A 57,671-nucleotide genomic window follows, 5' to 3' on the forward strand; every position below is an offset into this window, starting at 1 on the left:
TGCTCACGCCACGCCCTTTAAGTTCCCGCACCACCCGGTGCAGACTTTCTACTTCGCTGTCGCTCAGCGCGGCGGAAGGTTCGTCCATGATGATCAGCTTCGCGTTCAACGTCAGCGCCCGCGCAATTTCCACCATTTGCTGCTGCGCCACGCTCAGTCGGGCCACGGCTGTGGTTGGCGCAACGTTCAGTTGCAGGTAATCCAGAATGACCTGCGCCTCCTGATTTACCGCCTTTTCGTCCACAATCAGATTGCGTTTACGCGGTTCGCGTCCGAGGAACATATTCTCGGCGACGGTCATATTGGGCAGCAGATTAAATTCCTGATAAATCGTGATAATGCCCTTGTTCTGCCGCTCAACCGGAGAGTCTTCTACCGGCAATGTTTCGCCGTTGAACCAAATATCCCCGCGTGTTTGCGGCTGTGCGCCCGCCAGCGCTTTCAGCAGGGTCGATTTTCCGGCACCGTTCTCACCTAACAGCGCATGAATCTCGCCTGCTCCGACAGTCAGTTGTGCGCTGCTCAGCGCCCAAACGCCGGAAAAGCTTTTCGCCAGGTCGGTCACTTTCAGTAAGGGTTGCGACATCGGTCTGCTCCTCCTCATAGAGAGCCGCCACTTGCGCGGCGGCTGCGGACATATCAGTTACCGGCCTCACTAATACGCTCGGCCTGCTGCAGGTTCTCTTTGGTGATAAGCGTTGGCGGGTAGTCAGCCCCGGTGATCGCGGTCTTCTCACGGACGTTATTCACCAACTGGCTCATGGCCGTTTTCACCGCAAAGCCAGGACGTTGATCCGCCGTCACTGCCAGCCAACCGTCGCGCACACGCGCCAGTGCTTCCGGCACGGCATCGAATCCCGTGACCAGAACTTCACCCGGCTTCAGTCCTTGTCCCTGTAACGCTTCAATCGCGCCCAGCGCCATATCGTCGTTAGCGGAGAGGATCACCTGTGGGCGTTTCGGCAGCGAAGGCAGCACGCTTTCAACAATGCGCATCCCTTCAGAACGCATCCAGTTACCCGTCTGGTCGGCAACGATCTTGTACTTTTCACCGCCCGCCTTCAGGCTGTCGCGAATACCTTTAGTACGTTCAATGTTGGAGGAGGAGCCTGGCTGGCCGGTCAGCAGAATAATGTCTGCCCCGTCTGGGAATTTGGTTTTGACAAAGTCGCCAATCGCCTGGCCGCCTTTGTAGTTGTTCGCGCCGAAGTGCGGCACTTTTTTCTGGCTGTCAACGGAGCGGTCGAGCGTGACCACGGGCAGTTTCACATCCTGAATTTCATCTACCGCGCTGGATACCGCGTTGACATCGTTCGGCGAAACAATAAAGCCCTGTGCGCCACGAGTTATGGCGTTTTCCAGGTCAGCGACCTGTTTTGGCGAGCTACCCTGCCCGTCCAGGACCTGTAAATTCACGCCCATCTCTTTTGCGGCTTTCACCGCCGTGCGCTGCATGTGAACTTCAAATGGCATCGCCAGGTTTGGCGTACTGAAAACAATTTGCTCGTTTTCAGCAATGGCTGCCCCGGATGTCATGGCGATGAGGACAGCTAAGATCAATTTTTTCATTATTATGTCTCTCTGTGTAGGGTAGGTTGTGGTGACAATCAGAGGAGAACTTCACGCTGGCTATGCAGTGACTCCAGCGCTTTATCCGCCAGATACAGCGCACGCTCGCCATCGTCCCCGCTGCAATCAGGGACCGCTTCGCCGCGCAGTACCGCAACAAAGTGTTCCCATTCCGCGGCATAGGCCGATTTATAACGCTGCAGGAAGAAGTGTTCAGGTAACGCGCTGGTGCAGCCCTGTTTGCCGTAGTGCTGCACCTGGTTTTCGAGAATATTGCCCGCGCACAGCAGCCCTTCAGAGCCGTGCAGCTCAAGGCGCTGATCGTATCCGTAAGAAGAACGGCGGCTGTTGACGATGGTCGCCATCGCGCCGGAGGCGTATTTCAGTACGATGAACGCGGTGTCGATATCGCCCGCTTCGCCAATCGCCGGATCCACCAGATTGCTGCCCTGGGCATACACCGAAACCGGCTCTTCGCCCATGATAAAGCGCGCCATATCAAAATCGTGGATGGTCATATCGCGGAACATACCGCCGGATACGCGCACATATTCCGCAGGCGGCGGCGACGGATCGCGGGAGATGATCAGCAGCGATTCCGGTTTACCGATACGCCCGGCCAGTGCGTCAGTTTTCACGCGGCGAAACTGCGGATCGAAGCGGCGGTTGAAACCGATAAACAACGGTACGTCGTACTCTTTGACCACTTTCAGACAGTCGCGTACACGGGCCAGATCCAGGTGGACCGGCTTTTCACAGAAGATGGCTTTGCCGTGGCGTGCGGCCATTTCAATCAGATCCGCGTGGGTATCGGTCGCGGAGGCAATCAGCACGGCGTGAACGTTAGGGTCCGTCATCGCCTCATCCAGGCTTTGCAAACGAGCCTGGTACTGTGTGGCAAGACGAGTGGCAAATTCCTGATTCGGGTCGACGACCGACCAGAGGGTAGTAGCACTGTGACTGGCAATGTTAGCTGCATGTACCTGGCCAATTCGGCCAGCGCCCAGTAAAGCAATGTTAAACATAACGGCTCCCGGTGTTGGTGAATGCGATGAACTAACGACTCCTTAAATAAAACATTTATTTCATTTTTATAAATAGTGAAAATTATGTTTTTGGGTGCAAGTTAACACTTTTGAGATGATCGAGATAAAATTTGTTATCAATATCACAACATAAAGACAGGAAAGATGAAGGAATTGGCCCCCTTCCGTTCAGGAAGGAGGTGATGGATGAAGAGAAAGGAAAAATGAAATGAAAATTTCGTTGTCGCAGGTTGCCGGATGACGACGCTAACGCCTTATCCCGCCAGAAGGTAGAATCCGCTGTAGGCCGGATAAGCGCAGCGCCATCCGGCATTAATCGCTTTTAGTACTGACGTGCGTTTTTCACCTGCTCAAACGTCTGCTCAGCCGCTTTTCGCACCGACGGAGAGTCTGCCACCTGCGCATCGCCAGTGCGCCACCAGGAGGCATAGTCGTGGGTCATGGTTTTCGGCAGAACTTTGATATCCAGCAGCACAGGCCCTGAATGCACACGGGAGGCTTCCAGCGCCGCCAGCAGACTTTGCTCGTCATGTACGCGCCATGCCCGACAGCCGTAGCTTTCCGCGTTTTTGGCAAAATCGACCTTCACCAACGGTCCATCTAACCGTCCGGTTTGCGGGTTGCGGTGGCGGTTTTCCGTACCGAAACTCCCCATCCCATGCCCCATCTGCAGGTTGTTAATGCACCCGAAGCTGGCGTTATCAAACAACAGGATAGTGACTTTTATCCCCTCCTGAACGGCGGTTTGTAGCTCGGAATGCAGCATCATGTATGAGCCATCCCCCACCATGGCATAAACCGGCTGCCGTGGCTTCGCCAGCCTGGCTCCAATAGCAGCCGCAATTTCATAGCCCATACAGGAGTAGCCGTATTCCAGGTGATAGCTGTCCGGGGTTTTGACCTGCCAGATACGCTGTAAATCGCCAGGCAGCGATCCAGCGGCCCCCACGACGATAGCGTTATCTTCAATGTGCTGATTGATAAGTCCCAGCACCTTCGTCTGGGTCAACCGGGTGTTTAGCGTGTCGCCATATTCCGCTAACTGAGCGTCAAGATGCCCTGCCACTTCGGGTTCGTCGTCGGGACGCCAGTCGCGATCCCATAAACGTTGGCACTCATCGCGCCAGGCCTCTTGCGCCTGCGTGACCTCCTTCCCCCAATCGCTGCGGTAGTCTTTCAGCGTTTCAGTTAACGCCGTAAGCCCGGTACGGGCGTCGGCGATAAGCGCGGTGGCATCAAGCTTCAGCGCGTCAAACTCCGCCACGTTCAGCAGCAGGAACTCAACCTCCGGATGAGAAAACAGCGCTTTCGAACCGGTGGTAAAGTCGGTGAGGCGCGTACCGATGCCGATCACCAGATCGGCTTGCGGTGCGAGCTGATTCGCTGCCATCCCTCCAGTTACCCCAATGCCTCCGAGGTTAAGTGGGTGGTCACTAACCAGTGCGCCTTTTCCGGCCTGAGTTTCGGCAAACGGCAGTTGCAGCGTTTCAACAAACGTACGAAACGCCTCATGCGCGCCGGAATATCGTACCCCGCCGCCGCATACCACCAGCGGACGGCGTTTGCGGGCAATCAGCGCCCGCGCCATCGCCAGACGCTGTGGGTCGGGCGGTCGACGTTCAATCAGATGAACGCGGCGCGCAAAGAAACTCTGTGGATAGTCCCAGGCTTCTCCCTGTACATCCTGTGGCAGGCAGATAGTCACGGCACCAGTATCTGCGGGGTCAGTAAGCGTTCGCATCGCGTTTAGCATCGCACTCATTAACTGCTCCGGGCGGTTAATCCGGTCCCAGTAACGCGAGACCGGGCGGAAGCAGTCGTTGGTGCTGATGCCAAGGTCATGGTATTGCTCAATTTGCTGCAATACCGGGTCCGGCTGACGGCTGGCGTATACATCCCCGGGCAACAGCAACAGCGGAATACGGTTCGCCGTTGCGGTCGCCGCGGCAGTCACCATATTCGCCGCTCCCGGCCCAACCGATGACGTCACGGCAAAAATACGCTGGCGCCGATGCTGTTTGGAGAATCCGGTCGCCATGTGCGCAATTCCCTGCTCATTACATCCCTGCATCACCTGCAAATGACCGGGATCCTGCTCCAGCGCCTGGCCAATGCCAAGCACATTACCGTGACCAAAGATGGTGGCGACCCCCTCGACAAAGGGCGTTTCCACGCCATCGACAGAGATATATTGTTGATTAAGGAATTTGACCAGCGCCTGAGCCATGGTCATACGTTCGGTTTGCATAAACCCTCCTGTCAGCCCAGCGTTGGCATGGAGAACGCTGCCCCTGTGTCCTGCAGCATCTCCGGCCAGCGTGCGGTGACGGTTTTCATCCGGGTGTAGAAGCGCACGCCATCATTGCCGTGAACATTGAGCGCCCCAAAAATGGACCGCTTCCAGCCGCCAAAACAGTGGAACGCCATCGGCACCGGAATAGGCACGTTAACGCCCACCATGCCCGCCTGCACCTCTTCGCAGAAACGACGCGCACAGCCGCCATCACGTGTGAAAATTGCCGTGCCGTTACCATATTCATGACGGTTAATCAATTCCACCGCGCTGCTGTAATCTGCTACGCGCACCACAGAAAGCACCGGTCCAAAAATCTCTTCTTTATAAATGGTCATCTCCGGCGTGACGTTATCAAACAGGGTCGGCCCAACAAAATAACCCTGCTCATGGCCTTTAACGCTAAAACGTCGACCATCCACGCGCAGACTGGCTCCTTGAGATTCCCCACTGTCGATATACCCGAGCACTTTATTCCGATGTAACGAGGAGATAAGCGGTCCCATTTCGTTTTCCGGTGTCTGATCAAGCCCCGGCCCGACACGCAGCGCCGCAATCTGTTTTTCCAGTCTCGAGCACAGCTCATCTGCCGTTTTATCACCCACCGCCAGCACGACAGAAAGCGCCATGCAGCGTTCACCCGCCGCGCCGTAAGCGGCCCCCATAATGGCGTTGGTCGCCATATCCATGTCGGCATCCGGCATTAAAATGCAGTGATTTTTAGCACCACCTAACGCCTGGCAACGCTTGCCATGGGCTGACGCTGTCTGATAAATGTATTCCGCAATCGGCGTAGAGCCGACAAAGCTCACGGCTTGCACGCGCGGGTCAGTCAGCAGCACGTCGACGGACTCTTTATCTCCCTGTACGACGTTGAACACGCCGTCCGGCAGGCCCGCCTCTTGCAGCAGTTTCGCCAGAGCCAGGGCGAGAGAAGGATCTTTTTCCGAGGGTTTCAGCACAAAGGTATTCCCGGTTGCCAGCGCGATGGGGAACATCCACATCGGTACCATTGCCGGAAAGTTAAACGGCGTGATCCCGACGCAAACCCCGAGAGGTTGCATCAGCGAATGGCTATCGACGCCGGTGCCTACATTGGCTGAGTGTTCGCCCTTTTGCAGATGTGGGATGCCGCAGGCAAACTCCACCACTTCCAGGCCACGGGTCAGCTCACCAACTGCGTCAGAGAACACCTTGCCATGCTCTTCGCTGATGATGCGAGCCAGCCTCTCCATGTTTTCTTCCAACAGCGCCTTAAAGCGGAACATCACTCGCGCACGTTTTAACGGAGAATGGCGCGCCCACCCGGGGAATGCGTCGTGCGCTGCCGCAATGGCCTGCTCGGTTTCCTGTGTCGTACTCATCACCACCTGGCGGATCTGCTCGCCGGTGGCCGGGTTGAAGATTGCCTGAACGCGCTGGCCTGAACCGGTGACACATTCGCCGTGGATAAAATTCGCTACTGTCTCCATCCTTAACCTCTCGCTGTTGATACGTGACTGTTACCTGAACACTGTTATCTGTGTACTATATATGAAACAAACATTCCATTTTAAGTTGAAATAAAATAAATAATGATTAATGTGATCAAGGATGGGTTTTTATGTTAACAAGCGGAATCGCATGATTAGCGTGCACTGGCAGAACGTTTCAGCGAACGGCAAACCTGAAGCTTTTGTTTCGTTTTTACAGCCAGATGAATGAGTGACATTTCAAAGACGCGGTTTTGCGTTTAGAATCATAAAACTATGTACCAGGAGGTAAAATGACAACAGCAACCAGCCTGAACGAGCTGCAGCAGCAAATCCGCGATCGCTACGATAGCCTGAGTAAGAGGCTGCAGCAGGTGTCCCGCTATGTGCTGGATAATACCAATAGCGTGGCCTTTGATACGGTTGCCGTCATTGCTGAACGTGCCGGAGTGCCACCCTCAACGCTGATCCGCTTCGCCAATGCCTTTGACTTCACCGGCTTCAACGAAATGAAACAGCTGTTTCGTATGAACCTGGTGGAGGAAACCGCCAGCTACAGCGACCGCGCGCGCATGTTCCGTGAGATGGAAAGCGAAGCCGTGCCGGAAACCCCACTCGATATCCTGCAGGAGTTCGCCCGTTCGAATACTCAAGCGCTCCAGCAGCTGGCAGCCCGTGCCGAACCTGAAATGCTGGAACGCGCCGTACAATTGCTGGCAGAAGCCGACACCATTTACATCGCCGGTCTACGTCGTTCGTTTAGCGTCGCCGCCTATCTCACATACGCCCTGAGCCATCTTGAGTGTCGCCCTATTTTGCTCGACGGAATGGGCGGAATGCTGCGCGAGCAGATTAACCGCATTAAAGCGCGCGATATCGTGGTGTCGATAAGCTTCTCGCCTTATGCGGAAGAAACGGTGATGGTCAGCGAAACTGCGGCCAATGCCGGCGCGCGCCAGATCGTGATTACCGACAGCCAGATAAGCCCGCTGGCAACGTTCAGCGATCTCTGCTTTGTGGTGAAAGAGGCGCAGGTCGACGCGTTTCGCTCCCAGTCAGCGACGCTGTGCCTGGTACAGTCACTGGTCGTGGCGCTGGCTTACCGGCTAGGTGACGGGAGTAATGAACGCGGTCATTCTGTCGGTTGATGAGCGCCGCGAAAATTGATGATCCGCTTTATTACATTCCCGCCAGCGTGACGTGAAATCGTGATGTCTGCAGTTACTTTTATGGTCGTTGAAAATATCACCATCATTCAGCGACCGGATAAAATACAATCCGTTATTACCATGAGCTACAATTATATTAATTTTAGATAATCAACAATGCGTGTGCTGACAATAATACGCAAAGGTTTACTATAGCCCTGTCTTTTTTAAGCAGGAAAGTAAAATGAAAAATACAAAAGGGTTGATGATTATTGCCCTTGCTTTCATCCTGGCATCATGTGCCGCCATTCCTGAGAATATCAAAGGTAATAATCAACCCGATATCCAAAAAAACTTTATCTCCGTGCATAACCAGCCCGGTTTATATACCGGTCAGCAGGCCCGTTTTGGCGGTAAAGTCATCAATGTGATTAATACCAAAAAAGATACGTTGCTGGAAATCGCCGTTTTGCCACTGAACGACTCTGCTAAGCCACAAATTGACGCGAGCTATCAGGGACGTATTCTTGCCCAGCAGAAAGGTTTCCTCGATCCAGTAAACTACAGAAACTATTTCGTGACTATTTTGGGAACAATTCAAGGCGATGAGTCAGGATTCATCAACAAAGTCCCGTACAACTTTGTTAAAGTTGATTTACAAGGTATCCAGGTTTGGCATTTAACTGAGTCTGTCAACACCACTTATAATATGTGGGATTATGGTTACGGTGCGTTCTGGCCAGAGCCGATGTGGGGAGCGCCTTACTACGCTAATACAGTAACTCAGGTAACTCCGGAGCTAGTGAAATAATCCCAGAGGTAAGATGGCGCGACTATATTCCGGAGTCAGGTGTTGGCAAACAGCCCTTCTCATTACCCCGCGTTTATCTTATTGCGCCATCCTGCTTCATGAGATCCTTCGCTTAACATGCATTCTTCCTGTTACATATAATTTTTAACCGCTAATTCTTTAGCGAAGAAATGGGCTTTACCCTTCTCATGCCTGACCATCTTTTGTTATTTACCGACAACTCCCCCACCCTGCATGCAATAAAAGAACATTTGTGTTTACACATTATTCAGGGATTACTATGAACAGAAAATGCTTACTGTTGATACCATTATTCTTTAGTAGCGTCATCATCACCGCCTGCGATAATAAACCTGCAGTAAAAACCACCATGGAGCCCGAAGTCGGCGTTGTTACCTTAGTCCCCTCCTCAGTAAATATTAAAAGTGAACTTCCGGGTCGCGCGCTTGCGTTCGAGATCGCCGAAATCCGCCCTCAGGTTGGTGGAATCATCATAAAACGCAACTTTGTTGAAGGTGATAAAGTCAGCAAAGGAGAATCACTGTATCAAATTGATCCAGCCCCACTGCAGGCACGACTGGACTCAGCCAAAGGCGCGTTGGCAAAGGCACAGGCTACCGCCAATAATGTTCGTCTGACACTAAATCGGCAGTCAGCATTAATAAAATCTAATTACGTCAGCCGCCAGGACTATGACACCACGCGTTCACAGCTTGATGAAGCGCAAGCCAATGTTGCCGTCGCTAAAGCGGATCTTGAACAAGCCACCATCAATCTTCGATACGCCAATGTTACCTCGCCCATTGATGGCATTAGCGGCAAATCTTCCGTGACCGTGGGTGCCCTGGTTACTGCTAATCAGGAAAACTCGCTGGTCACCGTTCAGAGATTAGATCCGATCTATGTTGATTTAACGCAGTCAGTACAGGACTTCTTACGCCTTAAAGAAGAGAAAGCCAACGGCAAAATTGCCCAGCAACAAGGCAAAATTCCGGTTGAGCTGATGCTGGAAAACGGCAAACCCTATCGCCATACCGGTACGCTTGAGTTTTCCGATCCCGCTGTTGATGAGACCACCGGTTCGGTAACCCTGCGCGCCGTATTTCCCAATCCTGAAGGTGAAATTTTACCCGGCATGTATGTCACTGCGTTGCTGGACGAAGGCAGTCAACAAAACGTGTTGATGGTCCCCCAGCAAGGAATTACGCACAACGAACAAGGAAAAGCCACCGCGCTGATCCTTGACCAGGAAAACGTAGTGCAACTGCGTGAAATAAACGCAGTGAAGGCCGTTGGTAATCAATGGTTAGTGACCGCGGGATTACGCCCCGGCGATCGGGTCATTGTGTCCGGATTACAAAGAATTCGTCCGGGAAGCAAAGCCCGGGTCCTCCCTTCAAAACTGAGCACACCTGACACGGTAGCTGAACAGTAATATTTCAGGTATTAAGGACACTTTCTTTATGGCCAACTTTTTTATTGAGCGCCCGGTTTTCGCCTGGGTGCTCGCTATTATCATGATGTTTACGGGCGGTATCGCGATAATGAACCTGCCAGTCGCCCAATATCCACAAATTGCGCCCCCAACCATTACCATCAGCGCGGCCTACCCCGGGGCAGATGCAAAGACCGTTGAAGACTCCGTCACCCAGGTGATTGAACAGAATATGAATGGTCTTGATGGCCTGATGTATATGTCATCCACCAGTGATGCGGCAGGTAATGCCTCGATTATCCTGACCTTCAAAACGGGTACATCACCCGATATTGCGCAGGTTCAGGTACAGAATAAACTGCAGCTGGCGATGCCTTCCTTGCCACAGGAAGTACAACAGCAAGGGATCAGCGTTGATAAATCCAGCAGCAATATCTTAATGGTCGCCGGTTTTATCTCTGATAATAACAGCCTGAGCCAATATGATATTGCCGACTATGTGGCCTCGAACATTAAAGATCCGCTAAGCCGCACTGCCGGGGTGGGGAGCGTGCAGTTATTCGGTTCGCAATACGCCATGCGCATCTGGTTGGATCCGCAAAAGCTCGACAAGTATAACCTCACTCCCGAGGACGTCATTACCCAGCTCAAAGTACAGAATAATCAGATATCTGGCGGGCAACTGGGGGGCATGCCTCAGTCAGCCGATCAGCAGTTAAATGCGTCGATAATCGTCCAGACACGTCTGCAAACAACCGATGAATTTGGCAAGATCTTCCTTAAAGTTCAGCAAGATGGTTCTCAGGTTCTGCTGCGCGATGTCGCACGCATTGAGCTGGGTGCGGAAAATTATGCCACGGTTGCACGTTACAACGGCAAACCCGCCGCCGGGATTGCGATTAAACTTGCCGCAGGCGCCAATGCCCTTGAAACGTCCCAGGCTGTTAAACAAGAGCTGAACAGATTATCAGCCTGGTTTCCGGCCAGCATGAAAACCGTTTATCCCTATGACACCACGCCGTTTATCGAAATTTCGATTCAGGGTGTTTTTCATACTTTGATCGAGGCAATCATTCTGGTATTCCTCGTCATGTACCTGTTTTTGCAAAGTTTTCGTGCGACGCTTATCCCCACTATCGCCGTTCCGGTGGTTATCCTCGGCACCTTTGCCATTCTCGACGTCGCCGGTTTTTCGATTAATACGCTCACGATGTTTGGCATGGTGCTGGCGATAGGGTTGTTAGTCGATGATGCTATCGTGGTGGTTGAGAACGTAGAACGTATTATTGCTGAAGAGCACTTGTCTCCAAAAGCGGCAACGCATAAAGCAATGGGCCAGCTCCAGAGGGCGCTGGTTGGTATTGCCGTGGTGTTATCCGCCGTATTTATGCCGATGGCATTTATGAGCGGCGCAACAGGAGAAATTTTCCGTCAGTTTTCCATCACCTTGATCTCCTCTATGCTGCTGTCGGTGTTTGTGGCGATGAGCCTGACGCCAGCACTCTGCGCCATGCTGTTAAAAGCACACGATGACGAGCAGGCAAATACGCATTTTCTGTTTACCCAATTCAATCATTTCATGGAGAAATGCACTCAGCACTACACGGACAGCACCCGAAAACTGTTACGTTGCACGGGCCGTTACATGGTCGTTTACTTAGTCATTGGCGCGGGCATGATGGTGCTGTTTTTACGTACGCCGACCTCCTTTTTGCCTGAAGAAGACCAGGGGGTATTCATGACCACGGCGCAATTGCCCTCAGGTTCAACGATGGTGAACACCAGCAAAGTGCTCGGGGAAATAACGGACTACTACCTGACGAAAGAACAGAAAAACGTTGCTTCTGTTTTCACCGTCGGCGGATTTGGTTTCAGCGGTCAGGGACAAAACAATGGCCTGGCGTTTATCAGCCTGAAGCCGTGGTCAGAACGCGTTGGCGAAGAAAACTCGGTTACCGCCATTATTCGACGGGCAATGATGGCCTTAAGTACCATCAATAATGCCGTCGTTTATCCGTTCAATTTACCCGCGGTCGCGGAATTAGGCACCGCATCAGGGTTTGATATGGAGTTGCTGGATAACGGTAATCTTGGGCATGAAAAAATGATGCAGGCCCGAAACGAGCTTTTGGCTCTGGCCAATCAGTCCTCAGGTGAGGTCGACGGGGTGCGCCCAAACGGCCTGGAAGATACGCCGATGTTCCGCATTCACGTCGACGCCAAAAAGGCTGAAGCTATGGGCGTTGCGTTATCGGATATTAATCAGACCATCTCCACCGCGTTCGGTAGTCGCTATGTCAATGATTTCCTGAACCAGGGGCGCGTAAAAAAAGTGTATGTCCAGGCCGATACGCCGTTCCGTATGTTGCCTGATAATATTAATCACTGGTATGTACGTAATGCCTCTGGCGCGATGACCCCGCTTTCCGCCTACTCATCAACCGAGTGGACCTACGGCTCTCCACGCCTTGAACGCTACAATGGTCAGCCAGCAATGGAAATTCTGGGCCAGCCGGTAGAAGGGAAAAGCAGCGGTGATGCGATGAAATTTATGGCATCGCTGATTAATAAACTGCCCGCAGGCGTCGGTTATGCCTGGACCGGTCTGTCTTATCAGGAGGCGCTATCCACAAACCAGGCACCAATGCTGTACGGCATTTCGCTGATCGTCGTATTTCTGGCGCTGGCGGCGCTGTATGAAAGCTGGTCGATCCCTTTCTCGGTGATGCTGGTTGTGCCAATCGGGGTGGTCGGCGCGTTGCTGGCCACCGATCTGCGCGGCCTGAGCAATGATGTTTATTTCCAGGTCGGCCTACTCACCACGATGGGGCTATCGGCTAAAAATGCTATTTTGATCGTCGAGTTTGCCGTCGAGATTATGCAGAAAGAAGGGAAAACGCCGCTTGAGGCCGCGGTGGAAGCCGCGCAAATGCGCTTACGTCCTATTCTGATGACCTCACTGGCCTTCATCCTGGGGGTAATTCCACTAGCAATAAGCAACGGCGCGGGCTCTGGCGCGCAAAATGCCGTCGGTACGGGGGTTATCGGTGGGATGCTGGCCGCGACGGTACTGGCGATCTATTTTGTTCCAGTATTCTTTGTACTCGTTGAAAATACGTTAGCGCGATTTAAAGCCCGACGTTGATCCCCTGCCCTATCCCTGGGTTTAGATTATTAAATCCAGGGATGGGACTTCATTTGTCAGGCCTACAGTTATTAGCGGGCACGGCTATCCAGCGAGTTTCTCGTGGATAGCGGGGTAAGCATTACGCAGATTTTCTTGTAGGGGAACAACTGGGGCAGGTACAGAGGTTGTCAATTCTAACTAAAGCCAGGCTATCAAAACGGTTAATCAATAGTGCAGACCGGAACCTTTCAGATTTACAGCCAGTTCACCCAGTTTTGTATTCGGATGCTGATGACACATTTTAACCATTTTCGGTACAGCTTCCGTTTCCACCTCATGCAGGGGAACATAATCATCGCCTTTAAAGTCCGAATTTTTATTAACAATCACAAAGGCAATTGCCGTCTTGTATTGCTGACTCATATCAACGAATTCTTTACAGGTCATATCTTGTGGCGCAGCTTCCGTTGCCTGAGTAGCAAAAGCACGGGTCATTGGCGCCATAACAGAGGTCACAAGAATAGCTGCAGAAACCATCATTTTAATATTCACTATGCGCTCCAGAGGTAGCATTATTTTTTATCGGCGAGCTTATCAGTTTTTACCAGCGTCGCATTTCTACGCAGACTGATAAAAGCTAAAGAACTAAAGATCATCTCGACACCAATAAAAATTGAGGTAAATACATACGATCTGTCGGGATCCATATTCAGCCAGACGCCGGCAATAAGCAGGTCAAAAATACCAATAAAAATGTTCCATCCATAACCCGGACTGTGGAACAGTTTGACCCCAGATGCGATACGAAAAATACCCCCCAGAATAAACAGGCAGCAAAATACCATTGCCAATGAATTCATGCCTATCACAGGATTCACCAGGAAACAGTAACCCAGCAGTAACCACGCGATAGCAAAAAAGGCATAGGTAAATTTGGCTTTCAATTGCTTTTTACTTGAGCTAAACAGGCTATAAATAGAATAAAAACCACATACCAGGAACATAAAGCCAGTTGCATAGCTTAAATAAACACCTGCAGCAATCGGATAAATCAAGCAGCAGATGCCACAAACCAACATCAACACCGCCATAATCGTCGCATGCTTTTTATAATGAACGAGTGTTTTTTCATTAAACGCTCTCAGGCTACGCTGATTAAAAACAAACATACATCCTCCGTTATACATAAACGCAATGTAACCTGTTGACACAAGAATTATTACTCACTCAACATATGTTACTTACAATGGAATGATAAGACTTCCGCTAAGGAAGCGTATATAAGAACAAGAGAATGTCGCTATGCGTATATTCCTACACATGTCAGACATCTGACACTTGTAAGATTAAACGGTCATTATTCTATCGTGGTTCTGATTTCGCTCTTTAACATTATTTAATATGCTTATTGCGTTTGGTGACATATACCAAATTTATTCAGGAGAAAGTAATGAAAAAGATTATTCTTGCGGGTGTGCTTGCAACCATGATGGGTTCAGCACCAGTGATGGCTGCTACTGCTACCACAACTACTCCGGCGCAAGCTACTACCGCAAATGTACAAAAAGAAGCTGCCGATATTATGCAGGTCGCAGTGCAAGGCGCAAATGCGATGCGTGATATTCAGCTTGCTCGTTTGGCCCTGTTTCATGGACAGCCTGACAGCGCTAAAAAACTAACCGATGACGCCGCTTCCCTGCTGGCAGGCGACAGCAAAGATTGGGCGAAATTTGTAAAAACTGCGCCTAAAGCCAAGATGATTGACGATCAGTACGTGGTTATTAACGCTACGATCGCGCTGTCAGAAGACTATATTGCCACTCCAGCCAAAGAATCCGCTATCAAAACAGCGAATGGCAAAATGGCCAAAGGCGACTGGAAAGGTGCAGTGGATACCCTGCAACTGGCTGGTATCAGCGTGCTTCAGACCCAATACCTGATGCCCCTGAATCAGACTCGTAAAGCCGTTACCAGCGCGCAAAAACTGCTGTCTTCCGGTAAATATTATGAAGCAAACCTTGTGTTAAAAGGTGCTGAAGAAGGTATTGTGATCGATAGTGAGATGATCGGCGCAGGCCAGTAATACTCAGCACTACGGAGTGTTGAACCAGGACTTTCTCTCCTGATCGGGCAGCTACGGCCACCCGATCAGGGGGATTAATGGCTAATCAGACTGTCTATCTCAATCTCAATTTCCCGCATAACAGCAATAATCTTCTGCAATGCCTCCTGGCGTACTGCCAGAGGAAGATCGTCAGGTCGTCTGGATTCGAAAGGTTCGCACAGGTTTTGTAGCGCAGTGATGCCCAGAATTTGCGCCGAGCCATGCAACCGGTGAAGAGCGCGCAAAAACAGCTGAGGTTCATCTTGCAGAACAGCTTTCTCAGCCGCTTGTATATCATTCAGCGTTGCCTCGCGAAATGTCTCGAGAATCTCGTTCATTAGTGCGCGATCGCCGCCGGTATTCTCCGTCAACACATTGAATTTCAAATGCCGGATTGAACAAGGAGACGAATAACCGGTTTCGATTTTACTCAACTCATGTGTCAGTGTCTGAATCGACACAGGCTTGAACAGGCACAAATTCATACCATTTTGCAGGCATCGATCGCGTGACTGTGGAAGTGCGCTGGCCGTCAGTCCCCATATTTGTAAATTCGGCTGTTGACGACGTAGCGAAGCCGCGAGATCAAACCCGTCTTTTTTCGGCATATTTACATCGGTTATCAGCAGATCGTACGATTTTTTCGCCAGTTTGGCTTCTGCCTCCTCCCCATCACACGCTTCATCCACGTTGTAGCCAATGGCATTCAACTGTCGCTTAAGCAGCAGGCGATTGGTTGGGTTATCGTCTGCAATCAAAATAGACAGACACGGAAGCGGTAACAGAGTACCAGGCGCATCGCCATCCGGTACAATCGACTGTCGAGCCGTTTCAACCGGCAGCGTTATGGTAAACGTGGTTCCTTGCAACGGGACGCTCATCAACTCCAGCGTCCCGCCCATCAGCGTCACCAGTTCTTTACAGATAAATAACCCCAGACCGGAACCGGTTTGTTGACGCCCGCAACGCCCCTGAGCATAACGATGAAACAGCCCCGCCTGCTCCTCTTCACTAATCCCGCAACCGGTGTCGCTAATGGCGATGGTCAGGGTACCGTGATTCTCCCCGTCAGGCGTCAAACGGGCCGTCACATGAATACTGCCCTGCTCGGTAAACTTCAACGCATTGCCCACCAGGTTGGTGAGAATTTGCCGCAAAGCCTGCTGATCGACAAATACCCGTTCGTTTGCCGGCAACTGGCTAACGCAAGCCAGCGTAATTCCTTTCTGTCTGGCTAAAGCATCGAAAGAGTGGCACTGCAATTCAATGAGCTGCGAGAGATCCGTCCATTGAGGAACAACCTGGTATTTACCAGACTCAATCTTATCCAGATCCAGAATCTTACCGATCAGCCCAAGCAATGACTGGGCTGTCGCCCCGGTAAGGGCAATCGCCTCTTTTCGCTGTGCCGGGCTGAGTTCTAAACTCGACAGTAATTCCACAAAGCCAACAATCGAACTTACCGGGGTACGTAATTCATGGCTCATACTCGCCAGAAAGCGACTTTTGGCCTTGGTTGCTTCAATCGCTTTATTCTTTTCGTTTTCCAGTTCTTGAGATAATGCCTCTTTGAGATGAAGCTGCTCTTCCAGTAGCCGCTGAGATAGTTTCCTTTTCTTTACCTCACGGGAGAGTGAGATCCCCCAGATCAGGCTAATCGCTATCAGCAGCAGCGCGAATATCCCCAGTTGATAGAACTGTTTGCTATATCGACTCCATAAATCAACCTGCGTATTGGAAATTTTCGACCACTTCTCCGTCATCTGCAAAATCTCACGTGGCGGTATGGCCTGTAGCGCTTTATCCATAACAGACTTCAACATAGGCTCGTGAGAAGAAATCGCAAAACTTACAGAGGCACCAGGCATATCTGGAAGCCTAAAAAAGTGCATATTTTTCTGATAGTAATGATCGACCATAAACCTTGCTGACAATTCGGTAGCAATTGCCGCATCAGCGCTGCCCTCCTTGACCATGACCATCGCAACACTGCTAGTATCAGCATTAACCCAGGTGGCCTGCGGATAGCGTTGCTTCAGCTCGCTTTCCAGTACATGCCCGGCTGGTAGCGCAATACGTATCGGCCTCTCCAGTAGCGAGTCGGCGGTTTCCTCACGGGAAGTGATCATCACAAATGCCACATTCATCAGAGGATCGCTAAAGGTCGAATTGTGCGGGTTTTGATGAGTGAGCGTGATAGTGGGATACATATCCCACTGTTCGCCGCTTATTTGCTTTGTCTGCTCACTTTTAGAGTTAGCTAAAATGGGTTCAAAATCGAGCCCCGTTTGCAGATGAATAATATTCAGTAAATCGCCAAGAATACCGCGTAATTCACCGCTGCGATCGACCAGCGTATAGGGCGGGTAATCTGGGTTGATTAAAATGCGGATGACATGCTTTTTCTTCAACCACGCTTTTTCCTGAGCGGTGAAAGGTATAGGTGCATTCAGATAGGCCAGGTTGCCGCGGTTCAGCCAGTTCTGCATGACTTGCATATGAATTTCATTACTGATTGACGTAATGAAACCATCAAGAATATTTCTTAATACCGGCTGATCTTCGTTAACGACAAAATAATTATATTGTTCTTGCTTATCAAAGTAGTGCGTAATAACCAGTGATTGTGAGAAGTATCGAGAGATGCAATGGCTGCTGGTGATATTGTTACCAATATAATATTGGTTATCACCATTCACTACCGAGGCCATGGCCTGATACTCGTCGTCATAAAATGAGACTTTAGCCTCAGGAAAGGCCCCCTGGATAACATCGAGAAAAGGGCAATCCCGCACACACGCGACGCTAACCTGATGGTTCGTGGTCAGCGGCAGCATAGTGTTTTTTAGCGATGTTACAAGCGTCGGCCACGTCGTCAGCAATACCGAAGTACGCAACAAATTTCCGCCAACATCCTGGCGTCGGGACAGTTGGGTTATCAGCGTATCAACATCGTTATTGGCGAGCGCGGCCAGCGCCTCTTGCTCATTATCATACTGCTTTATAATGATTTTTAGATTGAGGTTCTTTTGCATTAACGCGAGGTAATCTGCGTTAACTCCCCGATAATATTCGCCGCTATTTTGATAAACAATGGGGGAGACTTCAGGTAACCAGGTACCAACAACCAAGGTTTTTTTATGCGCTAACCAGTTTGTTTCTTCCCTGTTCAAGCTGATATTTTGTACTGAAGTATTATAGTTACTTTTTAGCTCAACTTGCCGAGCTGAGCTTACACCCGTAGACAACCCGATGGTAAATATGACCATCAAAAAAATAAACAAGCGTTCCAGCATTACTCTATCCTATTTTATTTCTCTGCGCATAATCATAGATTTCCATTAATGATGAACAATCTAATTTTTCCATCAACCGGCTTTTATAGGTACTCACCGTTTTATTACTGATATTCATTTTGCTGGCAATTGAGCTGTAATCCATGCCATTAAGGATATAACGCAATACTCTCATTTCCTGATTCGACAACGTATCAAGCTTATCCTGCTCGCTGACGGATGAACCAGTAAAATGCTCAAGGGAAAAGGGAAAATAGCTATAGCCATTTTTTGCTGCTTCGATTGCGGCAAGAATATTATTCATACCTTCTTTTTTACTCACAAATCCGTTGGCACCGTATTCGGCGCTACGTTTGCCGTAAAAAAATTCATTTTTGGCTGAAATGATAATGATTACACCAGCATAGTGCCGCTTTCTCAGTTGCTCCAGCACTTCGATGCCACTGATACCGGGAATATCTACATCGATAATCAACAGCTCCGGCTTAGTTTTTTCAACGGTTTGAACCACTTGATCTCCGCTGTCGAGTTCGGTGGTCACAGCGATACCATTAGTATCGAGTAAGTTGCGGATGGCAATGCGTGCCAATGGGTGATCGTCAACGATTATCGCGTTCATTGCGTATAAGAATCCCGATAAATAAAGAGAGGCGATGGCTATAGAGCAGGCGAGCCTTCAACATTATAATTTCTGAAAATAAGGCTTTATCAGGTAAATCCTAACATAATCACGCGTATATTTTATTCATTTTTTATAAAAATGCAGAACAAAGTATAAACGCAACACTGTAATTTACAAATTTTAAACCTTGAGCATATCTAAATATCAAACCATTAACACAACATAAAAGGAATATTCCTACACGCGTAGGACAAATCTCTCATTTATTATGATTTATTCTTAATGATTTGGGACATATAACCGGCATATAGTTCATCAGAACTGCGAGGGGGGATATGTGAATAGCTATCTAAAAATAAATTTCATACCAGGTCAAATATGGAGAACAAGAGTACAAACCTGCTGAATTTAGAGAGAAACTCCCCGCAGCTCTGGAGCAGCAGTGCCACAGGGAGGCAGCGATAAATCAGGCTTTACTGGGCAATGCCCCTACTGCATGCGAGCTTTTGACTGTCAGTGTAACGACAGCTGAGCACAACAGTGCGGCAATCATAAAGATAAAGGCGCTGTTATAGCTTCCGCCGCTGCTTTGGATCAACCAGCCGATGATGGGCGCTGATACAACCCCTGCCATCTGGCCGCCAAAGTTAACAATACCGGATGCCCGCCCCATGATGTTGCTGGGAATGGTATCCATCAAAATACCCCAGAACGTTGCCATAGCGAAGAACATGAACAAGGCTGAAATACACTGATAAACCACCGCCATATCTGCACTGCTCACGCTGAAGGTCAGATACAGGAAACCCGCGGCAATAACAGAGGTTACGACATACAGCGTTTTACGCTGGGGTTTGAATTTATCTGAGCAATAACCGCCTAATAATGTTCCACCGGCCCCGAACAGGAAGGGAATGGCCGCCATGACACCGGTCTTTGCCAGAGAAAACTCTCGTACGGTAATCAGGTAGCTTGGCAGCCAGGTTGAAAAACCCCAGAAGGTGATATCAAACAAAAACCAGATACTGGCCATTTGCCAGAGCACCGGCATTTTGAGTACGTCTTTAAACGCGATAGCACTGGTGTTTTGCAGGCTCCCCTGGTCGTCAGCAGCCAGCTCCGCCAGGTCTTGTTGCGTAATGGCAGGGTGATCTTTCGGGTTGTCACGCGTAAATAAGTAGATACCTGCGGCGATAAACAGACCGGGAATACCCAGCACGATAAAAACCATGTGCCAGCCAAATGCCCCGATGATGCTTGCCGCCACGACTACCGCCAGCGCTGGGCCTAAGGTGTTTACCGTTGACTGAATCGCCGTGGCGCGGCCACGTTCTTTCGACGGGAAATAGGTTGATATCATCTTCCATGAGGCCGACGGAAAACATCCCTCACCGATACCAAAGAAGAAACGTACTGCTAACATCAGCGGCAGCGTCAGCACAGCGCCGGTTAAGCTGGTGAACACAGACCACCATGCAATACCAATGGCCATGATTTTTCGCGAGCCAAACTTATCCGCCAGTAATCCACCGGGAATTTGAAACGCGGCATAACCAATAAAAAAGGCGCTAATAATTAAACCTTGTTGAGTCGTATCAAGATTTAAATCTTTGCCAATATAAGGGAGTGAAACGCTCATCACCATTCTGTCGAGAAAAGAGAGCAGCCACGCCAGCCAGATCAGTGTCAGGACGGTATATCTTGCTTTCCAGGTCTTGGGTTTACCTGAAGGTAAAGACGTTTGTAGGTTCATTGTGATGTCCTTAGGGTGTAGTGATCTACCGCGGCCATAAATAGTCGCGATAGATCCATGCGTGTTTAGCGTTATTTATTAATATTGTTTTCTAATAACCGTACCGCTACAGGCATAACTTTCCGTGCCATTGATTAAGGCAATGCGCCCATTAACCATGACAATTTCAATCCCTTCCGGGTACTGATTGGGTTCAACAAAAGTGCCTTTATCCGCAATTGTGTTCGGATCGAACATCACGATATCCGCTGCATAACCGACCTTCAGCAGTCCGCGATCCTGCAAACCCAATACTTCAGCAGGTTTCCCCGTCATCTTGCGGATTGCCGCTTCCCAGCTCAGACATCCCTCTTCACGAACATATTTACCGAGCACGCGAGGGAATGCGCCAAACACGCGCGGGTGCGGTTTGCCAGCCCCCATCAAGCCATCGGTACAGACGTTTTGTTCAGGTCGACAGAGAAACTTAATCACGTGCTCTTCGGTACCGTAGAAGTCGACCATCCCCACGGCGTTTTCCTCTTCAAAGAGCAGATCGAAGGTGGCGTTGTACGGATCTTTTCCACGCAGCTCGCCCAACTGGACGAGGTTCAAACCGACAGCATCCTGATTTTTTGCCGTTTTCACGCTGGTGACAAAAATCTGGTCCAAACCGGCAAAATCGATAAAGTTATCCCAGCCAGGAATGCCCTGCTGAATATCGTCAATCATTTTGGCGCGCAGTTCGGGCGAGGCGAGACGCTCAAGTAATTTGTCCGTACCGCCGGAGTGAACCCAGGGCGGCAGGATCACGCCGAGCATCGTGCTGCCCGCCACATACGGATACTGGTCGAAAGAGATACGAATCCCCTCTTTCTGCGCCTGTTCCAGCATGCCCAGCATTTGGTCGATCAGCCCCCAGTTTTTCTTGCCGCAAACCTTCATATGCGAAATATGCAGCCAGACGCCGGTGGCTGTGGCTATATCAATCAGTTCCTGGGTTGAGTTGATAATATCGTCAGCTTCACTGCGCTGATGCACCACAAAAATCCCGTCATATTTCGCCGTGACCTTACACAGTTCAATCATTTCGGCAGTATCACCAAAGGCGCAAGGCATATAGATAAGACCAGTGGAAAGTCCAAATGCCCCGGCTTTTAACTCCCGCTCAAGGACCTCACACATCTTCGCCACGTCTTCACGGGTCGAAGGACGCCCATCCAGGCCCATCGCTTCCATGCGCACATTGCCATGAGGAACTAAATACGCGAGGTTTGTCGCCGGCTGACGCGATGCCAGCAGATTGAGATAACCGTCTGTATTTTTATATTTCCAGTCAATTTTGTCGGTGTCACCGTCCAGTCCGGCGATATTTTTACGCCAGGCTGGAATATATTCTTCAGGTAGCGGCGCTAAGGCGACGCCATCCTGGCCCAACAGTTCGGTGGTGATACCCTGACGAATTTTTGCCGACAGCGCGGGGTTAATAATGGCTGACAGGTCAGAGTGCGTATGGGTATCAATAAAGCCAGGGCAAATTATTTTTCCGGTTGCATCAATAACCTGCTCATTGACGCCAACCTCAATTTGGCCGATTGCGACAATACGTCCTTCATCAACCATCACATCGGCAATTCTGCCTTCACTGCCCGTCCCATCGATTACATTTCCGTTTTTGAAAATGGTTTTCATCGTTATTCTCCATGGCGGTGCTGCTGAGCTACACCGCCTGTAAGGTAAGAGGTGGTTATCTTTATTTTTATTGGCGATAGAGTGTCTGGATAATGCTGTAATAGCCGCTGGCCGAGCCGGTTAATTGCTCGATCTCGATATACTCATCAATGGTGTGTGCCAGGTTTTCTCGTGAAGGACCGAAGCCGATGGTTTTGATTCCCGCTTCGCCCGCATAGTGGCTGCCGTTGGTACAAAATGAGTACTGCGTAATGGTTGGATTAAAGCCAGCCTCGCGAACGCCCGCCAACGCTGCCTGCACGAATTCGTCGGACTCGTCGAACACCCAGCCTGGGAAAAAACGCTCTCCCTCAATCGTGGCGCCGGTATAGCAAGACTCCTGACCCACCGCGTAGGATACTCGGGCCTTAAACTGCGGATCCTGAGCAATAAGTTCCGCAAGCGCATTTTCCAGCGGAGCAATCACGCTTTCTTTGGTTTCACCCACCAGCAAACGGCGATCGTAGGTTGCGCGACAGTAATCCGGTACCACCGAGGCCCCCGGGTACGGCGAAGATTTAATGTCGGTCAGTTCCAGAATGCCAGGCCCCAGAACCGGATGCGTTGGCGGCGTGATCGTGCGAATTTTGTCGATCAATTGCGCCATTTTGTACACCGCGTTAATCCCCGCCTGCGGGTTAGCGGAGTGCGCGGGTTTACCAAAGGTTTCGACCACAATTTCAGCGCGGCCACGTTGACCAATTTTCAGGTTTAACTCGGAAGCTTCACCGATGATCACGTAGTCTGGCTTATAGCGCTCGCTGACCAGGCGAGCGGCAATACCTTCAAAACACTCTTCATGCACGATGCACGCAACGTAGATTTTCCCGGCAAAATTTCGCTGATTGTCCTGACCGAAAAAGCCCACGGCGGAGATCATCGCCGCCACAGCACCTTTCATGTCAGTTGTGCCGCGACCATAAATTTTGCCATCTTCAATATCGCCGCCGTATGGGTTGCGGGACCACTTCTCTTCGTTCACCGGCACGGTATCGATATGACCATCGAGAACCAACGTTTTCCCTGGCTGGTTGCCGACAATACCGCCAACAATGTTGCCGTACTTATCAACGTGGATGTCATCGAATTGGTAATGCTGCATCATTGTTTTTATGGCATTAACCACTTCCCCTTCCTGACCGGAATAACTTTTTTGTTGGATCAGCGCCTGACAGTTTTTAATGACTTCTTCAATGCGGTTTGCAGATAACATGGGTTTCTCCGTTATATCTCTTAATCAGGGAATTATTTGTTGATGCCCGGGTACTGTCCGCCCCAGACAATATCCAGATATTGTTGCGGGTCGGTATCCCCTTCGGTGCTGACTAACAGCACACGAGAGTGCGCATCCAGCCCCAGTTGCTCACGCGTTTGCGCCAGTTCAGGTGAGGTCATCAACAGCGCCAGCAGACCGGTAGTAACCGCACCTGACTCACCCGAAATAATCTGTGGATCGCCTGCCAGCGGGTTGCCCAACATGCGCATGCCTAACGCTGCAACTTCATCAGGGCAGGAAGCAAATGCGTTGGCATAGTCGCGCAGCAGTTTCCAGCCGATACTGTTCGCCTCACCGCAGGCGAGACCGGCCATCACGGTTTGTAAATCACCGCCCACCGCAATGGCATCCCCCTCTTTCGAACGGGCTGAGCGGTAGAGGCAATCGGCAATTAACGCTTCGGCGACGATCACTTTCGGGCGATTCTCCCCCCAGGCTGCCGTCACCATTCCCTGAACCATGCCGGCAAACGAGCCGACGCCTGCCTGCACAAAAATGTGAGTCGGCGCAACCTGATGCAGCTGATCTATCGCCTCCAGCATCAGCGTGCCGTAGCCCTGCATAATCCACTGCGGGATCTTTTCGTATCCTTCCCAGGCGGTATCCTGCACGACAATCCAGCCATACTTTTCGGCCTGCTCCGCGGTCATACGAACCGCATCGTCATAGTTCATATCGACGATCTCAGCGATAGCACCTTCGTTACGGATAGAAGTCAGACGTTGCTGCGAAGAGCCCTTCGGCATATAAACCACGGCGTTTTGCTTCAGTTGGCGCGCCATCCATGCCACGCCGCGACCGTGGTTGCCATCAGTGGTGGTGGCAAACGTGACGGTTTGCAGATCGTGACGAACCTCTTCGCTGGTCATCACGTCAAACGGCAGTTCACTGATATCCTTACCAACTAATTCAGCGATATGGCACGCCATCGCATAGGAGCCACCCAGCGCTTTGAAGGCTTTCAGGCCAAAACGCTGAGATTCATCTTTGAGGTAGATATTTTTTACGCCCAGTTTTTGTGCAAGCGCCGGTAGCGTATATAGCGGCGTCGGCGCGTAGCCCGGAATAGACCGATGAAAATTCAACGCTTTTACCAGTTCCTGGCGGCTAAACGGTGCCAGCGGCGCGTTCGGATGTTCGGTAAACGGTGTCTGGTTGATAAAAAATGATAAGTTTTCCTGCATCATAAAACCTCATTGTCCTGGTATTTCATTCCCTGTAATCGGTGCAATACAGAGATATTTCCGTTATCGGTATTGGCAATAGAGCAAAATACTTACCAGCTTTTTATGAATTGAGTAAATTCTTATAAATATTTTAATAAAGGCTTTAATTTCAACAAATTAAATGAAATTTAAAATTGACAACCGAAAATATCAATGCATCAGTTTATCGCCTCACTTTGATAAATTCTCATCATTGATAAATAGTGTGATCGCGGAAGATAAAATAAGAAAAACATTCAAAAACAGCGTGGTAGATTGATTTTTCGCAAATCATTTTTGCATTGTTTCGCCTATTTATCATTTTCCTTGAGAAATGTGACACACCGCCGGAGAAGTACCATGATTTCAGTACTAAGCAATATTCAGGATGATATATGCAATTACGCCGACGCTATTTCTGGCATAACGGGCACGGACGTTGAAATCATTGATGAATCTTTAATGCGCATCGCGGGTACCGGGAAATACCGGCATATGCTCAATGAGAACGTGGCCAAAAATGGCTACATTTATCATCACGTATTGCAGGTGCGAGAAACGGTACTGATCAAAAACCCCGGCGAGCATCCGCTGTGTCAGTTATGTGAAAAACACCACTACTGTTCTGAAATGCTGGATTTGAACGCACCTATTTTTCTCAATAATCGCGTGATTGGCGTGATCGGGATTATTTGCTCAACCCAGGCACAGCGTGACACGTTACTGAGCCAGATTGATAAATTTGTCACCTTTATTGAGCAAATCGCCGTAATGATCTCCAGTAAGGTCTTTGAATGCCTGGAACGTTTACGCGCACAGGAAACGCTTGGCGCATTTCGGCGTCTGATCGATGCCATGGACCGCGGCGTGGTAGCGATTGATGGCAAGGGTCTTATCTGGCATGCCAATCATTCAGCCGATCGCATCCTCAACCGTGAGGTTCAGGGATTACCTCTGACCATTGAAACAACCGGGGACAGCCTGTATGGCGATGAAGAAGCGTGGCTGACGCTTGAAGGTCAGAAACATCATGTACTGTGCAAACAAATTTCGCTCTCCTCACAGGATAACGATCGCTTAACCATGGTTATCTTTCGTGATGCACACGACTACCTGAGTAACCTTACTCCATCCCCTTATGAGTCCGACATACAGGTACGACTAATTGGTCACTCTCCCTCAATGGAACAGCTCAGAAGTACCATAGGTAAAATCGCCAACAGTTACGCCAGCGTGCTCATCACCGGGGAAAGTGGCTCGGGGAAAGAGGTCGTGGCATTTGCCATTCACCAGAGCAGTCCCCGTAAAGCCGCGCCTTTCGTAACAATCAACTGCGCGGCTATCCCAGAACAACTGCTGGAAAGCGAACTGTTTGGTTATGTTCGCGGCGCATTCAGCGGGGCTGATCCTAAAGGGCGAATGGGGAAATTTGAACTGGCCAACGGCGGCAGCCTGTTTCTGGATGAGATTGGCGATATGCCACTACACCTGCAGGCCAAGCTGCTCAGAGTATTGCAGGAAAAGGCGATCACCCGCGTTGGCTCTAATAACACCATCAATATTGATGTGCGCATTATTGCCGCAACTAACAAAAACATTAACGCGATGGTGGAAAATAATCAGTTTCGTGAAGATCTTTTCTATCGCCTGAACGTGGTCCCTCTGGTACTTCCTTCCCTGCGTGAACGCCGGGCTGATATTGCGGTCCTCGCACAGTATTTTGCCGATGAGTTTTCGGTCAGTTACCAGCGACCACCGCAAAAGCTGCCTGATGACGTTATTAATCGCCTTTATGCCTGGCACTGGCCGGGCAACATTCGTGAATTACGCAACGTGATCGAATACATTTTTGTGATGCGCGGAGAAGCCGCTGGGATCAACGCCAGCCATCTTCCCCCTTACCTGCTTACCGCCGCTGACGGTAGAAAAACGACGATGACCACGCAACCCCGACAGCTTGCCAGCAAAGGAAAACAGGCGGAAAGGGAGGCTATCGAAAACGTCATCCAGCGATTCGGCTCAAGCGTTGAGGGAAAAAAGCAAGCCGCGACAGAACTGAGGATCAGCATTGCCACGCTCTATAGAAAAATAAAACTGTACGGACTGTAAGCTTTCCTTATTAACTGAGAAGCCCGCACAACGCGGGCTTCTCATCGGTAGAACAGAGCACATTAAGCCCGAAAATACTTAATCAAACACACCATTAATTACCGCGGTGACAATCGCCGTACTCAGTGCAATCAACACCAGATTGTCGCCCACAACCTGCCATTCATAACCTGGATAATACGGCAATTGATTCAGCATAGAGGATGGAACACTTTTCTTAGCGATCCCCGGAGGAAGCGGCTTTCCTCGCGCCAGATTTTTGGCGATACCCGGAGGCAGTGACTTATAACCCGTCAAACCATATCTGACGGCATACTGTCTGGCCACGTTATAGCTGATGTCACTATCAACATGGTCCGGCTTACCATAATTTTTACGTTGTTCTGCCTGCGAATTGCCTTTCTGGCTATTGCCCTTATTCCCGCTATTACCATGATTGCTACTATTTCCATGGTTGCCACTATTACCATTGCCGTTGCCATTACCGGGGTTGGCCAATACTGGGGTGGCGCACATCGTCATCGCGGCAACGGCGACTAAAGCTGTTGCTAAAGCACGAAGTCTGGACATGATGATTCCTTAAAATGTGGATACATATAAAAATGTACGGTATCGCGTGAATGCTGGCTATCGCTACAACTCCGATTTATTGGCAAAAAAGGGGAAAGCACGTAGCGCACATCACGCTATTCGCCTCGCCGCGGTGGAGAAAAGTTAGCCAAAGATGTTGCAGAACTGCTATAAAGTCTTTCTCTTCTGTCGGCTGGTGTTAAACTGGAAAGTGTGATCTTCATCATAACCTGCTTAAACAGAGAAAAGAGACACTGCTATGCAACATATCATTGAGGGCTTCCTCAACTTCCAAAAAGAGATTTTCCCTCAACGCAAGGAACTCTTTCGCAGCCTGGCATCCAGCCAAAATCCTAAAGCGCTTTTCATCTCCTGTTCCGATAGCCGCCTGGTGCCAGAACTCGTTACTCAGCAAGACCCCGGACAGCTTTTCGTTATCCGCAACGCCGGTAATATCGTCCCCTCTTTCGGCCCGGAACCGGGTGGCGTATCCGCGACTATTGAATACGCGGTTGTGGCACTTGGCGTGACGGATATCGTCATCTGCGGACACTCCAACTGCGGCGCGATGAAAGCCATCGCCGATAGCCAGCCTCTGGATCCGATGCCTGCTGTGGCTCACTGGCTGCACTATGCCGATGCCGCGAAAGCCGTGGTCGAGAAAAAAACCTGGGCTAACCCAATCGATAAAGTTAACGCCATGGTGGAAGAGAACGTTATCGCGCAGCTCAACAACATTAAAACGCATCCTTGTGTCGCGGTTGGACTGAGAAATAATGCTCTTCGTCTGCACGGCTGGGTATATGACATCGAAAGCGGTGAAATCCGTACCCTGGATAAAAACAGCAAAACCTACGTTTCCCTTGCTGAAAACCCGCAGGTGCATTTCGAGTAATTCTTCCACTGGAGCAAGGATGCTCTGGATAATTTTTACCTACTTTGGTGCTATGGACAAAAAACATCCTTGTCACTAACATTAAAATAACCGCAGGTGTTACCACGCGGTTTTCGCACATTCATACAACATTGCGACATTGCGACAAGTCTCATGAGCTGCCCCGCAAGTAGCTGTTCATACATGGTGCAAGCGATAAAAAGGAGCCGGTACGAATGCAAGCGAAAATGAAAAGAATAATAAACATGTTATTCTATCATGAGTCGTGGGATATCATGATTATTAAGGATCATGGTACACACTTATTCCCTGATAACACCCTGGAAATATTGAATAAATCTGCTGCGCAGCAGTTAAAAAAGAAATATACGTTTCAGGCCGATCCTTTTCTTATTGAAAAAGACGACAAACTGTATGTTTTTTATGAAGCTTTTAGCTTCCGCAACTCGAAAGGCACGCTCCGATGCCGCATTCTTGATCGTGAACTAACTGAAATTGATGATGTGAAACTTGAAGGATTTGACGACCTGAGGTGTCATTTGTCATTCCCTTTCCTGATTAATATCAACAATCAACTCTTCATGATCCCGGAATCATCAGAAAGAAAAGAAGTGCTCCTGTTCCAGTCGGTAGAGTTTCCTGCGCGCTGGAAGAAAATTAAAGTTCTACTCTCTGACACCGAAGTCACAGATAACATTTTTCTTTCAATAAATGAGACTTGCTATCTTTTGTCGACCACCATGGATAATAAAATAATTATTCATTCCGCAGAGCATCTTCACGGTCAGTGGCAGCGGATCACCCCTACATTAAAGGTGAGTAATCATCATCATCGAGGAGCTGGTACCCCTTATCTTGTCGATAATAAAATGTACTTTCTCACCCAGGAATGCACGCCCGAAACTTATGGAAAATCTATCTATATCAAAGAACTAGTTACACTTAACGATATTAACTTTGATGAGAATCTGATCGAACAAATCAATTCATCGATCAACCACAGTGACGGTGTTCATACGCTGAATTTCTCAAATAATTACATTGCTTATGATACAAAAATCAATAAGTTCAGTCTGTTGGCTATCTTAAAAAAACTATCATATAAATTTATGGTAAAATACAGAAACATCTACCTTTCCCGGCAACACAACTGATTCACTGGATTCTCAGGTGACATTGGTAGAAAATTGGTCGGGTTTCTAGCATTTTTCTGGAGTCTGTATGGCAATTCTTGTCACAGGTGGTGCAGGTTATATTGGTTCACATACTGTTTTATCACTACTGGAAAGAGGCGATGATGTCGTTGTCATCGATAATCTGGCAAATGCGAGTCGGATATCGCTGGACAGGGTCGCGGAACTTACCGGAAAGGAACCCATTGTCTATATCGCCGATGTTCTCGACAGACAGGCCTTAAAAAACATTTTTACCAACCATCACATCACCGATGTCATTCATTTTGCAGGGCTCAAATCGGTTTCCGAGTCGATAAAAGAACCTCTTGCCTACTATGAAAACAACGTCACCGGAACGCTGGTTTTACTGGATGAGATGCTGGCCGCAGGCGTTAATCGTTTCATTTTTAGCTCATCAGCTACGGTATACGGTAATCCGGAAAGCGTGCCGTTGAGCGAGCAATCACGCACGGGCGGTACCACCAATCCCTACGGCACCTCTAAATTAATGGTCGAACAGATTCTGGCCGATTTCTCACGTGCGCAACCTGATTTCCGCATTACCTGCCTGCGCTATTTCAACCCGGTCGGCGCTCATCCATCGGGTCGCATTGGTGAAGATCCTAACGGTATCCCAAACAACCTGGTGCCATACATCTCCCAGGTCGCAATTGGTAAGCTTAAAACCGTATCGGTGTATGGTAATGACTATCCAACCCCTGACGGAACCGGCGTGCGTGATTATATCCACGTCATGGATCTGGCGACTGGTCATTTAGCCGCGCTTGATTGCCAGAACAAAGGCGCTGCCTACAAGGTGATTAATCTCGGTACCGGGGTCGGTTATTCCGTGATTGATCTGATTAAGGCGTTTGAGAAAGCGGCCCAGACCAAAATTCATTATCAGTTTGTCGCCAGAAGACCAGGAGACATTGCCGAATGTTGGTCTGACCCATCGCTGGCATATAAGGAGTTAGGCTGGAAGGCCATCTACAGCCTTGATGAAATGATGCGTGACACCTGGAACTGGCAAAAAAACAACCCGAATGGGTATCAAATTTAATGTTCACAACAGCGAGCCTGACCGTCAGGCTCGTTGCTGTGTCTTACTATTGTACTGTTATTGTTGATACCCGGTACCAGCCGCTGTTCTGCTTCCCTTCATTGGCAAAGTTAATTCTCGCCGCACCCGACTTATCCAACATCGCAACCTCAATCGCGTACTGCCCTTTTGCCAGTCGGCCTGGCATAGATAACGCATAACTGACCTGATACTTTCCGGGGAGCCAGCGGCGAATATCCTCCGCGGAATTCCCCTGTGCCACCACCTTATTAGCATTGTCCACAACACGGAATGCCAACATATAAGGCAGATAAATCGGAGCGACACCCTCATTGTACCAGGTACTGTTCAATGTCAGCGTTTGTCCGCTGTCCCACACAGACTCATGGCTCAGGGAGGCCAGGCGAAATCGATAGCCTAATTTGGTCAGCGCATCGTCGACAATCGGTCGATAGTCGCTGGGTATCGCTCTCGATTTCAGGTTAATGGTACTGGCGTGCTGTTTGACCGCCCAGTCAAAAATACCCTGCACTTCGGCACGCGTATAATGAAAAGTATTCTTCCAGTCTTGCATATATGAACAGATTTCCAGACTGACCGGCGCACGTTTCCAGGCGTCGTTGAACCCTGAATAACTCTGCTGCGCAGCCAGCAATCGCTGCGGGTAATCATCAGTCATATGGTTCCAGGATTCCGAAAATACGCGCAGGTCCCCCCAACAGTCCGCACGCCATCCTGCCCCACGCTCCACCGCATTCGCCAGACTTTGTCCGCCGCTTATCAGCATGTTTTTTGGCGTCACCGGAAAAGCAGAAAAGTGCATCGCGACGTAGCGATCCAGTTGCGCCGTGGTGTATCGCTCCAGTAATGGCTTCAGGTTCGGGAAGTTGCTGTTATGCCATTCTCCCCATGATCCCACCATGCCAATATCAACAAACGCGAGATTCTCATTACCATCGTAGCGCTTACCAAATGCGTTCAACAGACGCTGGCTGTATTGAATGAACAGAGGATCGTCTAAATCCGGGGCAAATGTCTTTTTATCCGGCGTCCAGGTACCTTTCACGCCTTTTTTAATCAGCCAGTCAGGAATTTGCGAGCCGCTTTCCGGCTCTGCCAGTACCATAAATCGTAGCCCGACATTCATTGCTGGACGATGTGCCGCCGCGTATTTGAAGGCATCATCCACCAACGCAAAATTATACTGGCCTTCGACTGGCTCCAGGTCCCGCCAGTAAAAACGGTCGTATTCAAATCCGGTATTGGGATAGTCCGCCAGCCCCAGCGTTTCACCGTATCCCTGATGAAAACTTGCCACGCCAATCCCCGGATTGGTCAGCGGGCCAGTTAATGCTTTGGGGGTTACGGTCGTTAATGCGGAGATGACCGTTAACGGAAAGGACATTAACAACAGCGCAGAAACCCATTTACACTTCATCGCAGTAATGCCTCCACAGGTTTGTTAACGCTAGTGGTTTTTCAGACTTAACCACCAATCCCAGATACCTACGTGAAAATTTTGGAACACATCAATACCTAACGCGGATTTGATCATATACAGCGTCAACAATACGCAGCAGGTGACGAACAGCACGGCAATCAGCAGCAAAAAAGTGAGCAACATTCTCGACAGGGTCGATTCCTGGCGGTGCTGGCGGCGTAAATCTCTGCCAAACAAAAAAACCAGATAATAACGCTTACTGAAAAAGGGAAAGCTTCTGCGAATATCGATCTGATGCCGCGAAGCCAGCGTCGAGGCCAGGATCGCATTTTCCACCCCTTCTTTTTGTTCAGGGGTCAACCCCTGCGCAATCGTCTCATCAAGATGAGTATAAAATCGTTCGATGACGGGGGGACGATTTTGAGGACTGGTCAAAATTAACCTATATCTTTATCAATTGAGTGATAGACGTTAACCGTCTTTTTGGCGATTTCATGCCAATTGTAGTTTTGCAAATATACACGATAGTCCACGCTATTTGCTGTTACCCCTTGGCCTAATTTTTCGGCCAGACCGGTTACATCTCCCACCTTAAAATAGGTCTCGGCAGGCAGTTGAACTTCAAGGTTAGCAGGAATATCACTGACGACGGCCGGAAGAGAAAATGACATTGCCTCCAGCAGCGCAATGGGCAATCCTTCATGGTATGAAGGCATCACAAATAGCCTGGCCTGCGAAAACACCGCCTGCAGCTCATCACCACGTAAGAAACCGGTCATCACGACACCAGGCGTGTCGGCGGCAAGCTTTTTGAGGCGAATGCTGTATTCGGTTGGATGATCCGCATCACCAATTAACACTAACGGCATGGTCAAACCACTGTGTTGATAGGCGGCAATGGCATCATGCATCCCTTTTTCTTCCACAAACCGCCCAACCACAACGAGATAATTTTTCGGCTGCAGCCCAAAGCGGGAGAGCGTATTGTCGATGGTGAGCTCTGATAACAACCGCGGCTCATTTACGCCATTGTGAATTAAATGCGCATCATAGCGACCATGTTTTTTCTGGATCAGTTGATTAATAACTTCAGAAATCACAATCACCTCGTTGGCATATCTCACCGCCCAACGTTCGCCCAGCAGCAATATTTTTTTTGCAACGAAACCCCATTTCTGACGATCGTAATCAGGTCCGTGGTGGGTGAAAACCACCTTCTTACCCATCACGCGTAAGAGTGGGATCACAAGACCAGGGCCGATAGCATGGACATGCACAATATCCGAATGGTCGATACGTGTCCTAAACGCCGCTAAAACGGAATGGACAATAGCTTCCAGCGAGCGCTTTTTGGGTGCCCACAGCGCGTAGGTTTCGACTTTTTTATAGACCGATCGTTTGTAATTTACATATGGCGAGCGAGCAATCACGCAAATATCCGCGTCGAACTGCTGCTTAATGGCAGGATAAAGATTCTGACAGTGTGTCTCCACACCGCCCAATACATCGGGAATACCACGCGTTCCAAAAACCGTTATTTTTTTACTCATACTATGGCCTGCTCAGCAGTTCTTTATACAGCGCCTGTAAGGTATCCATATGTTTACTGAGCGCATATTTTTCACTCAACCGCGCACGGCCATGTAAGCCCATATTCCGCGCCTTCTCTTGCGAGTCAGTCAGGGCGTCCATCGCATTTGCCAACTCCTGCGCATTGCCTGGTTCGAATAAAATCCCTTCGATACCGTCACGAATTTGTTCCGGGATGCCGCCAATGCGCGACCCAATAACCGGCTTGCCTAAAGACATCGCTTCCAATATCGCCATAGAACAGTTTTCATAGCATTCAGAAGGAAGGATCACCGCTCGCGCATGCTTAATAAGCTTGTCGAGGGCTTCTCCTTGTTGCACATAACCTAAAAATTCAACATCAGGGTATTTGGCGGCTAATTCATCATGCAACGGACCGTGCCCCACAACTTTCAGCGGCGCGCTGTTCTGCATTTTTTTATGCGCTTCCAACAACGTTGCCACGCCCTTTTCACGGCTCAGACGGCCAAAGTACAGCATATAGCCCTCATCGCTTACTTCGGCCAGGGGACGACTGTCATCAACGCCATTGACGATGACATCAATGCGCGAATTTGGCAGCGTACGCAGCAGGATACCTCGTAAAAAAACACTCGGTGAAATAATCACATCCAGCGCCTGATAGTTTTGTGCAATGTACTGCCAGGTTGCCTCCAGGGAGAGCAGTAAGCTTTTTGAGGCTGAACCTTCCTGGCAACGATACCTGAAGGCATTGAAAACCGTCCCGGTAATACAGGAATCGCACACTTTGCCGTCGCGCAGCATGGAATACGAGGGGCACACAATCTTATAGTCATGCGCAGTCAGCACCGTTTTGCTGCCAAAATTACGCGCAACTTTAATCAACGCCGGTGTTAACTGATGGTAGATGTTGTGAAAGTGGACAATATCCGGGCGCTCTTTTTCTAATAGCGCCAGCATTTTTTTGCAGGCCTGCGAATTATGAATAAAGTTAACCGCCGTTTTGATACCGCCCAGCAGATTGCTCTCTTTGTGGTAGTCCACATTGCTGACGAAATAATCCGCATAGTCCGAGGGGAGATTATTATCATGATGCATAGAGAAATCAATAACCTGCACTCCGGCCTGTTTCAGCATATCGCGCTCTTGAAAATAAACCGTTTCCGCGCCGCCTTTAATGAAAAAAAACTTGTTAACTAATAATACTTTCATGGCGCCTGCCCCGGTTATTCATGAATGATTTTACTGTTGGGTGGAGTCAACGGATCGCGTACTGGTTTAGTCAACCCTTTAACCAGCCCGGCAGAAAGCACGGCCAGGTTCATTACGCTTTGCAGGCCGTTTAATAACGATCGATTCTGTACGGTTTTCAGGGCAATAAATGCAAGTAAGGGCAGAAATGCAATGTCGAAAAGTTCAAGATTGAAGGTCACCGCCGCAATGAACAAGCCAATCAAGTAAACAGAAAAAATCGCCTCGTTCCTGACCATTTTTAACGCTTTGCCGAAATAAGGTTTTCCCCAGGCACAACGTAAAAGCTCGCCAGGGGCCTGATAGTATCCGCTTTTCCAACGGTGCTTGAGCATCTGAAAGGTCGGCATGGTATGCGAAGTATGAATAAAATAAGGAATATCCAGACGCCGCAGTTTATAGCCCGCTTCGATTAAACGCAGACCCAGCTCAGCCTCTTCATACGCGTGCAAATTACGATTAGTCAGATAACCAACTTTCTCAATCGCAGAGCGACGATATAATCCACCACCGCCTAAATGGTCGCTATCCCCGAGCGGATAGATTTTATTAATGCGTTGCTTACGAGACTTAAATTCATAGTTAACGGCATCATCCATTTCAACGGTTCCCGCAACGCCTGCATATTCTGGTTCAGCCTGCAAAAAGGCGACTGCCTGATCCACAAATCCTTCTTCCAGCTCCATGTCGCCGTCCATCAACAACAGATATTCCCCTTCACTATACAGATAACCTAACTGGTGCCCGACGCCACAGCAGCGATCGCCAGGGTCAGTTAAGGACACTACGGTCACCCCTTTATCGATCGCAAGCTGTTGGGTGTTATCCGTTGAGAGACTATCTGCCACAATAATTTTATGTGGATAGTCAATAAGCTGCTTACGGATGCTGTCAATCGTCTTCTCAATACATTCAGATTCATTGAGTGTTTTAATACTCACTGAAATAAACGGTTTATTGTCCATACAATTACCCTACGCAGCGAAGGACGGTTCGACGAATCACTAAACTTGCACCTAGTGATAAATAGAACAGGTATTGTAACATCGGTGTAATCATCAGTATCTGGCTGTAAGGTAAGCTAATTAAGCAACTGATAGCAAAAGCGTTAAACGCCGGTGCAAAACTCAGCAACTGGAGATCCTGCTGGTCCAGTTGTTCAAGTCTCAGTAATGGCTTTGGCTGACAAACTTTCAGGATATAAATGAATAAGCTAACAAAGAGTAATGTACCAATCGCCCCCACTTCCCACAGCAGCATACTCAGGGAAGTCGAGTCGAGAATTAAGTTGTAGATAATATTCAAAAATCCCGGCGACACCGTACTACCACTGTTAGTGGCGTTGAGTCCGTAGCCAAATAACGTTCCTGAAAGCCCCCACAGATCGTTATTTTTCAACCAGAACAGGAACGTCGTAAAGCGCCCTAATTCACCGGTAGACATAATGTAGTTTGGATCAAAGATATAGCTTAAGGAGTCGATAAAAATACTTAACGAGCTTTTCGATGGATCGCCACCGAACGCCGTAGAATAATAGTACGCTAGGATCACAATCGACAGGCTAATGAGCAACAGCATTCCCGCCACAATAACCAATAACGTCTTCAGATTAACCTTACTAACGTCTTTGACGTAGCTCGGTGAGAGCCACACCCACGCCAGGAATATTGGCGATAGCAGGATGACAAACTTAACTTCACCAATTATGCATAACCCGATACCGAGAACAATATGCAGCGCCATGGATTTGAACGTGGTGAGCCCATGCTTATATTCGGAGACTTTTAACAACATAATTAACAGGCAAAACAGCCCCATTGCGGCAGTATTCCCGCCCCCCATGGGGTCACCGCCAAACGTGCCAACCACGGAGTCCCATTTTTCATCTTCGCCGCGCACCGCGACGCGCTGGGGAACGACCAGTAAAACCTGATAAATCATTACCGGGATCTGCGCATAAAAAACCCAGTACAGATAGCGTGTTACACGATAAATCTGCGACTCCCGGCAAAACCCTAGCAGCAAACAGATCATCACCAGCGACAATGCAATTTCGTTTTTGAATGCCACAATCGCGACGGTGATCCCGCCCTGAATCAGCGTCGATGTCCCAGCCAGTACCAGGAACGAGAAATACAACGCCAGAACAATCGTCTCTTGCGCATCCAGTTGCAGCGAGCCATCACGCGTCTGCATCACCAATAATCCCACCATCAATAAGGTGAGGAAAAAAGGTATCCACAGCACTGACTGCATACCGGTAAAGTATTGCACCAAGCCACACAGGATCAGCGTGACAAAAGTATAAACCTGTAAATAGTATCCGGTATTCAGTGTCATATTATCACCGGCTTGTCTTTCAGGAGATTGGCTCGCTTATTCATTTTCAGATAAATGAAGGCGTAGCGAATAAATGTCAGTGAAGAAAACAAGATGACCGACGTTGCATAATCTTTATAAAAATAGGGCGTCACGACAAAAGCGAATAGTACAATCGCCAGCTGTTCCAGTTGGATACGCAGAAAATAGCGATGGGAACCAAAAATAAGTTCTATCACCGTCAGAGGGCTTATCGCCAGCGCAGGGAATAAATAGGGCAACATGTAGCGCGACGTCTCAATGGAGTTAATCCAGTCTTCGCTAAAACCGAGGCGCATCACAATCGGATAGAAAATAAAAACCCCAAGGGTACAGATAACCCCTAGTACCAGCAATAGCATACGTACCCTGGTATATTCCTGATAGTTAAAGGTATTATTTCTGAAGTCGATAGACCACTTGGAGAAAATAGTATTGCGTACCGCGTTGCCGATGATCACCACCGGTGCCAGGCAAAAGCGGCTAACCACGGAAAAATAACCCGCCGTCAGCGCCGAGAACCAAAAGTTAATCAGCATAATCGGCAAATTGCTGCTGGCCATCGCCAGCACTTCCGCACTGCCCACTTTGGTAATGTGATGAATATTCTGTTTGAAAAAATGCCAATTACTGGCGGGTCGCAGATGTCTGGCTGCCACCGAACGAATATCAAACGAATGCAAAATACAGCTTATGGTCAGCGCCATCGTCGCGCAGGCCCACGACCAATAAAACAGCTGTACATAATGCGTAATCAGAACCGAAAGTAATACCACCACTGAAACAGAAATACGCTGGAAAATCAGAAAACGAAAGTTGGCCGTGCGTAGCGACAGGTTTTCCGAGATCAAAACCCACGCCGTTGCCAACGTCAGCAAATAGAGAAACAGGATGTTCTGGTGAAACAGCCACGCGGTGAGCACGGCGTAAGGTAAGGCAATGATCGTGCTTTGGATCAGGCAAAACACAACATTCTGTACCAGTTCGTCATCCTGCTGTTTAGGAATTAACAGCTGTGATGCAAAGGTACATACCTGAGCGCCCACCACGGCGATGCTGTAGTTGAGTGCATAAAGCCCCACCTCAGCCATATCGTACTTGTGTGAAATCAACCAAATAGACAGTGCACCAATCAACTGCGAGATGACTGATGAACCGGCTATTGTGGAAGCGCTCTTCAGTAGACTCATACGCGGCCTGGCGTGGTCATCAGTTGATCGGTACTGAAGTTCAGTGAACGCAGACCTTCTTGCGTCTCAAGATCTTTTTCTTCAACCGCATTGAGTACCGCGCCAATTACCACGCCGTTATTTTCTTCCAGCTTATCCAGCGCGTTGGCGATTTGCCCGGCGGACCCCGTCCCGGCTTTCACGATGAAAATCACCCCATCAACGGCGCGTTTAATCAGTTGAACATCCTGACTCTGATTCACAGCAGCGACATCAATAATAATGCGCTGATAGTGCGATTTCAGTTCGCGCATTAAGGGCTCAACGTGCCCCGACGACAGCATTAGTAGAGAAGAGATGGTTGTCTTGCCGTGCGGAATAAAATCGAGATGATCACTGAGCGTAATCCGCGCCTGTTCAAGCTGAACCTCCCCGCGTAACAGTTCTGCCAAACCTGCGGATGTTGCCGACGCCAGTTCAGAAGAGAGCCCGTCAGTGTTAAAGAAATCCGCATCAATAAGCAGTGTTTTCTGGTCGAAACTAAAAGAGTTAGCTAACAGATTCGCCAACAAAGAACGCCCATCGCCGTGCTCCGTCGACGCCACCGCAAGCGTCTGTAAAGGTCGATTATCCAGCATAATCCGGGTACGGATACCGTGCACAATATCGGCATTCAGCGGGTTCTTCATGATCATGTCCCGCACCTGCGCGCGCCCTGAGGTTCCGCTAAAACGACGGATTTCACCCAGCGGAGCAACATTGAGCCGTTTTTTCATGCGACTGAGGGTACCGATTGAGTTATCCATTGCCGCTTTAACAATGAAATACATGATACTGAACACCACCACCAGCATGACCACCATCAGCAACAGCAAAGATTTATTCGGTTTCGCCGGTTTTAAGGCGGGTACCGCAGGGTCGTATAACACCGCATCAGCATTCACGCCGGACAGAGACAGCTCTTGAGTACGTTGATAAAGCGATTTATACAGGTCTTCCATTTTATCTAACGACAGCTTTTGACTGTTCCAGGCATCCCGTTTTGACGCCATTTTCTGGAAGATCTCTTTCTGCTCAGTCACCTGCTGTTGATAGTTTTTTTCGTCCGCCAGCGCCGCCAGATATTGCTGGCGTAAACCGACTTTCAGCTCACCCAACACTCGTCCAGTCTGGTTTTGGATCGACTGAACATCGGCCTCCGCTTTTAAAATGGCGGGATTTTTTGGCCCGTAGACTTTACGCTGTTCGGACAACGTTCGTTGCGCCTGAATCAACGCAATGCGCAAATCCTGGATCTGAGCATGATTAGAGACCGAAGGCAGCGAGATAACGCTCTCAATGGACTTACCTCCCCCGTTCACCTCGTTATAGACGGATTCAGCGGCAACCCGACGCTGAGTTGCATCGGCCAGGCGATTGGTTACGATACTTAACTGCTCGGTTTCAAAACCATCGATTCCACGGAAGGTCAGCAGCCCGGCATTTTTCAGATAGTTGTCCATCTCGTCTTTTTGCTTAGCTATCGACTTCTGAATCTCTTCCATTTTTTCAAAATTCAGTTCGCGAGCTTTCTCCACCTTCAGACGCTTCTGCTCCACCGTGTAGTTGATGAAAGCCTGCGCGACGCCATTCGCAATGTCAGCCGCAACCTGTGGGGACGTTGATTCATAGGTAATAGACGCCAGGTTCGTCGTACGAATACCAATGACATTCAGATTTTTCGCCAGCGTTTTCAGCGCTTGTTCCATTCTCAGTTGCCGACTTTCATTGCTATCAGCCCCCCGAGCACCGGCTTTTTCCCCGGTAAACTCCGGGTTTTCATCCAGCTTCATATCACGTATGGCTTTCTCCAGCACAATACGTGAATGCATCAACGCATATTGTGTTTCGTAGTAACCACTACGCGTTGAATCGAAACCATCAACCTGTGGAAACGGAGAAACGTTATCAGCTTGCGCCTTAATCAGCACCGTCGCCGTTGAAACATACTTTGAGGACATCATGCTGATTAATGGATACGCGACGACCCCGGCAACGATACCGGCCAGCACGATTTTCCAGGCGTTCTTTTTCAACTCTTTGGCAAAGCGGGAGAATTCGACACTGCTTTCTCGTTTTTTGCCGTTTTCCACTATAGATAGTTTCATCGTTAGAAGAACCCCATGCCAATAATCACGACATCCCCTGGATGAACAGAGTGCGTTAAATCGACATTCTCAAGCAGCTGATTGCTACCCGACAGACGAATGTTGATATCTTGACGGTCCGCACGGTCTGTAAACCCACCCGCCTGCGCAATAGATTTCTCGACGGTAAGCCCTGGCTCATAGGCGAAGCCATTTGGACTTTTCACCTCGCCTGAAACATAGTATTTGCGGAACTCGGCAATGCTCACCGTCACCATCGGAGTGGTAAAATAATCTCCGGTCAGGCGTTGAGTTAATTCTTTTGTCACTTGATCAACGGTTTTATCTTGTAATTTAAGAGCACCAACAAACGGGAAATTAATTTCCCCACTCTTATCCAAAATAAACCGCATCGTCATATCGGGTTGACCATGAACAGCGATATTGACCGTATCCCCCGCCCCAAGTCGGTAATCCTGCTGAACAGTAGCAGGATCGTCCATTAATCGCGGGCTGGACGTTGTGCATCCGACCAACAGGATACTGAAAAGCAAAACCGCGCACAGTTCTATTATTTTCATTTTAGATCTGAACCTTAGCTTTAAGCATAATCATAGAATTATCATAACCCAACGTTCTAATAACTTCCTGATTGTCGTTGGGACCGATATAAAACGAGTCAGTATCCCTATTCGAATTTAATGTATCTATCTGATATTTAATCTCAAAATTAACCGACGGCGTATAGTCATAGCTCATGGTTACGCTAAACACACCATCTTTATCATGTCGATCCTTGTTCTGTTTTTTATAGTCTTCCGAAGTGAATGAGTAGTCCAATAAAGTAGAAAAACGAGTGCCTAACCAGAAATGCTGGTAAGAAAGGCCATACTGGGTCACTAAAATATATCCCCCAACTTCCGATGGGTCTTTAATGCTTTGCGCAGAGTGGGCCGTGAAAACTGATTGTTGTAATGGCTTCCACTCCGCTTTTATGTCCCAGTTTAGACCATTAAAATCATGCGAGTTTGCGTTGTTTTCAAATGTTTTATACAGCCATGAAATATTCATGTCGACATTGGTTTTCCCCGTCAACTGCGACTTCAGGCCATACAGCAAATAGTACTCATTAGTGTCTTTTTCTGAGTTGTTATCATAGCGACGCTGGTTAGTAATAAAACTATAGCGAAAGCGCGTTCTGGATGTGTACTGGTCAAAAATTTCTGCCACCAAGCTATTTTCGTGCCATTCCTGTTCCTGAATATAATTGTAGAAGTCTTCACTGCTGTCCCGTACATCAGACGTGTTGCCGAAAGTGAGTTTTTTATACAACAACGCCAGTTCCGCTTTCCCACGCCCATCAGGTGCGCCGTAACTGTAACGCAATTCACTGTTGATAAAATTCGTCGTCAGTGGAGATGTAATCCCATACTGCTCGAATTGGCCCGGGAGAAAACCCTCGGTAATACCGCGACCACGGGATTCATGCCCAAGCGTATCCTCCAGATTGAGGGTTAGACCATGCTTGAGCCCGTACCGCCAGGCACCGTTAAAACGGAAAAAATGATCGTTATAGTTATCAGCGGAATCACTGGAGTAGTTACGATAATCTCCGGAATACATCAGTAAATACTTATCCTGACCACGCTCTCCGATCATACTCAGTACAGGCGCTGCGCTCTGAAACGAGGAACCAATAGCATCGCTGCTATGTGGCTGATAAGAAACGTTATCATTATAACCATAATCCACAGCGACCTTGCCCTGGAAGTCGATTCCCGCAAAGCCAATGTGTGATTTCGGGGTTAAATCAGCCCATGCGGGCTGCGATATCACGATTCCGGTAATCACTATCAATTTAGTATGCATTCTTACCGACAAATCCTTTGAAAATAGTTTTAATGATGATTTTTATATCCAGCCATAACGACCAGTTTTGAATGTACTCAATATCGTACTGAACCCGTTTTTCCATCTTATAAAGCGCATCGATTTCCCCGCGGAAACCGTTGATCTGCGCAAGCCCAGTGATCCCAGGCTTCACTTTATGGCGGATCATGTAATTTTCGACCTGTTTGCGGTACTGCTCATTATGCGTTACCGCATGAGGTCTGGGACCGACAATCGACATACTTCCCTGCAAAACGTTAATAAATTGCGGAAGTTCATCCAGCGAAGTGCGGCGTAAAAAGCTCCCGAATTTGGTTACCCGCGGATCGTTTTTCGTGGCCTGAATAACCGTATCGGAATTCTCCATGACGCGCATAGAACGAAACTTCCAGACCTTAATTTTTTGCCCGCTAAGACCATAGCGGTCCTGTTTGAAAAACACCGGCCCGCGGGACGTGAGTTTGATACCAATGGCAATAGCCAGCATCAGGGAGGAAATCATCACCATAATGATGCTGCCAAGAACCAGATCTTCCGCCCGCTTAATAAACGACCCCGCCCCTTCAAACGGTGAACTGAAGATACCGATAGTTTGCAGGTTGTGGATGGAGCGTAACTTGGACATGTTGTTACTATAGGTATAAAAGTCAGGGACAATATAGGTATCTACGGTGGTGTCAGACATCATCGCTAAAAAATGACGAATTCGGTGTAAAGCAACCATCGGTAAAGCGATGTAGATTTCGTCTATATTTCCCTGCCTGGCTTCCTCAACTAAATTGCTCACCGAGCCGCGAAAGGGACTTTTTATTTTCTCCACCACATCGCCGCAACGGGATGGACTGCGCTCATCATAAAATGCCAGGTCTAATTTGATATTGGCATATTCAGTGGTCAATGCGTTTTCCGCCGCCAGACCGTTCTCAGTAAGCCCAATCACAGCAACGCGAATATTTTTTCTGGCGGTGTATTTGAAAAGAAAAAAGCGGATATAGTATAGAAAAGGTAATGGAATGAAGTACCAGTAAATAATGGCTGAATAAAACGGTGAAGGCAGTCTGTCTAAGTAGCCGAGTGATTCAGGCTCAGCCACCGTCATACTGACCAGTTCGTTAAAAAAAATCGCCAGCAGCGTACAAAAAACCAAGCGTTTTTGATTACGCAAACCGATCGTCTTAATCTTTTGCTGGTACATTTTAATGTATTCAGCAAACAGTAAGAAAAAGATCGAGAAGAGAAGACTCAAAATCGCAATGGTGTTAAAGGGCACCAAACCCAGCAGATGGGCGCTAAAAATTAACACCACATTGATAACAATGAAATCGACCAGTTTTAAAAAGACCGGATATCCTTGACTGCTAATCTTTAGCGAATTTTTAAGCATATCTCAACCTATTATCGATTGATCTTTAATTGTTTTTTTCTTATTTCATGAAGTTAATTATATCACAAGCTTAAAAAACACAAGGGTAGATTGTCAGCAAATGTAAAAAGAAAGATGGCAAGTTGTGACAAGCACCTCACAAGATATCAGCATCAATATGATTTTATTGACTATTAAAATCAAGCTCGATTTATTTTCCACATTAGAAAATATAATTACCTGCAACAAAAATCGCATTGACAGATAACAGTTCATGAACTAATAGCAAGTGCAATTGTATGATGAATACCCGGGTCACTTACTGGGGTAGGCTCATCGGGAGCCTCTCACTTGCCGCCTTCCCACAACGAGAAATCCGTAGCATATATAAGCGTATATAATATCCTTTAGAAAAATAACACGGGAATATATTAACAAGAAAATGATTAGCAAGCTTATTGTGAGCGTAATGCTTACTGATTGGATCTTAGAATTATCGTCATTCTGATGTACAAAAATGAAGAACAATCAAATTCAGCACAAAAATTTAGTTTAAATAATTGTAGCAACTCCGATGACTGAAGATGACCAACATGACTTTACAGGTATAAAAAACACACTGTAACTGATCAACCCAAAAATGAATATCACATCTCGCTAATATCAACATTCTGCGAATTTATACATCTAACAACAGCAATTTCAACACAGATCAACCCGTTCATTCAAAACACCCAAAAAGAATAAATGACAACATTGATATTTTGTTAAATGCACCACAACGATAATCCCATACGTTATTTATAATCATGTATACACCGTGTTAAAAAACCTGAAAAGATTACTGAAACACCCTTTCATCACACATAAAAAATTATGTTTACTTATTTTTCGCAAATAAATAATATCCGCAGTGGATTACTTGTTGAGCAATTTACAAACGTTAATCGTTTCTTTCAAATGAAGTCCTGCATCATTTTTTGACATTGATGTACTCCGGCTGAATCTGCGCCTCTGACAAGTACTCTTCTGGGTAAATAATAAATTTAACGGAGTTATGATGAAGAAAATTACACTCACCTGCACCGCGCTGGTTGCTTTGTTTGCGGCTAATGTTGGCGCGGCAGGAAGTACTAATTACGCCACCACCGCGGGAGCAGGTTCTAAAGCCACCGCGACGGTCCATTTTACCGGTGAAATTGTTGCCAGCACCTGCGTAGTGAACACCGCCAATCCAACAAATACAAACGTCGTATTACCGCAAGTCACCAACCAGTTATTTGGCGGCGCAGGCTCTACCACCGGCGATACTCAGTTTACGTTGCAATTCACCAACTGCAGTGGGGCTACAGGAGGAAGCGGCTATGTGGTGGTATTTACTGATAAAACCCCTGGCAGTAACACAAAACTTCTGGAAGCGTTTCGTACAACAGTTGCTGCCACCGATGTCGGCATCGAAGTGGATCATGCCGGTAGCGCCCTCGATTTCTCCGCGGGTCAGAATGAAGTGTCATTGACACCGGACCAAAACGGCGATGCACATATTGATTTGGTCGCCAAATATCAGCAAATAGGCGCAACGCTGCCTGCGGCAGGCACAATTACTGCGGATATGAATTATACCGTCATTTATAAATAACGGACGTTGATTGCTATGGATGGCACTGTTCCCTGAATCTGGAAAGTGCACCTGATGAATAAAGTCTTCTTTTATCTGTTGCTGTGCGTGGTTAGCACCGCACACAGCGCGATTAATTTGGGTCAAACACGCGTTATTTATAATGAGAACGATAAAGCAGCGATGTTTGACGTCAACAATAATACAGACAAGCCATATATGGTACAGACATGGCTGGATAAGGGTAATCCAGATGAGACGCCGGCCAATCTACCAATGATAATTACCCCGCCGATCCTGAAACTCGACGGCCATAAATCCGCCGGGCTACGGGCTATTTACCAGGGCAACGGGTTTCCCCAGGATGTTGAATCAGTATTGTGGATTAACGTGCAGGAAATCCCCACCATTGAAAACGAGGAAAATACCTTACAACTGGCGCAACGAATTCGCATCAAACTCTTTTATCGCCCTGCGGGGTTGAATATGACGCTACCTGAAGCGGTTGAGAAATTACAGTGGCAATGTCACGGAAATACTCTGCGTGCCGTTAATCCGACACCGTTACATATTTCTCTGACGCAATTGCATATTAACGGCCAAAACGTTGATGCCGATATGGTTAATCCTCATGGCGAACGCACGTTTACGCTGTCGCAGCAAAAAGTTAGCCACATCGACTTTAACTGGGTAGATGATTACGGCGGTACTAACGCGGTCAATAACGTCTCGATATCGTGTTATTAAGCCAGGGGTTGCAATAATGATAAAAAATAAGCAACCGCAACGGTTTAAGGAAAGGGTCTTTACGCTGTCAACGTTGGTCCTGTGTATGCCTGCTTACGCCAGCGGTGCGCCACAGTTTAATACCCGCTTTGTGCATGGTGCGCAAAATATCACCTCCGTGGTGCAAATCGCCCGTAATGATGGGCTTAGCGAAGGGACGTTTGAATACGATATTTATATTGATCATAGCTTCGTTGAGACGCGCAATGTTGCCTTCAAAAGACGTCAGCCAGAAGGCAAGCCACAACCCTGCCTAAGCGCTGACGATCTGCGCAGATACGGGATTAAAATCCCGGATGACCGCAGCGATACCTGCATTGAGCTCACAGAGCTGATAGCAAACAGCCGCCTGACGGCAGATGCAAACTACCAGCGTATTGATATTTCAGTGCCGGAAGCTTTTCTGCTCTCGACCGCACACGATGCTGTCCCGGAGTCTGCCTACGACGATGGGATTAATGCCGCTTTTGTCGGCTACAACGCCAATACCACCCGCCTGGCCGAACAGGGTCAGGATCATGACTCCGTTTTTGCCAGTTTTGCCAACGGCATCAACCTGGCGGGATGGCATTTCCGTAACCAGTCCACGTTCAGCTACGCCAGCGGTTCAGGCCGCCAGTGGCAGGCGGTTTCTACGTGGGTGGAGCGCAATATTGTTGCGCTACGTAGCCGTTTGCGCATCGGGCAAACCTACACGGATGACAATGTGTTCGACAGCATCCAGTTTACCGGGGCGCAGCTCACCAGCGATGAAAATATGTTGCCTGATAGCCAACGCGATTTTGCCCCGGTCGTTCGTGGCGTCGCCAACAGCAATGCCACAATCGAAATCCGGCAAAATGGCTACCTGATCTACAGTAAAAACGTCGCGCCGGGCGCGTTTGACATCGACGATATTAACCCCAGCAACCAGAGTGGCGATCTGGATGTTAGCGTTATTGAAGCCGATGGCAGCCGTCGCAATTTCAGCGTGCCTTATTCGGCGGTACCGAACATGCTGCGCGCAGATAACAGCCGTTTTCAGTTTACGGCCGGGGAATACCGTGACGGTTACAGTGGCGGCTGGCGGCCCCGTTTTGTCCAGGGAACGTTGAGCTATGGCCTCAGCTCTGGAACCACGCTGTACGGCGGTTTACTGGCGGCGGAAAGTTACAACGCGATTGCCACCGGGGTCGCTCAGGATCTGCATCAGTTTGGCGCGATCTCCTTTGATATCACCACCGCCCGAGCACAGCTTGCCAGCGGAGAAGCGTCCACGGGGCAAAGTTACCGTTTCCTGTATTCTAAATCGCTGAACCAGTACGGCACGGATTTTCGTCTGGTTGGCTACCGCTACAATACATCCGGCTATTACAGCTTTGGCGACACCATTAACGAGCATAACAGCTGGTCCTCGGGTTATTACGACATCGCCTATGACGACCCCAATCAGCAGTTGCGTTACCCTGGCGAGCAGCACAACAAAAAGCATTACTACACCAGTAACTACAATAATCGCCGCCAACGTTTTGAGGTTTCTGTTAATCAGCGTTTGTGGGATAACGCCTCGCTTTACGTCAGCGCCAGCCAGCAAAACTACTGGCACAACGGGAGTCACGACCGCACGATACAGCTGGGTTACAACGATACGCTGGGGAAAATCAACTGGAGCGTATACGTGCAGGACACCCGCAACCAGTACGACTACCAGGACCGCAGTATCAACCTGACGTTATCCATCCCATTTGATTTCATGGACAGCCACGGCTTTGTCTCTGCCAACGTGATGCATAGCCAGCAGAATGGCGACAGCTACTCCACCAGCTACAGCAACACCGCATTTGACGATCGTCTGAGCTGGGGCGTTCAAGGCAGTACCACCGATCGACAGGATTCCGCTGCCGGCGTTAACGCCGCCTGGCAAGGCGACAAGATGAACGTTCAGGGAGGCTATAGCGCCGGGCGCAACTACCAGAATATGAATATGGGCATCAGCGGCGGGGCGATGCTGCACGCAGGCGGCGTTACGCTTATGCACTCTCCGGGTGACACCATGGTGTTGGTCGAGGCTCAAAATGCCGACGGCGTCCATATCCAGCAACAAAACGGCGTGGCGATAGACGGTAACGGCTATGCGGTCCTGACTACGGCAGATGCCTGGCATTACAACGTGGTGAGTCTGAATACCGCCGATATTGGCGCCGGTCTGGATATTCCCCAGGCACAGAAAAAAATTGTCCCTACAGAGAAAGCCATCGGCAAAGTCGTGTTTGAAACTTTCAGCGGGCGCAACTATCTGGTGAATGCAGTCATACCCGGCAACATAGCCCCGCCGGTTGGTGCGATCGTTCGGGATGCCAAAGGCCGCAATCACGGCCTGGTCGGTTTGCATGGCGCTCTGTATGCCAGCGGCGTGGAAGATAATTCGCGCCTGGAAGTGCGCTGGGGCTCACAGACCAATGAACACTGCTTTATTCAAATGCCGGATAACCATCACCAGCCGGTGAAGAAAATCGGATATACACAAATTACTGCCCAGTGCGTCGGTTCGTAAGGTGCAATCAATGAATCCGTTAAAAATAGTTAAACTCGTGGTGCTGTTTTGTTTGCCGATCTTCAGTAGTACAAGCTATGCGGTTACCTGTACAGCAAACAGCGTCTCTGTACACGTTGATCCGATTAAAATTAGCCACAGCACCACCGCCGGAGACACCGTCTGGGTGTCCAATTCACAGACCGTTAGCGTCACCTGCAGCGACACGGACCATATGCCCCAGGGCGAAGCGGCCAGAATCTACATCGATCCCGACCATGAGTTTGCGCATTTTTTGCAGGGAACCAATATGAAACTGGTGGTGAGCATCGATGGTCGTTCTTACGATCAGAGCGCGCAGGCCGTCACCACGCAATATCAGGCAACGCTGCCCCGAACAGGTTCAAACGGCTACTGCAATAGTAACAGCCACAGAAATACCAGTGCCTGCCTGGCACTTCCGCAAACTTTTTCTTTCACCTTTAACCTCAGTCTGGTCGCCACCGGAAAGCTCCCGGATCCTTTGCCCGCACTGGCGGGTCGCACCATCAACAAAGTTTTCGTCGTCGACGGTATTGGCAGCATTAACTCTTGCAGTACGCATTGTTCCGCCAGCAATCCGGCAAAAAACTTTGGCCCCGCGCTGACCGGCCTGAATAACATCAGTTATATCAACTGCGAACCGATCGTCTCTATTGCCTCAGACAAAGGAACGGATACCGTCGAGTTTGGCAGGATCAGCATTACCGAAGCCAAAGCGGGCAAGGATAACAGCCACAGCAAACAGTTTGCCGTTATCGCTGCAGAAGCTGCCGGGAAGCATGAATGTCGCGGCATCAATTACGCGATAACCTTTACCGGCACCACGCACAACAGCGGCACGGTTTTTACCGGTCAGGGTACGCCGGATATCGGCGTTACGCTTCAGGATGCTGCACGGCCCGGCGCCGGGGATATTATCAGCGGCAACCGCATCGATTTTACCAGCGGCGCGTTTAACAACCAGAGCGACAGTCGGCGCAAAGAGTTCATGGCGACCCTGTTCTGGCTGAAGAACCCTCCTCAACCAGGCGCATTTAGTATCCCGGTCAATGCGACAGTGACCTTTAAATAACGGGCGCAGGACGACACCGATCGTCCTGCCCTTCTCGCTCCAGACATAAAAACCGCATCCGTACGCTTAACCCGCCTAATGCTTCACTCCGGGATAGCTGTGGGTGCGTACGATGCAGGCGAGCAATGTCGTTGACCAGCGCCAGACCGATTCCTGCCCCAGGAATATTGCCGACGTTATCCAGACGATGAAACGGGAGCAGCGCCTGATGCACCATTTGTTCATCAATGCCTGGCCCGCTATCTTCAACCACCAGCACCACAGCCTCTCCTTCTCGCCGCAGTCGGGCAGTCACCACGCCTAACGGCGGCGTGTATTTCAGTGCGTTATCCAGCAGATTCCCGCACAGTTCCCCGAGCAAGACTTCGTCGCCCTCGACCCACACCGCGTCCTGATCCCCTTCATAGCCCAGATCGATCCCTTTACTACGCGCTTGCGCCAGTCGGGTAAAACAGCTGGTTTGCACCACCTCATACAGATTAACCGGCGAGAAATGCCTTTCCCCTTGCTCTTTGCGCTTCACCGCAGACAACTGCAACAGCCTTTCAGTCAGTTGAATGGTGTTATCCAGCGTGGTACTCATGGCTTGCAGACTCTCGTACCACTGCTGCGGCTGCTGACTGGCGAGAGCCACCGCCGCCTGAGTTTTCAGCACTGCCAACGGCGTTTTAAGCTGATGGGAAGCATCCGCGCTGAAGCGCTCCTGGCGAGAAATCAGGCCGCGAAGTCGGTCCAGATAGCGGTTAAACGCCACAATCAGTAGACGGGTTTCCGACCACGGCAGCAGCTCCGGCAGCGGCGTCAGTAGCCCCGGCTCACGACGCACCATCAGCGATGACAGCTGGCGCATCGGGCGTAGCACCCGGCGCAGCAGCCAGCCAACCAGCACCAGAGTCAGTAGTACCAGCAGCCCTTGCGAGACCCACGAGGAAAACAACAGCTGTCGCGCCAGATAACGCCGCGATTGCAGCGTTTCGGCAACATAAATCTCCGCCATGCCAACAATGCCACCTTCGTTGACAGGCTGCAGCAGACGCGCCACACGGATTGCCTCACCGCGATATTCAGTGTGATAAAACCATGCCAGCGCCGGATAAAGCCGCGTGCGCGAGGTAGCAGGCGGCATCGCCGGTAAATCGTCATAACCAGAGATAACCTTCCCCGCCGGATCAACCACTTTGTAATACAGTCGGTCGTTCATATTCAATTCAAAGCTGTCCAGCACCACCCATGGCACATTCACTTCTAACTGTTTATTGCGCACCACCAGCCGCTCGGAGACGGTCCTGGCGGATGAAAGCAGCGTGCGGTCATACGCCTGGGTCGCCGCCTGTAGCGCACTGACATAGCTGTTAAATGCTGACAGGCCCCACAGCAACATTAGCGGCAGGCCCAAAAACATCAGCAGTTGCAGGTATAACGATTGGGGTTTAACCCACTTCATCGCTACGCTCCAGCACATAACCCAGACCACGCAACGTGGCGATGCGCACATCGCTTCCCTGTAGCTTTTTGCGCAAACGATGGATATACAGCTCAATGCTTTCAGGACTGACCTCATCACTCAGGCTGAAGACCTGCTCAAACAACTGCTGGCGTGAAACCGGTCGCAACCGACGGTACATCAGCACCGTCAACAGCGCCTGTTCCCGCGGCGTGAGCGCCAACGACTGCCCCTGCAACAGAAAATAGCCTTCATCGTGAAACGCCAGCTCCCCCAGTTGCTGGATGCCTTGCACCTGTCCCGCACTGCGACGCAGCAAGGCTCGCAACCGAGCATCCAACTCCTCTATTTCAAACGGTTTTGCCAGATAGTCATCGGCTCCGACGTTCAACCCTTTCACCCGATCGGCCACCGCGCTACGCGCCGTCAGCAGCAGGACAGGAAGCGTCTGCCCGCGTTTGCGCAGCCGCTTAACGACTTCCAGACCATCCAGCCCCGGCATATTGATATCCAGCACCGCCAACGCGTATGTTTCGCCATGTAAAAGATGGTCGGCCGCCAGGCCATCAAAAACGCAGTCAACGGCAAAACCGTTTTGCACCAGCGCTTTCTCCAGCCAGTGAGCTAACTCACGGTTATCTTCCGCTAATAAGAGACGCATATCACATCCTGTAAAGTTTCTGCCGCATTGAAAGGGAATTGAAAGGTTAATGTTTTAACAATCACGCAACCGAACTGATACACATCGGCTCACATAATCACAAAAATCTTCTTCCGTACCCGAAAATCCGGTTTTCCGGCGTGAGGATAAACAATGAAAAAACAGTTACTTCGTACCCTTACTGCAAGCATTTTACTGATGAGTACCTCTGTACTGGCCGAACAAGCGCCATCGCGAACTGAATGTATCGCCCCTGCTAAACCCGGCGGTGGTTTCGATCTCACCTGTAAGTTGATTCAGGTGAGCATGATGGAAACCGGTGCTATCGACAAACCGATGCGCGTGACCTATATGCCTGGCGGCGTTGGTGCCGTGGCCTATAACGCGATCGTCGCTCAACGCCCGGCTGAAGCGGGAACCGTGGTGGCCTTCTCCGGCGGCTCCCTGCTGAACCTGTCACAGGGCAAGTTTGGTCGCTACGGTGTGGATGATGTCCGCTGGCTGGCAAGTGTCGGCACCGACTACGGCATGATTGCCGTACGTCAGGATGCGCCATGGAAGACGCTGAAAGACCTGCTTACGGCAATGGAGAAAGACCCTAACAGCGTGGTCATTGGCGCAGGTGCTTCTATCGGTAGCCAGGACTGGATGAAATCGGCGCTACTGGCGCAAAAAGCCAATGTCGATCCGCACAAGATGCGCTATGTGGCTTTTGAAGGCGGTGGCGAACCGGTTACCGCATTGATGGGAAATCACGTGCAGGTAGTTTCCGGCGATCTTAGTGAAATGGTGCCCTACCTCAGCGGCGACAAAATTCGCGTGCTCGCGGTGTTCTCCGATCAACGCCTACCGGGCCAGTTAGCCAACGTGCCAACCGCCAAAGAGCAGGGTTATGACCTCGTGTGGCCTATCATTCGTGGCTTCTACGTTGGGCCAAAAGTCAGCGACGCCGAGTATCAGTGGTGGGTTGATGCCTTTAACAAACTCCAGCAGACCGATGAGTTTAAAAAACAACGCGATCTGCGCGGTCTGTTTGAGTTCAACATGAGCGGCAAACAGCTCGACGACTACGTGAAAAAACAGGTTACGGATTATCGTGAGCAGGCGAAAGCCTTCGGTCTGGCGAAGTAAACGCAGAGGCAAAGATGATGAGCGATCGTATTTTTGCAGGTATCTGGCTGTTGCTCTGCATAGCTGGGCTGTTCGTGGCCTGGCAAATCAGCAGCGAATACAGCTATGAACCCGTAGGGCCGCGTCCCTTCCCGCTGGGCATTATCAGTCTGATGTTGGTATGCGCCGTGGCGCTGCTGTTGCGCCATCCGGATACCATCAGTTGGCCCCGTCGCCACGTGCTGCAAAAGCTGCTGACGATGGTAATTGTTCTGTTGATGTACGCCTGGGGTTTTGAGTGGCTCGGTTTTCCCATCGCCACCGCCATTCTCACCGTGGTGATTGGCATGCTGTTCGGCGCAACCATCCCGGCTGCGGGTATTTCCGGCGCAGTGCTCGGCATTCTGCTGTGGTATGCCTTTGACCGACTGCTTGACGTCACCTTACCACTCGGCGCCTGGCTGGGTTAACGGAGAAACGATGGATACCTGGATTTATCTTTCTCAGGGTTTCGCGGTGGCAATGACGCCGGAAAACCTGGTCATCGCCTTGATAGGCTGTTTTGTAGGCACCATTGTGGGTTTGCTGCCTGGCCTTGGGCCAATCAACGGCGTGGCGATCCTGCTGCCGCTGGCCTTTGCTTTGCATCTGCCCGCAGAATCCGCGCTGATCCTGCTGGCTACGGTTTACATTGGCTGTGAATATGGCGGGCGCATCTCCTCCATCCTGCTGAATGTTCCCGGCGATGCGGCGGCGATTATGACCGCGCTGGATGGTTACCCGATGGCGCAGCAAGGACGCGGCGGCGTGGCGCTCTCTATCTCGGCGGTCAGCTCTTTCTTTGGTTCGCTTATCGCCATTGGCGGCATCATTCTGTTCGCCCCAGCGTTAGCCCAATGGTCGCTGGCCTTCGGTCCGGCAGAATACTTTGCCTTAATGGTTTTCGCCATTGCCTGTCTCGGCAGCATGATGGCGCAAAATCCGCTGAAATCATTTCTGGCAGCGCTTATCGGTCTCGGACTTGCGACCGTCGGCGTAGACGCCAACACCGGGGTTTATCGCTTTACTTTTGACAGTGTCCATCTCTCCGACGGTGTGCAGTTTATCGTAGTGGTGATTGGGCTGTTCTCTGTCTCTGAAATACTGTTAATGCTGGAACATACCAGCAGTGGCCAGACGCTGGTGCGTAAAACGGGCCGCATGTTGTTCAACGCCAAAGAAGGCGCACAGTGCGTAGGGGCCACCCTGCGTTCATCAGTGATTGGCTTTTTCGTCGGCGTTCTGCCTGGCGCTGGCGCCACCATTGCCAGTGCCATCACCTACATGACCGAGAAAAAGCTCAGCGGCAACAGCGACAGCTTTGGCAAGGGGGATATTCGTGGCGTAGCAGCACCAGAAGCCGCCAACAACGCCTCGGCCTGCGGCTCTTTCATCCCAATGCTGACGCTCGGCGTGCCGGGCTCCGGTACCACGGCGGTGATGATGGGCGCGCTGACGCTGTACAACATCACCCCGGGGCCGGCGATGTTCACTGAACAGCCGGATATCGTCTGGGGGCTGATTGCAGCGCTGCTGATCGCTAACGTAATGCTGCTGGTGATGAACATTCCACTGATCGGTCTGTTTACCCGCATGCTGACCATTCCGCTGTGGTTTTTGGTACCCGCTATTGCGGCAGTCTCCGCGGTAGGTGTGTACGCTGTCCACAGCACTACCTTCGATTTGGTGTTGATGGTCGCCCTCGGCGTGCTGGGCTACATTTTGCGTAAAATGCACTTCCCAATGTCGCCATTGATTCTGGGCTTCGTTCTCGGGGAAATGCTGGAGCAGAACCTGCGCCGGGCGTTGTCTATCAGTAACGGGAGTATGGATATTCTGTGGGCCAGCGGCGTGGCGAAAGTGCTGCTGGTGATGGCGGTACTGGTTATCGTGGTCCCGCCGGTGCTGCGCATGATCCGTAAACGCAACAGCAAACCACAGGTGGATATCAGTTAGTAACGCGCCTTGTCCGGCCTACGATTAATCGCCACTGTAGGCCGGATAAGCGCAGCGCCATCCGGCATTTTCATCTTCAGCGCAAACTTCGCATTCCTTCCAGCAGGTGCTCAACAAACCGTGTCAGCTTGGGCAACGGACGCAAATCCTGTCGCCACAGCAAATGAATCGGTCGCGGCTGTGGCGTAAATCCTTCCAGAATACGAACCAACTTGCCAGTAGCCAGCTCTTCTGCCAACAGCACCTCCGGTTGCAATAACAGCCCAGCCCCCGCTACCGCCGCCATACGCAGGCCATGACCATCGTTACAGCGCAGGATCGCATCGCGTTTCCATCTGACTTCCCCCGTCACGCCAGGCAGTATCCACTCGTTGCGAGCCGTCCACACGGTATGGGACAGACACAGATGATCCACCAGATCCGCGGGCGTCCGGGGGGTGCCATGGCGGGCAAGATATTCTGGCGAAGCACAAATTGCCATACGGTAGGGACACAGGTATTTCGCCACCACGTCAGTCTGATGGATATCGCCAATGCGGATCGCCAGATCAACACCTTCATTAACCAGCTCAACCATCCGGTTGGTTAGATCCAGTTCAATGCGCACCTCTGGCCAGGTCTGTAAAAACGCAGCGGCCAATGGCGAGATCACGCAAGCGCCAAAAGACGTGGGCGCGCTTATGCGCAGCGTCCCTGCTGGTGCCAGCCGCAGACGCTCTACCGAACGTTCGGCTATCGATACCTGCTCCAGCACGCGACGGGCTTCTTCAAAATAGACGCGTCCGGCATCGGTCAGACTCTGGCGACGCGTATTGCGCTCCAGCAGACGCGTGCCGAGCTGCGCTTCCAGTTGGGCGATATATTTTCCCACCATCACCGCAGACATCTCGAGCCTCGTCGCCGCAGAAGTAAAGCTCCCGCTCTCCACCACGGCGACAAACGTTTCCATGCCGCGTAACTTATCCATATTGCAAACCCCTGGTTAGTAATCATCTAACTTTTAGCCAGTTTATCCGATTTCATTTTCATTAAAGAATAGCGGCTCACACTATTGCGGAGGTGGTTATGAAAATCGTCATTATTGGTGCCAGTGGTACAGTGGGTCGCGCAGTCACAGAAACGTTAAGCCGTAAACATGAGGTGATCCGCGTAGGTCGCACGCAGGGGGATTACCAGGTCGATATCACCTCGCAGGAGAGTGTCGAGGCATTGTTCGAAAAAGTCGGTCGGGTAGATGCGATCGTTTCCGCCACCGGCAATCTGTTCTTTGGACCGCTGTCGACAATGACCGACCAGGACTTTAATCAGGGGCTTCAGGATAAACTGTTAGGCCAGATACGTCTGGCCTTAACCGGGCAGCATTTCCTCAATGATGGCGGTTCAATAACGTTAATTAGCGGCATTATCGCCCACGAGCCCATCGCACAAGGCGCAAATGCTGCAACGATCAATGCCGGTTTGGAAGGATTTGTGCGCGCCGCTGCCTGTGAGCTAGAGCGTGGTCAGCGTATTAACTTGATAAGTCCGACCGTGCTGAGTGAATCCGCCGAAGCCTTTGACTGTTTCTTCCCCGGCTTTGAAAGCGTCCCCGCCGTCACGGTCGCCAACGCCTATCGCCGCAGCGTCGAAGGCATCCAGACCGGGCGCATTTATAAAGTGGGTTACTGTTAACCGTTTTTTCTCGCCTCTTACGTCATCAGTAAGAGGCGAGGAGTCGCATATTTCAGGCACCCGTTTCGTTTCTGATCCGCGCATTGATGTATTCCACGGCCTGCGTGACGTCCATAATGCCGTTAATCGCATTCGTCACGCCTTGCCCGATAATAATCTCTGCCTGTCGCAGGTTAAAAGGCTCACCTTTACTTCCCTGAGACTCCCGTATTCCCGTCATGCCTTTTTCATTCAGTAAATTAAACCACGGGTAGAGATTGAGAACATTTTGATCGTGGCATATTCCAGACCAGGCGCTGTTGCCCCCCAATAGAACCAGATGGCGCGAAATTTCATCGGAATAAAGCCAATGAAAAAACTGCTCAACCTGTTTTTTCTTCTTACTGTAGCGAGACATTCCAATAGAGCCACCGCCCAATTGTGGAAGGTGCCCCGGAACGGGAGCATAGCCAATCGTGGGGGCGATAGTCGTATGCGCAACATCGTTAAACAAATTGAGATACATAATCAGCATGGCGAGATTTCCACGCTCAAACTGTTTAACCGCATCACTCCACCACTCGCCAGGGAGATTCACGGCGATAGAAAGCTGGTGCAGATATTCTTCGAGTGCAGCAGCAGCAAGCGAAGCATCAAGTTGTACCGGCTCGCCCTCACGCACCAATCGTCCCCCTAACGCGTAGTAACGCAGCAAGTACTCAGTGGCGATAAGTCCTGAGCTGCCCAACGTCACCGCCGTTCCCATCGGACGCTGTCTGTTTTCTGGCTGATGCAATTGACTAAAGAAAGCGGCAATTTCATCAAATTGTGCGAAATTCTCTGGTAGCGTTAACTCTTTGCCTGTTGATTCATAAAACATCCGTTTAATCGTCGCATCTTCAAACAGATCTCGTCGATAAAACAGAAGCTGCATACTGGCATCAAAGGGAATT

46 protein-coding genes (2 of these 46 cut by a window edge) are annotated in these 57,671 nt (G+C 49.8%); 17 read left to right on the forward strand and 29 right to left on the reverse strand.

Going from position 1 to position 57,671, the window contains the following annotated elements; all coding sequences use genetic code 11:
• From OGV89_RS10735 to OGV89_RS10755, 5 genes are all read right to left on the reverse strand, one after another.
• A protein-coding gene (locus OGV89_RS10735) for a sugar ABC transporter ATP-binding protein (RefSeq protein WP_003839789.1) crosses the window boundary here: on the reverse strand, positions 1 to 586 show its start. 962 nt of this gene lie to the left of the window's left edge; only the first 586 of its 1,548 coding nucleotides appear in the window; its start codon is at positions 584 to 586; the stop codon falls past the left edge of the window.
• 53 nt (positions 587 to 639) lie between these two features.
• Positions 640 to 1,569, reverse strand: a complete 930-nt coding sequence (locus OGV89_RS10740; protein ID WP_003845958.1) for a substrate-binding domain-containing protein — start codon at positions 1,567 to 1,569, stop codon at positions 640 to 642.
• Between the two features lie 38 nt (positions 1,570 to 1,607).
• Positions 1,608 to 2,594: an inositol 2-dehydrogenase gene (iolG, locus tag OGV89_RS10745; protein ID WP_003845960.1), complete on the reverse strand. Its 987-nt coding sequence runs from the start codon at positions 2,592 to 2,594 to the stop codon at positions 1,608 to 1,610.
• A 343-nt stretch (positions 2,595 to 2,937) separates the two neighbouring features.
• Complete coding sequence (gene iolD, locus OGV89_RS10750; protein WP_003845962.1) at positions 2,938 to 4,863, reverse strand: 3D-(3,5/4)-trihydroxycyclohexane-1,2-dione acylhydrolase (decyclizing); 1,926 nt, start codon at positions 4,861 to 4,863, stop codon at positions 2,938 to 2,940.
• Between the two features lie 11 nt (positions 4,864 to 4,874).
• The gene (locus OGV89_RS10755) at positions 4,875 to 6,380 is read right to left on the reverse strand and encodes a CoA-acylating methylmalonate-semialdehyde dehydrogenase (protein WP_286558622.1); all 1,506 of its coding nucleotides are present in this window, start codon (positions 6,378 to 6,380) and stop codon (positions 4,875 to 4,877) included.
• 293 nt (positions 6,381 to 6,673) lie between these two features.
• Here OGV89_RS10755 and OGV89_RS10760 point away from each other — a divergent pair, with 293 nt between their 5' ends.
• From OGV89_RS10760 to OGV89_RS10775, 4 genes are all read left to right on the forward strand, one after another.
• Positions 6,674 to 7,528 carry a MurR/RpiR family transcriptional regulator gene (locus OGV89_RS10760; protein ID WP_003839777.1) on the forward strand — a complete coding sequence of 285 codons (855 nt, stop codon included), beginning with the start codon at positions 6,674 to 6,676 and terminating at the stop codon, positions 7,526 to 7,528.
• A gap of 244 nt (positions 7,529 to 7,772) precedes the next feature.
• Positions 7,773 to 8,339: a Slp family lipoprotein gene (locus tag OGV89_RS10765; protein WP_286558624.1), complete on the forward strand. Its 567-nt coding sequence runs from the start codon at positions 7,773 to 7,775 to the stop codon at positions 8,337 to 8,339.
• Between the two features lie 280 nt (positions 8,340 to 8,619).
• On the forward strand, positions 8,620 to 9,774 hold the full coding sequence (locus OGV89_RS10770; protein ID WP_003845970.1) for an efflux RND transporter periplasmic adaptor subunit: 1,155 nt from the start codon (positions 8,620 to 8,622) through the stop codon (positions 9,772 to 9,774).
• A gap of 28 nt (positions 9,775 to 9,802) precedes the next feature.
• Positions 9,803 to 12,919: an efflux RND transporter permease subunit gene (locus OGV89_RS10775; RefSeq protein WP_160179886.1), complete on the forward strand. Its 3,117-nt coding sequence runs from the start codon at positions 9,803 to 9,805 to the stop codon at positions 12,917 to 12,919.
• A gap of 207 nt (positions 12,920 to 13,126) precedes the next feature.
• On the opposite strand, the gene OGV89_RS10780 is transcribed toward OGV89_RS10775, so the two are convergent.
• Together OGV89_RS10780 and OGV89_RS10785 are read right to left on the reverse strand one after the other, a co-directional pair.
• Positions 13,127 to 13,474, reverse strand: a complete 348-nt coding sequence (locus OGV89_RS10780) for an HdeA/HdeB family chaperone (RefSeq protein ID WP_008321512.1) — start codon at positions 13,472 to 13,474, stop codon at positions 13,127 to 13,129.
• A complete protein-coding gene (locus OGV89_RS10785; RefSeq protein ID WP_003845975.1) occupies positions 13,474 to 14,070 on the reverse strand; it encodes a DUF308 domain-containing protein in 597 nt (198 codons plus the stop codon). Before OGV89_RS10785 ends, OGV89_RS10780 begins: the two co-directional genes overlap by 1 nt.
• Positions 14,071 to 14,351: 281 nt before the next feature.
• Between OGV89_RS10785 and OGV89_RS10790 the strand changes: the two genes are divergently transcribed.
• Positions 14,352 to 14,984 carry a YfdX family protein gene (locus tag OGV89_RS10790; RefSeq protein ID WP_016150840.1) on the forward strand — a complete coding sequence of 211 codons (633 nt, stop codon included), beginning with the start codon at positions 14,352 to 14,354 and terminating at the stop codon, positions 14,982 to 14,984.
• 74 nt (positions 14,985 to 15,058) lie between these two features.
• Here OGV89_RS10790 and OGV89_RS10795 read toward each other — a convergent pair whose 3' ends face one another.
• The 6 genes from OGV89_RS10795 to dpaL form a co-directional block, all read right to left on the reverse strand.
• Positions 15,059 to 18,301, reverse strand: a complete 3,243-nt coding sequence (locus OGV89_RS10795) for an ATP-binding protein (RefSeq protein ID WP_286558627.1) — start codon at positions 18,299 to 18,301, stop codon at positions 15,059 to 15,061.
• A gap of 4 nt (positions 18,302 to 18,305) precedes the next feature.
• The gene (evgA, locus tag OGV89_RS10800) at positions 18,306 to 18,920 is read right to left on the reverse strand and encodes an acid-sensing system DNA-binding response regulator EvgA (RefSeq protein ID WP_003839762.1); all 615 of its coding nucleotides are present in this window, start codon (positions 18,918 to 18,920) and stop codon (positions 18,306 to 18,308) included.
• 469 nt (positions 18,921 to 19,389) lie between these two features.
• The gene (locus OGV89_RS10805; RefSeq protein WP_003839760.1) at positions 19,390 to 20,676 is read right to left on the reverse strand and encodes an MFS transporter; all 1,287 of its coding nucleotides are present in this window, start codon (positions 20,674 to 20,676) and stop codon (positions 19,390 to 19,392) included.
• 78 nt (positions 20,677 to 20,754) lie between these two features.
• A complete protein-coding gene (locus OGV89_RS10810; RefSeq protein WP_003845981.1) occupies positions 20,755 to 22,347 on the reverse strand; it encodes an N-acyl-D-amino-acid deacylase family protein in 1,593 nt (530 codons plus the stop codon).
• Positions 22,348 to 22,414: 67 nt separating this feature from the next.
• A complete protein-coding gene (locus OGV89_RS10815; protein WP_003845983.1) occupies positions 22,415 to 23,599 on the reverse strand; it encodes a YgeY family selenium metabolism-linked hydrolase in 1,185 nt (394 codons plus the stop codon).
• 32 nt (positions 23,600 to 23,631) lie between these two features.
• The gene (gene dpaL, locus OGV89_RS10820; RefSeq protein ID WP_032938125.1) at positions 23,632 to 24,846 is read right to left on the reverse strand and encodes a diaminopropionate ammonia-lyase; all 1,215 of its coding nucleotides are present in this window, start codon (positions 24,844 to 24,846) and stop codon (positions 23,632 to 23,634) included.
• 381 nt (positions 24,847 to 25,227) lie between these two features.
• Between dpaL and OGV89_RS10825 the strand changes: the two genes are divergently transcribed.
• The gene (locus tag OGV89_RS10825) at positions 25,228 to 26,976 is read left to right on the forward strand and encodes a sigma-54 interaction domain-containing protein (protein WP_048217229.1); all 1,749 of its coding nucleotides are present in this window, start codon (positions 25,228 to 25,230) and stop codon (positions 26,974 to 26,976) included.
• Positions 26,977 to 27,054: 78 nt separating this feature from the next.
• Here OGV89_RS10825 and OGV89_RS10830 read toward each other — a convergent pair whose 3' ends face one another.
• A complete protein-coding gene (locus OGV89_RS10830; RefSeq protein ID WP_003037154.1) occupies positions 27,055 to 27,546 on the reverse strand; it encodes an anti-virulence regulator CigR family protein in 492 nt (163 codons plus the stop codon).
• A gap of 259 nt (positions 27,547 to 27,805) precedes the next feature.
• Here OGV89_RS10830 and OGV89_RS10835 point away from each other — a divergent pair, with 259 nt between their 5' ends.
• From OGV89_RS10835 to galE, 3 genes are all read left to right on the forward strand, one after another.
• The gene (locus OGV89_RS10835) at positions 27,806 to 28,441 is read left to right on the forward strand and encodes a carbonic anhydrase (RefSeq protein WP_003037157.1); all 636 of its coding nucleotides are present in this window, start codon (positions 27,806 to 27,808) and stop codon (positions 28,439 to 28,441) included.
• Between the two features lie 215 nt (positions 28,442 to 28,656).
• Complete coding sequence (locus OGV89_RS10840; protein ID WP_048217228.1) at positions 28,657 to 29,595, forward strand: glucosamine inositolphosphorylceramide transferase family protein; 939 nt, start codon at positions 28,657 to 28,659, stop codon at positions 29,593 to 29,595.
• Between the two features lie 67 nt (positions 29,596 to 29,662).
• Complete coding sequence (galE, locus tag OGV89_RS10845) at positions 29,663 to 30,679, forward strand: UDP-glucose 4-epimerase GalE (RefSeq protein ID WP_032938069.1); 1,017 nt, start codon at positions 29,663 to 29,665, stop codon at positions 30,677 to 30,679.
• Between the two features lie 46 nt (positions 30,680 to 30,725).
• Here the strand turns inward: galE and OGV89_RS10850 are convergent, their stop codons facing one another.
• From OGV89_RS10850 to OGV89_RS10900, 11 genes are read right to left on the reverse strand one after another with little or no spacing between them, the layout of a single operon-like run.
• On the reverse strand, positions 30,726 to 32,117 hold the full coding sequence (locus OGV89_RS10850) for a DUF4832 domain-containing protein (RefSeq protein ID WP_048217227.1): 1,392 nt from the start codon (positions 32,115 to 32,117) through the stop codon (positions 30,726 to 30,728).
• 30 nt (positions 32,118 to 32,147) lie between these two features.
• The gene (locus OGV89_RS10855; RefSeq protein ID WP_032938074.1) at positions 32,148 to 32,555 is read right to left on the reverse strand and encodes a hypothetical protein; all 408 of its coding nucleotides are present in this window, start codon (positions 32,553 to 32,555) and stop codon (positions 32,148 to 32,150) included.
• 2 nt (positions 32,556 to 32,557) lie between these two features.
• The gene (locus tag OGV89_RS10860) at positions 32,558 to 33,670 is read right to left on the reverse strand and encodes a glycosyltransferase family 4 protein (RefSeq protein ID WP_032938077.1); all 1,113 of its coding nucleotides are present in this window, start codon (positions 33,668 to 33,670) and stop codon (positions 32,558 to 32,560) included.
• 1 nt (position 33,671) lies between these two features.
• Positions 33,672 to 34,883 carry a glycosyltransferase family 4 protein gene (locus OGV89_RS10865; RefSeq protein WP_032938078.1) on the reverse strand — a complete coding sequence of 404 codons (1,212 nt, stop codon included), beginning with the start codon at positions 34,881 to 34,883 and terminating at the stop codon, positions 33,672 to 33,674.
• Positions 34,884 to 34,897: 14 nt separating this feature from the next.
• A complete protein-coding gene (locus tag OGV89_RS10870) occupies positions 34,898 to 35,887 on the reverse strand; it encodes a glycosyltransferase family 2 protein (RefSeq protein ID WP_032938081.1) in 990 nt (329 codons plus the stop codon).
• Positions 35,888 to 35,891: 4 nt separating this feature from the next.
• A complete protein-coding gene (locus tag OGV89_RS10875) occupies positions 35,892 to 37,262 on the reverse strand; it encodes a hypothetical protein (RefSeq protein WP_048217225.1) in 1,371 nt (456 codons plus the stop codon).
• Positions 37,259 to 38,470 carry a lipopolysaccharide biosynthesis protein gene (locus tag OGV89_RS10880; protein ID WP_032938083.1) on the reverse strand — a complete coding sequence of 404 codons (1,212 nt, stop codon included), beginning with the start codon at positions 38,468 to 38,470 and terminating at the stop codon, positions 37,259 to 37,261. Before OGV89_RS10880 ends, OGV89_RS10875 begins: the two co-directional genes overlap by 4 nt.
• The gene (locus OGV89_RS10885) at positions 38,467 to 40,596 is read right to left on the reverse strand and encodes a GumC family protein (protein ID WP_286558629.1); all 2,130 of its coding nucleotides are present in this window, start codon (positions 40,594 to 40,596) and stop codon (positions 38,467 to 38,469) included. Before OGV89_RS10885 ends, OGV89_RS10880 begins: the two co-directional genes overlap by 4 nt.
• A gap of 2 nt (positions 40,597 to 40,598) precedes the next feature.
• Complete coding sequence (locus OGV89_RS10890) at positions 40,599 to 41,156, reverse strand: polysaccharide biosynthesis/export family protein (protein ID WP_003037180.1); 558 nt, start codon at positions 41,154 to 41,156, stop codon at positions 40,599 to 40,601.
• A 1-nt stretch (position 41,157) separates the two neighbouring features.
• Positions 41,158 to 42,444, reverse strand: coding sequence for an outer membrane beta-barrel protein (locus tag OGV89_RS10895; RefSeq protein ID WP_003839728.1), 1,287 nt, complete (start codon positions 42,442 to 42,444; stop codon positions 41,158 to 41,160).
• Positions 42,434 to 43,849 carry an undecaprenyl-phosphate glucose phosphotransferase gene (locus OGV89_RS10900; RefSeq protein WP_003846001.1) on the reverse strand — a complete coding sequence of 472 codons (1,416 nt, stop codon included), beginning with the start codon at positions 43,847 to 43,849 and terminating at the stop codon, positions 42,434 to 42,436. The genes OGV89_RS10895 and OGV89_RS10900 overlap by 11 nt, the downstream gene beginning before the upstream one ends.
• 1,039 nt (positions 43,850 to 44,888) lie before the next feature.
• On the opposite strand from OGV89_RS10900, the gene OGV89_RS10905 reads away from it, so the two are divergent.
• From OGV89_RS10905 to OGV89_RS10920, 4 genes are read left to right on the forward strand one after another with little or no spacing between them, the layout of a single operon-like run.
• Positions 44,889 to 45,467 carry a fimbrial protein gene (locus OGV89_RS10905; RefSeq protein ID WP_003037185.1) on the forward strand — a complete coding sequence of 193 codons (579 nt, stop codon included), beginning with the start codon at positions 44,889 to 44,891 and terminating at the stop codon, positions 45,465 to 45,467.
• A gap of 54 nt (positions 45,468 to 45,521) precedes the next feature.
• Complete coding sequence (locus OGV89_RS10910) at positions 45,522 to 46,193, forward strand: fimbrial biogenesis chaperone (RefSeq protein WP_003846002.1); 672 nt, start codon at positions 45,522 to 45,524, stop codon at positions 46,191 to 46,193.
• A 16-nt stretch (positions 46,194 to 46,209) separates the two neighbouring features.
• Positions 46,210 to 48,765 (forward strand): fimbria/pilus outer membrane usher protein, encoded by a 2,556-nt coding sequence (locus tag OGV89_RS10915; protein ID WP_286558631.1) that lies wholly within the window; start codon positions 46,210 to 46,212, stop codon positions 48,763 to 48,765.
• A 10-nt stretch (positions 48,766 to 48,775) separates the two neighbouring features.
• On the forward strand, positions 48,776 to 49,858 hold the full coding sequence (locus OGV89_RS10920; protein ID WP_121540396.1) for a fimbrial protein: 1,083 nt from the start codon (positions 48,776 to 48,778) through the stop codon (positions 49,856 to 49,858).
• Here the strand turns inward: OGV89_RS10920 and OGV89_RS10925 are convergent.
• Both OGV89_RS10925 and tctD read right to left on the reverse strand, forming a co-directional pair.
• Positions 49,851 to 51,302 carry a sensor histidine kinase gene (locus tag OGV89_RS10925; RefSeq protein ID WP_044713301.1) on the reverse strand — a complete coding sequence of 484 codons (1,452 nt, stop codon included), beginning with the start codon at positions 51,300 to 51,302 and terminating at the stop codon, positions 49,851 to 49,853. The genes OGV89_RS10920 and OGV89_RS10925 overlap by 8 nt on opposite strands.
• A complete protein-coding gene (gene tctD / locus OGV89_RS10930) occupies positions 51,289 to 51,963 on the reverse strand; it encodes a transcriptional regulator TctD (RefSeq protein WP_032938097.1) in 675 nt (224 codons plus the stop codon). The genes OGV89_RS10925 and tctD overlap by 14 nt, the downstream gene beginning before the upstream one ends.
• 153 nt (positions 51,964 to 52,116) lie before the next feature.
• On the opposite strand from tctD, the gene OGV89_RS10935 reads away from it, so the two are divergent.
• The 3 genes from OGV89_RS10935 to OGV89_RS10945 are packed head-to-tail and all read left to right on the forward strand — an operon-like array spanning position 52,117 to position 55,068.
• The gene (locus tag OGV89_RS10935; RefSeq protein WP_032938099.1) at positions 52,117 to 53,094 is read left to right on the forward strand and encodes a Bug family tripartite tricarboxylate transporter substrate binding protein; all 978 of its coding nucleotides are present in this window, start codon (positions 52,117 to 52,119) and stop codon (positions 53,092 to 53,094) included.
• A gap of 14 nt (positions 53,095 to 53,108) precedes the next feature.
• The gene (locus OGV89_RS10940) at positions 53,109 to 53,543 is read left to right on the forward strand and encodes a tripartite tricarboxylate transporter TctB family protein (protein WP_008321484.1); all 435 of its coding nucleotides are present in this window, start codon (positions 53,109 to 53,111) and stop codon (positions 53,541 to 53,543) included.
• Positions 53,544 to 53,553: 10 nt separating this feature from the next.
• Positions 53,554 to 55,068: a tripartite tricarboxylate transporter permease gene (locus OGV89_RS10945; protein ID WP_003846009.1), complete on the forward strand. Its 1,515-nt coding sequence runs from the start codon at positions 53,554 to 53,556 to the stop codon at positions 55,066 to 55,068.
• A gap of 76 nt (positions 55,069 to 55,144) precedes the next feature.
• On the opposite strand, the gene OGV89_RS10950 is transcribed toward OGV89_RS10945, so the two are convergent.
• On the reverse strand, positions 55,145 to 56,035 hold the full coding sequence (locus tag OGV89_RS10950; RefSeq protein WP_286558632.1) for a LysR substrate-binding domain-containing protein: 891 nt from the start codon (positions 56,033 to 56,035) through the stop codon (positions 55,145 to 55,147).
• Positions 56,036 to 56,133: 98 nt separating this feature from the next.
• Here OGV89_RS10950 and OGV89_RS10955 point away from each other — a divergent pair, with 98 nt between their 5' ends.
• Positions 56,134 to 56,739: a short chain dehydrogenase gene (locus OGV89_RS10955; protein ID WP_181826016.1), complete on the forward strand. Its 606-nt coding sequence runs from the start codon at positions 56,134 to 56,136 to the stop codon at positions 56,737 to 56,739.
• 52 nt (positions 56,740 to 56,791) lie between these two features.
• On the opposite strand, the gene OGV89_RS10960 is transcribed toward OGV89_RS10955, so the two are convergent.
• Positions 56,792 to 57,671: the end of an extracellular solute-binding protein gene (locus tag OGV89_RS10960; protein ID WP_200002730.1), read on the reverse strand. It continues 1,295 nt past the right edge of the window; the window shows 880 of its 2,175 coding nt (coding positions 1,296-2,175); its start codon lies off the right edge, out of view; its stop codon occupies positions 56,792 to 56,794.

The sequence above is a fragment of the Citrobacter sp. Cf125 genome, assembly GCF_030333935.1.
Classification (GTDB): domain Bacteria; phylum Pseudomonadota; class Gammaproteobacteria; order Enterobacterales; family Enterobacteriaceae; genus Citrobacter; species Citrobacter freundii.

What these genes read in the sequence shown, in the direction of transcription:
- evgA (WP_003839762.1), bottom strand. Translation starts at nt 18,920, where the DNA reads ATGAACGCGATAATCGTTGACGATCACCCATTGGCACGCATTGCCATC.
- dpaL (WP_032938125.1), bottom strand. Translation starts at nt 24,846, where the DNA reads ATGCAGGAAAACTTATCATTTTTTATCAACCAGACACCGTTTACCGAA.
- OGV89_RS10880 (WP_032938083.1), bottom strand. Translation starts at nt 38,470, where the DNA reads ATGAGTCTACTGAAGAGCGCTTCCACAATAGCCGGTTCATCAGTCATC.
- OGV89_RS10910 (WP_003846002.1), top strand. Translation starts at nt 45,522, where the DNA reads ATGAATAAAGTCTTCTTTTATCTGTTGCTGTGCGTGGTTAGCACCGCA.
- OGV89_RS10895 (WP_003839728.1), bottom strand. Translation starts at nt 42,444, where the DNA reads ATGCATACTAAATTGATAGTGATTACCGGAATCGTGATATCGCAGCCC.
- OGV89_RS10875 (WP_048217225.1), bottom strand. Translation starts at nt 37,262, where the DNA reads ATGACACTGAATACCGGATACTATTTACAGGTTTATACTTTTGTCACG.
- OGV89_RS10790 (WP_016150840.1), top strand. Translation starts at nt 14,352, where the DNA reads ATGAAAAAGATTATTCTTGCGGGTGTGCTTGCAACCATGATGGGTTCA.
- iolG (WP_003845960.1), bottom strand. Translation starts at nt 2,594, where the DNA reads ATGTTTAACATTGCTTTACTGGGCGCTGGCCGAATTGGCCAGGTACAT.
- OGV89_RS10925 (WP_044713301.1), bottom strand. Translation starts at nt 51,302, where the DNA reads ATGAAGTGGGTTAAACCCCAATCGTTATACCTGCAACTGCTGATGTTT.
- OGV89_RS10775 (WP_160179886.1), top strand. Translation starts at nt 9,803, where the DNA reads ATGGCCAACTTTTTTATTGAGCGCCCGGTTTTCGCCTGGGTGCTCGCT.
- OGV89_RS10810 (WP_003845981.1), bottom strand. Translation starts at nt 22,347, where the DNA reads ATGAAAACCATTTTCAAAAACGGAAATGTAATCGATGGGACGGGCAGT.
- OGV89_RS10900 (WP_003846001.1), bottom strand. Translation starts at nt 43,849, where the DNA reads ATGCTTAAAAATTCGCTAAAGATTAGCAGTCAAGGATATCCGGTCTTT.
- OGV89_RS10860 (WP_032938077.1), bottom strand. Translation starts at nt 33,670, where the DNA reads ATGAGTAAAAAAATAACGGTTTTTGGAACGCGTGGTATTCCCGATGTA.
- OGV89_RS10755 (WP_286558622.1), bottom strand. Translation starts at nt 6,380, where the DNA reads ATGGAGACAGTAGCGAATTTTATCCACGGCGAATGTGTCACCGGTTCA.
- OGV89_RS10830 (WP_003037154.1), bottom strand. Translation starts at nt 27,546, where the DNA reads ATGTCCAGACTTCGTGCTTTAGCAACAGCTTTAGTCGCCGTTGCCGCG.
- OGV89_RS10945 (WP_003846009.1), top strand. Translation starts at nt 53,554, where the DNA reads ATGGATACCTGGATTTATCTTTCTCAGGGTTTCGCGGTGGCAATGACG.
- OGV89_RS10740 (WP_003845958.1), bottom strand. Translation starts at nt 1,569, where the DNA reads ATGAAAAAATTGATCTTAGCTGTCCTCATCGCCATGACATCCGGGGCA.
- OGV89_RS10785 (WP_003845975.1), bottom strand. Translation starts at nt 14,070, where the DNA reads ATGTTTGTTTTTAATCAGCGTAGCCTGAGAGCGTTTAATGAAAAAACA.
- OGV89_RS10935 (WP_032938099.1), top strand. Translation starts at nt 52,117, where the DNA reads ATGAAAAAACAGTTACTTCGTACCCTTACTGCAAGCATTTTACTGATG.
- OGV89_RS10765 (WP_286558624.1), top strand. Translation starts at nt 7,773, where the DNA reads ATGAAAAATACAAAAGGGTTGATGATTATTGCCCTTGCTTTCATCCTG.
- OGV89_RS10770 (WP_003845970.1), top strand. Translation starts at nt 8,620, where the DNA reads ATGAACAGAAAATGCTTACTGTTGATACCATTATTCTTTAGTAGCGTC.
- OGV89_RS10920 (WP_121540396.1), top strand. Translation starts at nt 48,776, where the DNA reads ATGAATCCGTTAAAAATAGTTAAACTCGTGGTGCTGTTTTGTTTGCCG.
- OGV89_RS10835 (WP_003037157.1), top strand. Translation starts at nt 27,806, where the DNA reads ATGCAACATATCATTGAGGGCTTCCTCAACTTCCAAAAAGAGATTTTC.
- OGV89_RS10955 (WP_181826016.1), top strand. Translation starts at nt 56,134, where the DNA reads ATGAAAATCGTCATTATTGGTGCCAGTGGTACAGTGGGTCGCGCAGTC.
- OGV89_RS10940 (WP_008321484.1), top strand. Translation starts at nt 53,109, where the DNA reads ATGATGAGCGATCGTATTTTTGCAGGTATCTGGCTGTTGCTCTGCATA.
- OGV89_RS10815 (WP_003845983.1), bottom strand. Translation starts at nt 23,599, where the DNA reads ATGTTATCTGCAAACCGCATTGAAGAAGTCATTAAAAACTGTCAGGCG.
- OGV89_RS10865 (WP_032938078.1), bottom strand. Translation starts at nt 34,883, where the DNA reads ATGAAAGTATTATTAGTTAACAAGTTTTTTTTCATTAAAGGCGGCGCG.
- OGV89_RS10795 (WP_286558627.1), bottom strand. Translation starts at nt 18,301, where the DNA reads ATGCTGGAACGCTTGTTTATTTTTTTGATGGTCATATTTACCATCGGG.
- OGV89_RS10885 (WP_286558629.1), bottom strand. Translation starts at nt 40,596, where the DNA reads ATGAAACTATCTATAGTGGAAAACGGCAAAAAACGAGAAAGCAGTGTC.
- OGV89_RS10870 (WP_032938081.1), bottom strand. Translation starts at nt 35,887, where the DNA reads ATGGACAATAAACCGTTTATTTCAGTGAGTATTAAAACACTCAATGAA.
- tctD (WP_032938097.1), bottom strand. Translation starts at nt 51,963, where the DNA reads ATGCGTCTCTTATTAGCGGAAGATAACCGTGAGTTAGCTCACTGGCTG.
- OGV89_RS10805 (WP_003839760.1), bottom strand. Translation starts at nt 20,676, where the DNA reads ATGAACCTACAAACGTCTTTACCTTCAGGTAAACCCAAGACCTGGAAA.
- OGV89_RS10825 (WP_048217229.1), top strand. Translation starts at nt 25,228, where the DNA reads ATGATTTCAGTACTAAGCAATATTCAGGATGATATATGCAATTACGCC.
- OGV89_RS10890 (WP_003037180.1), bottom strand. Translation starts at nt 41,156, where the DNA reads ATGAAAATAATAGAACTGTGCGCGGTTTTGCTTTTCAGTATCCTGTTG.
- galE (WP_032938069.1), top strand. Translation starts at nt 29,663, where the DNA reads ATGGCAATTCTTGTCACAGGTGGTGCAGGTTATATTGGTTCACATACT.
- OGV89_RS10905 (WP_003037185.1), top strand. Translation starts at nt 44,889, where the DNA reads ATGAAGAAAATTACACTCACCTGCACCGCGCTGGTTGCTTTGTTTGCG.
- OGV89_RS10780 (WP_008321512.1), bottom strand. Translation starts at nt 13,474, where the DNA reads ATGCTACCTCTGGAGCGCATAGTGAATATTAAAATGATGGTTTCTGCA.
- OGV89_RS10760 (WP_003839777.1), top strand. Translation starts at nt 6,674, where the DNA reads ATGACAACAGCAACCAGCCTGAACGAGCTGCAGCAGCAAATCCGCGAT.
- OGV89_RS10915 (WP_286558631.1), top strand. Translation starts at nt 46,210, where the DNA reads ATGATAAAAAATAAGCAACCGCAACGGTTTAAGGAAAGGGTCTTTACG.
- OGV89_RS10850 (WP_048217227.1), bottom strand. Translation starts at nt 32,117, where the DNA reads ATGAAGTGTAAATGGGTTTCTGCGCTGTTGTTAATGTCCTTTCCGTTA.
- OGV89_RS10840 (WP_048217228.1), top strand. Translation starts at nt 28,657, where the DNA reads ATGCAAGCGAAAATGAAAAGAATAATAAACATGTTATTCTATCATGAG.
- iolD (WP_003845962.1), bottom strand. Translation starts at nt 4,863, where the DNA reads ATGCAAACCGAACGTATGACCATGGCTCAGGCGCTGGTCAAATTCCTT.
- OGV89_RS10950 (WP_286558632.1), bottom strand. Translation starts at nt 56,035, where the DNA reads ATGGATAAGTTACGCGGCATGGAAACGTTTGTCGCCGTGGTGGAGAGC.